The organism is Ruegeria sp. N10 (genome assembly GCF_056531545.1).
In genome coordinates, this window is the sequence record NZ_JBQFLY010000012.1 from 1 (window position 1) to 56,337 (window position 56,337).

A 56,337-nucleotide genomic window follows, 5' to 3' on the forward strand; every position below is an offset into this window, starting at 1 on the left:
CGGTGCATGGCATTCTGGTACAGCTGCCGCTGCCAAAACACCTGAACGAGGATCTGGTGATCAACTCGATCGATCCGGCCAAGGATGTGGATGGGTTCCACATTTCGAATGTGGGCCTGCTGGGCACCGGTCAGAAATCGATGGTGCCCTGCACCCCGCTGGGTTGCCTGATGATGCTGCGCGATCACCACGGGTCGCTGTCGGGCATGGATGCAGTTGTCATCGGTCGCTCGAACATCGTGGGCAAGCCGATGGCGCAGCTGCTGCTGGGGGACAGCTGCACCGTGACCATCGCGCATTCGCGCACCAGGGACCTGCCGGATGTGGTGCGCCGCGCCGATATCGTCGTGGCCGCTGTCGGCCGCCCCGAGATGGTGCCCGGCGACTGGATCAAGGAAGGCGCCACCGTGATCGACGTGGGCATCAACCGCATCGAACGCGATGGCAAGACCAAGCTGGTCGGCGATGTCGACTATACCAGCGCCGCCGAGCGCGCCGGCGCCATCACCCCCGTCCCCGGCGGCGTCGGCCCCATGACCATCGCCTGCCTGCTGGCCAACACCCTCACCGCCTGCTGCCGCGCAAACAAACTCCCCGAACCAGAAGGCCTGACCGCGTGATATACGCGGGGCCGGATCGGACCCTTCGGACCGGCCCCCTTTTTTGGCAGGCAAAGCTCCAGCCAAATCGCCCCCTGACCGCCCCCTGACTGCATGGGCAAAGCACCCTGAATGGGTTTGACAGCCGAACAAATCGTGATATCCCTGTAATCCCAGCTGGTTACAGGTGAAGGCACTATTGTGTTTGACACATTCGGGGTGAGCTATGCTAATTCATGCACAAAAGCGGTATGACGTCTAAAATAAGTATAATCCTGAAGGCATTTTCACCGCAGCGTGTGGTGGCGGGTTTGGTCTTTCTTCCTTTACTTGCATATGCGTTTCCACCCTTCCTTGATTCTGACCTGTCATTTGGACTGCGGCTTGTATTCTGGGCCGGAGTGATGGTCCTTGCTTTGACGGTGACTGGGCTTGCCAGAAAGCTGATGCGGAAGAACTCCGTTTTCCTGAATGTTCCGGCGAGGGATCTGGCATTTGTTTCTTTGACCTTGGCATTGTTCACGCCTTCACTTTGGATGTTGGCCTGGGTTCTTTTCACCTGTGGTGGATACATGGCGCCGGACGCCGAGAGGGTTGTGGTTTATGGCGCTTTGTTCGCGACAGGCTTGATGCTTGTACAGCGCAACGATCTGAATGCCGCGGCAATTACTGAATCTGATCTTGAAAAACCACGACTTGTCAAACGCTTGCCACCCAGATTCAACGGGCAGATCTATCGCTTGACCGTTCGGGATCACAACGTGGATGTTGTCACCTCAGAAGGCACCTTCACGCTCCGGTCGCGTTTCACAGATGCGATTGCCGAGATGGAGCCTGTCCCGGGTCATTGCTCGCACCGTTCGCATTGGGTCACCGACGCATCCATTGTAAGTGTCGAAAGGGAAGGCAGTAAAACCTATCTGAAATTGATCAATGGTGATCTGGTTCCGGTCAGCCGGAAATACAAACCGATGCTGGAAATGGATGGCCTGATCTGAACCTATTGCGGCATTGGCAACATGTATGGACGCGGACCTGTGAGGATCGCCATCGCCTGCGATCCCATCAGTGCCGACAGCACTTGATCAGAGCTGCGAAGCCCCCCGGTAAAAGCGCCATAGGCCGGAAGTATAATGCGATGATCATTCAGCAGAAAAGCGGGGCGTGAAATATGACGTCCCTTGACCCTGATCCGGACTTTTGGATGGTAATGGCCGGAAACTTCTCCTCGCGCGGGATCCTGCGCGATATGACGGAAAACAAGCGGGCCACGGTGCCATTCGAACAGATGGGTTCCACCCAGCTCAATAGGACCGGGATCGTGGTTCCCCTCAATCCAGATCCACTGACGTCCGGACTGTAAGGTCGCGATCCTCAGCATTTCTGATTTTGGCAGCGCCCGGGCAGCTTCAAGATCATCGAAGCTGTCGCCCAGACATACAATGGTTTTGGCGTTCGTTTGTCCCAGGTCATCTTTCAGGCGGTCCAGCGTTTCACGGCTGTCATAAGGCGGAAGTGAAGGCCCACCACGCCGCGCGACGCGCTCGGATTTACCCAGATGCAAGTCCGACACGCACAGCAAGCTTTCGTCTGGCCACCAAAGCGCACCGGACGGCAAAGCACACAGGCGCTGACCCGCAAAGGGAAACTCAAGTTCGTTCATGTTACGTTCTTGGCCTGTTTCAGGGCCCGACGCAAGCAGATCAAAGCTGTTCCAACCCCGCCGCTTGCAGCAGCCGCGCGCTTTCTTCCGCCAGAAGCCTTTCTTCGGCACTGCCTTTCACCGGCACTTTGCCAACCTCCAGAAACAGTGGCGCTGACAGGGGCGAGACACGCTCGAGCCGCACCAGATCAATCCTGTCTCCAATTCGGGCCAGCATTGTTTCGATCCGACCGAAATCGACAAGCCCACGCATGGCTTCTTCGCGGGTGATCTGCATCAATAGGTGATCGGGATCGTATTTCAGCAAGGTGTCATACAGGATATCGGACGAAAACGTAGCCTGCCGCCCGCTTTTGCGCTGCCCTGCCATGTTGCGTTCGATCAGACCGGCAATGGTGGCCGAAGCACGAAACGTGCGCTTCATAACGGCGTTACCTGCCAGCCAGGTGTCAAGCCCGTCGCGCAGTGCATCGGGTTGAAGCAACGGGCGGGGATCGGTAACCGCGTCCAGACCCCAGATCAGTGTGGCATAGTCCGTGGCGACAAAACCCAGCGGGGCCAGTCCGGTCTCCTCCATCCGTTTTGTCAGCAACAGGCCCAAAGTCTGTTGTGCATTTCGTCCGGCAAAGCCGTAAACGCAAAGATGTTCACGCCCGTCGCTGGGAAAGCTCTCGATGAGCAGCCGGTCACGCTGGGGCAGGCGGGACATCTGGCGCTGCAAATCCAACCATTCAGCCGTATGAGGGGGAAGCTGTGGCCAGCCCTGTTGGGCAAACATGTTCAGGATGCGGTCGCTGAGCTGCGTGGAGGTTGCGAATTTCGTGCCCGAAAAGGTCGCAATCTTTGGCTTTCGGTCTGCGCGCCGCGTGACTTCGACCACCATCTCGCGCAGTCCCTCATACCGCACGATTTGCCCACCGATCAGGAAGGTGTCGCCGGGCGTCAGCGAGGCAGCGAATGCTTCTTCTACTTCTCCCAGTGGCTTGCCGCCCCGGTTGCGTTTCAGACGAACCTTGAGCGTATCCGTGTCCTGAATAGTGCCCAGGTTCATACGAATTCGCGATGCGGCGCGCGGGTCGCGCAGTTGCCAGTGCCCGTCGGCGCCGTGTTGCAGCCTTTGCCAGCGATCATAGGCTCGCAGAGCATAGCCGCCGGTAGCACAGAAATTCAGGCAAGCGTCAAACTCGGCCCGCTTCAGCTGAGCGTAAGGCCCGGCGGATGTCATCTCGGCATAAAGATCATCAGCGTTAAACGGCCCGGCGCAGGCGGCAATCAGGATATGCTGGCACAAAACATCGCGCGGGCCTCGGCCGCGGGGCTCTCCATCCAGCTCATGGGCTTTGGCGGCCTCTAGCGCGGCGACGCATTCGACCACTTCGAAGCGATTTGCAGGCACCAAAAGGGCTTTGGAAGGTGCGTTATAGCGATGGTTGGCCCGTCCTATCCTTTGCACCAGCCGTTTGACGTTCTTGGGCGCGCCGATCTGGATCACCAGATCGACATCCCCCCAGTCGATGCCCAGATCCAGCGAACCGGTGCAGACGATGGCGCGCAAGTCACCCCGGACCATCGCCGCCTCGACCCGCTCGCGCTGCTGCCGGTCCAGACTGCCGTGATGGATACCGATGGGCAGACCGTCATCATTGGCCAGCCACAGATTGTGAAAGAATATCTCGGCCTGGGCGCGCGTATTGTGAAAGATCAATGTGGTCTTGTGCTGCTTGATCTGCTCCAGCACGGCTGGAATAGCATAAGCCGCGCCACCGCCAGACCAGGGCGGCATTTGCGACGTTTCCAGCATTCGGATATCCGGGTCCGGGCCGGGGTCGGCCTGTACAATCTGGCAGGGGTCAGGGTGGCAAGCCAGAAAGCGGGCAATCGCAACAGGATCTTCCACCGTCGCCGACAACCCGACGCGGCGCAGATCGGGATTGAGGCGTTGCAGACGTGCCAGCGCCAGCATCAGCTGATCTCCGCGCTTGCTTTCAGCCAGTGCGTGGATTTCATCGACGATGATCCGCTGCACACCTTCAAACATACGCGGGGCATCCTCGTACGAGTTCAGCAACGCCAGACTTTCCGGCGTGGTCAACAGGATATGCGGTGGATCAGCCCTTTGGCGTTTCTTCTGCGTGGCTGAGGTGTCACCGGTTCGATCCTCGATCCTGACAGGCAGGCCGATCTCATCCACCGGGGTGCGCAGATTGCGTTTGATGTCGGCGGCCAGCGCCTTGAGCGGCGAGACATAGATCGTGTGCAATCCATTGTGGCCAGCATCCGCAAGTTCAGCCAGCGACGGCAGAAACCCGGCCATGGTTTTGCCGCCACCGGTGGGCGCAATCAGCAGTGTCGCCGGGCTGAATGCGCGGTCGAACATCTCTTGCTGATGCGGGTGGATGGACCAGCCTTTGGTGGAAAACCACGCGGCAATCCGTGCGGGAATCTGCGTCATGAACGCAGACTACCCGCCCCAGAGTGGTAATGGCACGGCGTTATTTGACGATTTTCTCGTCTTTGACGAACATGTTGGCCCAGGCCCGGTCGATCAGTTCGGGGCTCATCTGATAGGGGATGCCTTCGAACTCGCAGATCGAGATCATCTGGTCGATCAGAAAGATCGGTTGATAGTTGGCGTAGATGTTGTTGATGGTCGGGTATTTGACCTTCAGCAGGTGCACCAGCGCCGCCTCATCCAGCGGCATCCCGCGTTTGCGCGCAACCATGGCGAAAATCTTCAGGAAGTTTTCCTGATTCGGGCCGTCGATCTTGATCTTGAAGAAGATTCGGCGCAGGGCCGCCTGGTCAAATATCTCGTTCGGGTGGAAGTTGGTCGAGAAGATGACCAGCGTATCAAACGGAACTTCGAATTTCTCACCCGATTGCAGGCCAAGGATATCCTTGTTCTCTTCCAGTGGAACAATCCAGCGGTTGACCAGCGCCTGCGGCGGTTCGGCCTGACGGCCAAGGTCGTCCACGATAAAGATGCCGCCCGTGGATTTCAGCTGCAGCGGTGCCTGATAGGTTCGCGCGGTAGGGTTATAAACCAGGTCCAGCATACTAAGCGACAGTTCACCGCCGGTGACAACGGTCGGGCGTTCACACTGTACATAGCGTGAGTCGAACCGTTTGCGGCGGCGCAGGCTGTTCGGGTCGTCGGCTTCCTGCTCGATCGCGGTGTGCACGATCGGGTCGTAGACCGTGATCACCTGCCCCGCATATTCGATGGCGTAGGGCACATAGACATTGTCCCCCAGCGCATCGCGAATGCCGTTCGAGATGGACGATTTACCGTTGCCCGGCGGACCATACATCAGGATCGACCGGCCTGCGCTGACTGCCGGGCCTAGATGATCCAGCAGGCTGTCGGGCAGAACCAGATGGCCCATGGCGTTGGTCAACTGGTCGCGCGTGACCTGAATGTTGCGGATCGATTGACGTTTGACTTGCTCGCGATAGACATCCAGCGGAACGGGCATCGCACCGAAATACTCGGACTGGCTGAGGGCATCCAGAGCGCGGGCCTTGCCGGCATCAGTCAGCTGATATCCCATCTCGTTGCCGCTGTTGGCGTTCAGCGTCCCCATTGCCTCAAGCAGCTTCTGCTCGCGTGCGATGTCGATCAGTTCCTGGGTCACAGCGCCAGGCAGACATATGGCCGCAGAAACTTCTGACACGGTGCTGGTGTTCTTGCGGAATATGGTCTTAAGCAAGATATCCCGCATCATCACCAGCGGAAGCTTCATTTCGCTTAACCCCTTCGGGGTAGGGGGGGCCATAACAGAGGAAGTCTGCATATTCATGCGCGGTGCTCGTTCGTCAAATTGTAACGCCAACTGCCCGAATAAGGGCGACTTGAAGGAAAAATGACCCAGCTTTGTGGCGGGACAAAGGCAGCGGCAAGGCGCGCTGATGATAGTTTACGAACCGAGAACAGTACCCAGAATCAGATACATGGCCAGCGAGCCACCCAGTGCGAACCCCATGGGGAACTGTTTGCCCCGATCCCAGCTTTCCCAATGTGGCGCAATGGTGCGCAACCTTGTGATTTTCGCCAAACGATGCGTGACCACGGCGGCCAGAATACAGGCGGTCAGAATAAGCAGTACCAGCTTTAGATCGCCAAGCCAGACAAATGGCGCGGACGCGGCAAGAAACTTAGCGTCGCCCGCGCCCATTGCCCCTGACGCGTTCAGAAGAATGCCGAAAATCAACACCACGGGGATATGCAGAAGGTGCCAGAAATAGATCGGCATCGACACATTGATCAGCAACAGATGACCGCTGACCGCGCCGGTGGACCAGGGCGGGATGGCAACCAGCCCGACCACGACAAAAATCAACGCCAGCGCAACAACTGCATGGTTTTTGATCCGCATCTCACGCATATCCGTGAAGGCCACGTAAAAGCAGATCGGCAGCACGAAGGGCAGGAACCATGCCGCCGCCGCAGCGGGGATTTGCATGTGTCAGGCCTCTTCAAGCGCACGAAGCGAGCGGACCGCTTCATCGAAATGTTGCGGATGGGTGGCAATGGCCTCGCGGAACAGGTTTTTCGCGGTTTCTACATCGCCCTGCTTGACCGCGGAAATACCCATCGTATTCAGCAGTAGCGCCCGTTCAACCTGGGTCATCGGCACCACTGGAAGGCTATAGTTGCCCTGCGCTGACCGGGCCAGCACCAGATTATTCTTGGCAGTGAACAAAGAGCTGTCCTGGCGGACTGCGTCGGTGAACAGGCGTTCGGCCTCGGCATACTGGCCACGGGTCAGTTTCGAATACCCCCAATTGTTCATTACGCTGCCCGGACGGGTGGTCAGCCCAACGGCCGTTTCATAGAAATGATCAGCCCGCTTCCACTCTTTCCGGGAATCCGCGACCACCGCCTCAAGGCGATAGCGTTTAAAGGTTTCGAACGTTGGGGGAACCGTATCCAGAACGGTTTTGGCCTGAGACCAGTCGCCATTTCGCACCAGCGCATCGGCGTACTCGACCTTGTCTGCGGCGTTCGTACCCTTCATTGTCGTCACGCGCTTCCACGCTGCTGCCGCTTCGGTGGTGCGTTTTGCGCGTCCCAGGGATATTGCCAACCCGCGCTGAAGATCGATGCGATCAGGGTTCTTGAGTGCGGCACCGTGAAAATAGGTCACTGCCTCATTCGGGTCGGCGGCACTCAACAACACATCGTTCAGGTTGGTTTCGTCAATAACGTTCACTTCCTGAAACGTCCGTTCCACTTTTTCCTCTTCGGATTCCTTTGCACAGGCCGAAAGGATCAGACCGCTGAAAACAACAGCCGGAATCAAGAATTGCTGGCGCATTTTTTGCGTCCTTTACTGCTCTTGCCTCGATTACTGAATCTTGCGTAGCGCGAATTGCCCGTCGCCAAGCTGCTCCAGTGTATATTCTTGTTGTTCTTGCGGGATATTATTAACAGGATTTTCCATTTTTGCGAGTGCTAAGCGCAGATTGTCGCGGATTGCGTCACTTTCGCCATTGTCCAGCGCGTAAGCCCGTTGAAAGACCTGCGCCGCTTCGGGGTACTCCTGTTTCTCCATCAGCAGAACGCCCAGATTATTCCATGCAACAGGCCAATCCGGATCGCCTTCCACGGCACGGCGCAGCAATTTCTCGGCCTGCCCTAAACGCCGCAACCCAAGATTGGCCGTACCCAGAGAGGTCAAGACCTGTGTCGTCATACCCTGGTCCAGGGCGGCGCGGGTAAAAGTATCAAGCGCGAGTTCGTATTCACCGGCAGCCATCAGCCGGTTTCCGACCTCGATATTGTCTTCTGCTTGTCCCCTGGGATCAACTCCCGGCGCATCCAGGCCGTTCGGCGAGAGGCCCTCTGTGCAAGAAGCCACCATGGTGCAAACCACGGTGGCCTTAAGTATTCGGCGGAACCCGGACGGGAAGCACCAGAATTCAGCTTTCATAGGGTTTTATCCGCCCGCACGCCCGAAACTCGAAATGACATTCGCCGACGGGCCGACCAGAATGATCAGCAGTGGCGGAACTGTCAGCATCATTGTGACAAGAGTCATCTTTGTAGGCAACTTGTTCGCAGCCTCTTCGGCGCGCATCACGCGTTTGTCACGCATCTCTGAGGCGTAAACCCGCAATGCCTCGGCAATGGATGTGCCGAAAGTCGCTGACTGGATCATCACGGTGACGAATGAGTTTACGTCCTGTACGCCGCAGCGCACTCCGAAATCGCGCAATACAGTGTCTTTGTCCTTACCGGCTTTCATCTCGTGTGCGACGGTTTCGAATTCCTGAGCGATATCGGGGTAGGAGGATTTCATTTCACCGGACACGCGAACGATGGCCTGGTCCAGTGACTGTCCGGCCTCAACGCAGACCAGCATCAGGTCAAGCGTATCGGGAAAGCCTGCTGTAATTGCCTCTCTGCGTGCTTCGACCCGGCGCGTGATCCAGTATTTCGGGGCGAAATAACCAATTGCGGCTGGCACGAACACCCGGATCATCATTTGCTGGCCGGTGAATTCCTGACCGTTTGAAAGGACCGTAATCAGCAGAACACCGACAACGATACCAATGATACCTAGCGAAAACTGCGCAAAGTGAAAGAACCGGACCGCATCTTTTGACCGATATCCCGCCTGACGCAGCTTCAGCTCAACCGCCGAATACTCTTCTTCGTTTTTCGGCTCCAGAAAAGTCGCGAATTTCTCAAGCTGCTCATTTCGACTGGAGTTTCGCAGTTGCTCTTTCTTGCTTTTTTTCGTTGCCCGCGGGGCCGCATTCGACCGCTGAAGTTTCTTCAGAGGATCTTCCGGCTGGCTCATGATTAGTGAGACAGCGACAAGAACCATGATCAGGCCAAGTACACCCACCACGATAAGGGGGCCGAACTCACCCAGGTGTTGAGTCAGCAGATCATTGATGTTGGTCAGAAATTCCATTGTGCTGCCCTCAGACCTTGATGTTGGTGATGATCTTCATGACGATCAGGTTCAGTGTCAGCAAAATGCCGACAATGAAACAAGCAGGGATGAACCAGGGGTGATCCAACACTTCGTCATAATATCCTGGGTCCTTGACCAGGATGAAAATCAGACACGCAATTGGGAAGCCAGACAGGAACTTGCCTGACCACTGTGCTTCGGCCGTGATTGCCTTGACACGCCGGAACAGGCGGAACCGCGCACGGATCACCTGTGCCAATCCAGCCAGAATTTCGGCCAGGTTACCACCGGACTGCTGCTGAATACCCACAGCAACCGCGAGGAACCGCAAGTCCTGCATATCCAGACGTTCAGCCATATCCTTCAGCGCCTCGCCCACATCGCGACCATAGGCGCATTCATCCGCGATAACACCAAACTCGGTTCCCAGCGGATCCTGAACTTCGTTCGAAACAACCTGAATTGTCGAAACGAAAGGATTACCCACACGCAGCGAACGCACCATCAGCTCAACCGCGTCAGGCAGCTGCTCTTCGATCATTCCCATACGTTTCTTGGCCTTGTGGTTCACCCACGCGTAAACGCCGCCAATACCGATGGCGATTGAAATCGCGGCGCGCAGCGCTGTGTCTGTCGCGGTACCGATGCTCAGACCCACAAACGCCATGGCCGAGACCAGCGCCATTATCATGATCAGTTGACGGGGAGAAAACGCAATGGCGGCTTTTTGAGCCTTGTCAGCAAGCAGCGAATACAGAGGGATGCTCTGTGATTTCATGTGCTGCTGCATTTCCTTGCGCAGCTGCTCCAGAACCTGTTCGCGCCCGGCACCCTTTTCCAGCATGTCCAGACGCCGGTTGACCCGGCTGTTCAGACTGATGGATTTGCCGAACGCAACCAGATAGATGCCCTCGACCAGGGCAAGAACCCCCACAAAGATGGCGACATAGATGATCGCCTCCATAGGCAATTGCATACCCGGTTCTCCTACATTGTGGTTGGGTCGTAGATGGATGCGGGCAGATCAAAACCCCACAGACGGAAGCGTTCCGAATAGTGGCTGCGCACCCCAGTTGCCGTAAAGTGACCGATGATCTTGTTGTCAGGTGTCAGGCCAACACGTTGAAAACGAAAGATTTCCTGCATCGAAATCACGTCACCTTCCATACCGGTAATCTCGGTGATCGAGGTCATCCGGCGCGAACCATCCTGCAATCGGCTGGCCTGAACGATTAGGTTCACAGCGCTTGCGATCTGGCTGCGGACGGCCTTAATGGGCATTTCGATGCCGGCCATCGCGATCATGTTTTCCAAACGTGAAATCCCGTCACGGGCCGAGTTCGCGTGGATCGTGGTCATCGAACCGTCGTGGCCAGTGTTCATGGCCTGCAACATGTCGATCACCTCGGCGCCGCGTGTCTCGCCGACGATGATGCGGTCAGGTCGCATACGCAGGGCGTTTTTCAGACAGTCGCGCGGGCTGACCTCACCTTTGCCTTCCACGTTAGGCGGTCGGCTTTCCATCCGGCCCACATGGGTTTGTTGCAGCTGAAGTTCCGCCGTATCCTCGATGGTCAAGATGCGTTCGGCATCGTCGATAAAGCTGGACAGAGCGTTGAGTGTGGTCGTTTTACCGGAACCGGTACCGCCCGACACGATGATATTAAGACGGGTTGATACGGCAGCCTGCAAATAGGCAGCCATTTCCTCGGTGAACGCACCGAAACTGACTAGATCATCAATACCCAGCTTGTCTTTTTTGAACTTACGAATCGAAACCAGAGACCCATCTACCGCGATAGGGGGCACCATGGCGTTGAATCGCGATCCATCGGCCAGTCGGGCGTCAACATAAGGGTTGGATTCATCAACACGACGGCCCACCGCAGACACGATCTTGTCGATGATCCGCATCAGGTGCTTTTCATCCTTGAACGTGATGTCGCTGATTTCCAGCTTACCGGCACGTTCCACGAATATCTGATGCGGTCCGTTGACCAGAATATCGTTGACCGTATCGTCCTGTAGCAGCGTCTCAAGCGGACCAAGACCCGTTACTTCGTCGTACAGTTCTTTGTTCAACTGCGATCGGTCATCGCGATTCAGAACGATGTTCCTGGTTTCCAGAACTTCGCTGGCGATTGCGCTGATTTCGGCTCGTAGCTCCGCTTCGGCTGCGGTCTCCAGAGCCGCCAGGTTCAGGTTCTCCAGCAACTCGCGATGCAGTTCGATCTTGATCTCACTCAGCCGTTCCTTGCGTTTTCGATCACGATCGGCCCCGGCAACCTCGGCCGTTTTTTTCTGAGGTTTACGTACGACGGCCGTTGCTGCGGGGCTGGGGGCAGCTTGCGCGGCGGGTGCCGCCGTTTCGACCGGCTGCGCTGCCGCTTTAACGGGCTGCGCTGCTGGCTGTTTTTTATATCTTGAGAACACGGCGATCCCCCCTTGGGATGATGTTACGCAGCTTCAGCGCTGTTGCTGCCAAGGCTGTGAAGTGATTTCGCCAGCTTCGCGATTTCCCGGCGAAGCGGGTTCTTGGCGGCTGAATTGGCCAGCGGCAAACCATGGTCGCCACTTTGCATGACAGGCTTGCCCCCATCAGGCAGCAGCAGGTCAATTGAGATGCCAAGGCTTTCTCCCATGCGTTTCACGCGGCTTTTTCCATTCAGGTCGGTGAATTTTGGGGCCCGGTTCAGCGCAAAGCGCAGCTTGTTGAAGGGCAGTTCTTCGGCCTGCAACGCGCGCTTGAGGCGCAGGGCATTCTGAGCCGACCGCATGTCGAGTTCGATCATTGCAAAATACACATGTGCCGCCTGCAAGACCGTTTCCGACCACAAGACCAGCGTCTTGGGCATATCCACAACCACATAGTCGAAATGTGTGCGCGCCATGTCAATCACGCGCTGGATGTCTTCGGGGGTAATCAGGTCCAATGGCACCATGTCGGATGGCGCGGTCAGAACTTGCAGTTTTTCTTCATATGTTTGAAGAGCTTGCGAGAAAACCTCGCTGTCCATCGAATCCGTATCGGACAGCATTTCGAACACCGTCTCGCGACGCGCCAGGTCCAGATAGGTTGAAACCGTGCCGTATTGCAGATCCAGATCGATCAGACAGACGGACGGGGCATCCTTGTCCGATGCACAGGCCAGCTCCCAGGCCAGGTTCACCGCCAAAGTCGTGGAGCCCACGCCACCGGCAAGTCCCTGAACGACGAACAAAGCGCCTTCCTTTGATTCGCCATTTGCCAAAGGAACAGCTGCGGCTTGCGCCATGACAACCGGATCGGGCTGCTTCATGCGTTCTACCGCTTCCTGCAATTCACCTTCCGGAAGCGGGTAGGGGACAAACTCGTCCGCGCCCTTGCGCAGCAGTTGGTGGAGCGAAGCAGGTGTGACGTCCTCGGCGATCAGGACGACCTTGATTTTCTTTTCCTTGGCCCGCGTGATGATTTCACCCATCAATGACAGGTTGTCTTCATCTTCCCCGTCGATTGCCAATGCAACGAATTCAAGCGCTTCGGCTTCTGGCTGGCTGAAAAAGGCCAGCGCTTCGGCAAAACCCAAGTCGCCCCAGCGCTCGCCCAGAATGGTTTCCATGTCTTCAATCAGAAGATCAAAATTCTGGACATCCCGGCTTATGGTGCAGGCCAGGATTGCAGAAGTTTCGTCTTGCGGCGTTGCGCTGGTCATAAACACTATCCTCGTCGTGAGGGCTCAGCATGTCATATGAACGAATTCCGCCAGATTGATGTGCTGTCGCCCCAATACGGTCAAATTTGGCCGCAGGTCACCCTATTGTTCACAATGTTGCTTTGAAGTTGGGCAAGAATTGGGCGCAAAAGAACCAATTGTAGGGAAATGGGCGACGATATCGCCCATTCTGATTGTATTATCCACCAGAGCTATCGACACTAGTTTGTCGTATCTGCTGAAGTCACGTCCTCAATCGCGCTCCTCCACGTCGCACTTTCAACATATTCGCGATAGATGACGTTGGCGTATTTACCGTCCAGCAGTTGCGGATGCCGATCAACAAAGCCCGAAACTTCGGTTACCGTCCTGCGGTTGCGGCGGTCGCGATTCGGTGTTGCGATCAACGGCTGCGCTTTTCCAAAAGATACAACGGCTTCAAGACGTGAACGCGAGATTCCTTGCCGTTCAAGGAATGCGACGACGGCCTGTGCACGGCGTAGCCCAAGGCTCTTGTTGTAGCTGATTGAACCTACGGCATCTGTATGTCCGTAAACCCGGAATCTGGCTTCGGGGAACTGTTTGATCCAGTCAGCCTGCTGCAACAGTATGCTTTGCGCTGATGCGTCCAATTGCGAACTGTTGAAGGCAAAGTTCACCTGGCTGGGCACATCTGCGGCAAATCTGCGGCCGAGAATCTGAGCATAGGTCAATTCGCCGTTTTGAACCTGTATGTTGTTCAATGTCGCGTTTCCAAAGGTTCCGGCATCGATCTCGTATCCGGCCTCGCGCGCACATGCGGCAACGGCGACCGTAAGACCCAGTGTGATGATCCACTTCTGCATTGGTCCTATCCTCCTGATCAATCTAGGACGTAGCCGTACGAGCTGCCAAAATTCTGTTTGGCAACTTCGGATGCTCCGCCGGCTCCGGGACGCTGTGTACGAGCAACCCGACCATTCACGAACAGGTCAAATTCGCTGGGCGGTTTGACACGATCTGTGGGAAGGGCAAGTGCCTCGCCACGTGTCGGCGTTACCAGATGCGCTGTGACGATGACGACAAGTTCACTTTGATCACGCTGATAATCAGCGCTGCGGAACAGGGCCCCCAGAACCGGCACATCCCCCAGCCATGGGACTTGGTTGGCCTGATCCACAAAGCTGTCCTGAAGCAGTCCAGCGATGGCAAAGCTTTCCCCGTCGCGTAATTCTATTGTGGTCTTGGCTTGCCGCACGATAAAGCTGGGAACGGTGTCTCCATTGATAGTGAAGTTCGAGCCGGAGTCGATGCTCGAGACAGACGTGGCCATTTCCAGATTGATCAGGTCGCCGTCCACAACACGCGGAATGAAGTCCATTTCAACACCAAAGGCTTTGTACTCGATTCCCACGACACCATCATCCTGTGGCACCGGAATCGGAACCTCACCGCCTGCCAGGAACGTTGCTTCCTGTCCAGAAAGGGCCGAAAGATTGGGTTCGGCAAGGTTGCGAACAAGGCCCTTCGTCTCGAGAGCTTGCAGCAGCAAGTTGACCTGTGCTGATCCGACCCCGAAACCAAACAACAAGACACCATTTTCAACGGTGACAGGGGGAACAAGGTTCTGCGGATTGAAACCACCGACAAAATCAGTACCTGAAACTGAAAGCGTTGAAGAAAGCTGTTTTGCGACTGAGCGATTCATCTCGGCGAAGCGTACCTTCAGCATAACTTGCTGCACGCCACCCACGGACATCAGATTCGAAACACGTTCCGGCGCGTAGCGTTCAGCCAATTCAAGTGCGCGGGCCAGTTTGGCCGCGCTTGAAACCGTGCCAGACAGTACGATGCCATCATTGGCGGTGCGCACTTCGATCTGCTCGCTTGGCAGAATCTGACGCAGACGCTCTTTGAATTCGGTTACATCGGGCGAGACCCGGACACGTACGTTGGCCAGCAGATTTCCTGCGCCATCGAACAGTGTCAGCGTGGTCAGGCCAGGAGCCTTACCCAAAACGTAGATTGTGCGATCCGAAAGAGAGGAGATATCCGCAATGCCTGCGTTGGCAATGCTGAGCTCTGCAAACGGTTGTTCGCTTTCCACAACGATCGCGCGGTTCATCGGAACTTCCAGCGTTTCCACCGTGCCCTTTTTTACCACGCGAAGGGTTTCAGCCCAGGCGGCATCGCCGACCGGGCCCATAACAAGCGACAACCCCAGCAGGGTTGCGCTGATCCAGGAACGTATTGTCATGTGACCTGCCTCTCCGATCACGCCTCGTTTTTTGGGTCTTTTGCCCTATGTGCTACGAGACTGCGCGAAATCCGAATTTATTGCAATAATCAATGGTTTCTGGAATTTTCCTTATGTGGAGAATTGGCAACAACAATAAGAAAAGAGCCGCATCAGGGATGCGGCTCCAATCTTGTAACACTCTGAATTGGCGTCAGTTTGTGCAGGGGATAGGCACGTTGACAATCTCGCCGCCGCGTCTGATGCGCGTCGTGCAAACCTGTTCAACTTCTTTTTCGGGTTCCGGTGCGGCTGCCGTAATTCCAAGCAGTTTGCGCTGATCCACCTCGATTGCCGACGCAACTGAGTCATCCTGCACACCAACAAGGGCCAGCGACAGGCGACCGGTGTTCTGCGCCTGCGCCAGCGCAGCAACCTGTTCCGGTGTGGCTGCGACCGTGACTGTGCGTGCAATCGTTGCGCTTGCGACGTCCGAACCAGCTGTCTGGTCGACGGCGATGAGCTGAACGTTGGTTTCGATCAGTTTGGTGATGCCGCCAGAATTCCCTTCTACCGTTCCGCTCGATCCGGTCCAGTAGATGTCGACATTATCGCCGGGGCGTAGGAATCCTGAAACACCAGAGGCCACGTCAACGCTAATCGCAAAGGCGCGCATACCTCTTTCAAGACGAGAGGTCAGACCGGCCGATTCGCCAGGCTGTGTGATCTTGACCTCCATGATCGCCTCATCCTTTTCCATAGTCCTCAGAACATAACGCTCATTGGCGCCTCTTTCGGGAAAGAGCACAGCGAGATCAGAGAATGTACCTTCGGGAATCGCGTTTTCCGGCCAGTCTACGGCGCGAATGTCTTCCTGCGTCAGGCGTTCACCGTATTTCAGCGCACGGTTTGAAACGTAAACAGTTACCGTTGGAACGACGTCGACTTTGGCATTGGCCAATGCTTCTTCTGCCGCTTGTTTCTGCCGCGCCAGTTCGCTTTGATAAGCCGCAATATAATTGCGCGCCATGTAAACGGCGCCCCCAGCCAGAGCAACGCCGACAATCAGGACAAGTCCGAATACCGCTCGCATACATGCACCTCTTTCTTATTTAGTCGGATACTAAGCGGCCAAAGGGCCACTTTGAAACAGCACAAGTGTTAAATGTAAATTGTGTCGAAATGTGGGACAAAAATGTCTTTCGGTTGGATTTCCCGCTCTTCAGGCGCTGAACTTGGAAACAATTTTTGCAAACCGGGCATACTCAGGGATGATCGAAGCAAAAAGCCACGCCCTGACCGGTCGTGGCAATATTGTTTTTTGTTGCTTGTGGTCCGGCACAAACCCCTGTCCCGCCAAAAGGTGATAGAGGTTTTAGTTGCCGCCCGCGGTTCCAGCCGTGGTTATACCAGCATTGGCATCGTTATTTGTACCTGTGCTTACGACGGCGGTACTCATTGCTTCGTTAACATTGCCACCCATGCCAGTTACACCGGCATCAATTACGCCATATGCTGCACCGGACAGTCCAATAACGGCGGCGGTGAGAACGACCCAGTCTACGGTAACAGCACCGGCCTCGTCCGACTTAAATATCTTTAAAAACTTGACCATAGTTGTCTCCCAGAGTGTCTTTCCTGAATTGTGCATCACGTTTGCACAGCACTGAGAAACTTTGGTGACGGAAATTGGGCTAAATATTGATTTTCTTCATATAAAAGAGAGTTTTCTGGCTGCACGGAACGTCCCTCTCCGCTCTGTTCAGGAATGAGGAATCGTGCGGTGAACGGTATTGAGTGGCCGACGATATTGCTGGTGAAGATTGCACCTATTCGACAACTGGCGCAAAGGGTGCGTTTGGCCAAACTCATTAGTGTGGAAAAAAGAAAAGCCGCGCCTGATCGGCGCGGCCTGATATCATTCTAAAGCAAACGCCTATTATTTGCTGGCACCTGCTGTGGTGATGCCACCTTCGGCACCAGTGTTGTCGCCAGTGCCCAGCACTGCGCTGTTCAGGGCTTCGTTTACGCCGGTAGCCAGACCAGTCGCGCCGCCCTCGATTTGGTTGTATGCAACGGCTGCCAGGCCGATGACTGCTGCGGTCAGAACAACCCAGTCAACTGTTACTGCGCCGTCTTCGTCTTTGCGGAAGTTCTTGATGAACTTGATCATGTTACGTCCCTCCTAAAGGATCAAAAAGAGTTTAACAAACCTCGGCGTTCTTCAGAGCTTTCTCTCTCAGTCCGCTCATGTCCGTCTCGGTATGGATTAATGTTTGCCTGTTGTGCGTGGCAGGAATTGGGCCAAACACAGATTTTTTTTCGTGCGGCTTAACTTTTTGGTCACTAAATGCGCAAAGCATTGTAAATAAAATAAAAAAAAATTCTTTGATCCGCACCAAGAGCTCCACAGCGGTGCAAATTTACGCCAAATGAGGCGAAATTGCCCCAATTCGCTTTGTTTTTCTGGCTTTGGGCGAAGATTCGCGGTTCAAATCGCGTAAAAAGAATACATGAGGCAGGCACATGACTCTCCGGAACGCACTTCAATGCGCCGGTGTACTGGCGTTTCTACTATCTGGTGTCGCACCGGGGTATGCGACCGAGGTTGAGCCGCGCGGAGTTTACAAGCGGATCAAGGCCCCCAAGCCGGGTGAGCGTCCTCGCGTGACCATTCAGATCACACCCGAGGAACACGCGGCCAAGCCCTCAGCCCCCAGCACAGGGGTGGAGCTGGCGGTTCCAGAAATCATAGCAAGAACCAAAGTGGTTCAGCCCACAGTGCCGGGAATCGGTGCCGTGCCTGACCCGAAAGGGTCGTACAAGGCATTCTGGGACCGCATTTCACCGCATATCGATGAAGGTGGGGCCGGGCGGCTTGATGCTGCGATAAACGCGCTGGCGGCGACGAATGTAAGATCACCCCGGCTGCAATCGCTGCAAAACATAGCAAAAGAACGCGGGATCGAGATTTTGCGGTCAACCGTGGGAACCAATGTGTCGCCAGCGCTGGTGCTGGCCGTCATTTCGGTTGAATCGGCCGGTCGCGCAGATGCCGTCAGTTCGGCCGGCGCGCAGGGGCTTATGCAGTTGATGCCCGCCACAGCTGCCCGCTTCGGTGTTAAGGACAGTCTGCAACCCTCGCAGAACATCGCCGGGGGCGTGAAATACCTCAACTGGCTGATGGAAGAGTTCGGGAATGATCCGATTCTGGTTTTGGCCGGTTACAACGCGGGTGAGGGGGCTGTACGTAAACACAGCGGCGTGCCGCCTTATGCCGAAACCCGGGATTATGTCCCCAAGGTTCTGGCCGCTTTCCAGATCGCGCGGGCTTTGTGCGCGACACCGCCGGATCTGATTTCAGATGGTTGCGTGTTCCAGACCTCAAATTGAAAAAGGCCCGCCTCGATCCGGCGGGCCTTTTCTTTTGTTCAGCCGACGATTGTCGCTTCGGTCGCAGCGCGCATTTCGTCTTCACTGACACCATCTGCCAGTTCGACGATTCTCAATCCGCCCTCGACCACGTCCAGAACGCCCAGATTGGTGATGATGCGATCCACGACACCCTTGCCTGTCAGTGGCAGAGTGCATTCCTTCAGGACCTTGCTTTCACCGTGCTTGTTGGTGTGGTCCATAACCACGATCACGCGCCCAACGCCTGCAACCAGGTCCATGGCGCCTCCCATGCCTTTCACCAGCTTGCCGGGAATCATCCAGTTTGCCAGGTCGCCTTTCTCATCCACTTCCATGGCACCCAGGATCGCAGCAGCGATTTTGCCGCCCCGGATCATCGCAAAGGACGTGGCGCTGTCGAAATAGGCAGTGCGGGACAGCTCGGTGATCGTCTGTTTGCCCGCGTTGATCAGGTCCGGGTCTTCTTCGCCTTCATACGGGAAAGGGCCCATGCCCAGCATACCGTTTTCCGATTGCAGTGTGATGTCCTTGTCGCCGACATAGTTCGCCACCAGCGTCGGAATCCCGATGCCGAGGTTCACATACATGCCGTCGTCCAGTTCCTCTGCCGCGCGTGCGGCCATCTGATTGCGGTCCCAGGGCATTATGCGTCCTCCTTCTTGCGGGTGGTGCGCTGTTCGATGCGCTTTTCGTGATCGCCCTGAATGATGCGATGCACATAGATGCCGGGCAGGTGGATCTTGTCCGGATCCAGTGAGCCGCGCGGAACAATCTCTTCCACTTCGGCCACGCAGATCTTGCCGCAGGTTGCAGCGGGCACATTAAAGTTGCGGGCAGTCTTGCGGAATACCAGATTGCCGGTGTCGTCAGCTTTCCAAGCCTTGACGATGGCCAGATCGGCAAAAATGCCTTCCTCAAGGATATAGGTCTCGCCGTTGAAATCCTTGTGCTCCTTGCCTTCCGCAATCACGGTGCCGACGCCCGTCTTGGTGTAGAACCCGGGAATACCGGCACCACCGGCGCGCATCCGTTCGGCCAGTGTTCCTTGCGGGTTGAATTCCAGTTCCAGTTCACCGCTCAGGTACTGGCGCATGAATTCGGCGTTTTCGCCGACATACGAGCTGATCATCTTTCTGACCTGCCTGGTCTGCAACAGGATGCCGATGCCGAAATCGTCCACACCGGCATTGTTCGACGCAAAGCTCAGGTCTTTGACGCCCGAATCCCTGATGGCAGAAAGCAACAGTTCGGGAATGCCGCACAGGCCAAACCCGCCTGCGGCAATCAGCATGCCATCCGTCAGCACCCCATCGAGTGCCTCGGCGGCATTGGCATAGACTTTCTTCATGGAAAACTCCCCCAATGACATGGTGATGGGCAGGTTGTGCCGCCACGTCATGGGGAAGTCAATAAAACCAGAAGGTTCAGGTATTTCTACGGTAGTTCAGCTTACAATAGTGTCAGTCGGCGATCAGGATTCCGCAGGCGATGCGCCCCCCGGCACCGCCAATGGGTTGGCTAATGTGATCGTCGCCAGCTTCGTGGATGATGAAAGTTGACCCGTCCGCATCCAGCAATGCGCTCCCGTCACCCTCAAGTGAAACAAGGTTTGTAAAGGCCTCCATCTCGCCCACACCATCCTGTCCCACATATAGATTGGGCAGATCGCCGGGCTCGGGGCCCTCAGGGTTCAGCAGCCCATGTGCGCCTTCAACTTTGCCAACATGGCCTTGGGCCGTCTTGAACCCTTCACCGGCCTCGCAGACACCATGGCTGTGCAGGTGTAACCCATGTTTTCCCGGCGGCAGGTCAGTGACGCGTACGTGCAGCAGAACACCATTGGGCCCTTGCGTCGCCTTCGCCTGACCAATGACGTCGCCTTGCGCGTTGATGATTTCGGCTGTGGCAGATTTGACGTGATGCGCGGTCTGGCCCTGCGTGGCAGCCGCAACGCCTATCGCCGCAACAAGAATGGCGGTTCTGAACATGTCTCAACTCCTTTACTGAACAACGCAATCTTGTATCGCGTCAGTCCATAAACACGCAGGCCGGTTCCTTTATTCAGAAACTGGCCCGCGCGTTTGGTGACATGTCCCGGTCAAACGTCCGGATTATTCAGCCGCTTTCTTTGCTGTCTTCTTCGCGGCTGCCTTCTTTTTGGGTGCAGCCTTTTTTTTGGTGCCTTTCTTGGATGCGCGCTCATTGACCAGTTCTATGGCCATTTCCTGCGTCAGCTCTTCGGGCTTGATGTCTTTCGGGATGGTCGCGTTGACCTTTTCCCATTTTACATATGGCCCGTACCGTCCGTCCAGAACCTGCATCGCGCCGCCGTCTGGATGCTCGCCCAGGTCTTTCAAAGCTTTTGCCGCGGCGCGCCCGCGTCCGCCGGGATTGGCCCGTTTCTCGGCCAAAAGCTCAACGGCGCGGTTCATACCGATTTCGAACACATCGTTTGGGTCTTTGAGATTGGCATAGACCGGCTTGGCTTCATCGGCCAGCTGATGCATCAGATAGGGGCCAAAACGCCCGAAGTTCGCTGTGATCATGCCGCCTTCGGGGTGTTCACCGATCTGACGGGGCAGGGACAGAAGCGTCAGCGCCTTGTCCAGATCCATGTCATCCTTGCTCCAGCCGCGTGGAAGCGAGGAGCGCGGCGGCTTTTTGTTCTCGGGCGTGGGTTCGCCTCGCTGGACATACGGCCCAAAGCGACCGGATTTCAGCCAGATCTCATCCCCGGCGTCTTCGCCTAGCAATTGTTCGTCGCCTTCCGCGCCTTCACCGGCGATGGGCCGTGTATAGTTGCACTCCGGATAATTGCCGCAGCCCACGAACCCGCCAGTGCGCGAGGTTTTCAAGTGCAATTGCCCCAAACCGCATTTCGGGCAGATGCGCGGGTCGGACCCGTCCTCACGCGGGGGGTAAAGCTGTGGCGCCAATGCTTCGTCCAGCTTGTCCAGCACTTCCGAGATGCGCAGTTCGGATGTTTCACCAATCGCTACTGAGAAATCACGCCAGAACTTGCCCAGCAGATCCTTGTAGTCACGATCACCGGCGCTGACGTCATCCAGTTGCTCTTCCAGATTCGCGGTGAACTCGTAGCCAACGTACTGGCGGAAGAAATTCAGCAGAAAGATAGTGACGATCCGGCCCTTTTCCTCGGGGATCAGCCGGTTCTTGTCCTTGCGCACATATTCGCGGTCCTGAATCGTGGTCACGATCGAGGCATAGGTCGACGGACGTCCGATCCCCAACTCCTCCATCCGCTTGACCAAAGTGGCCTCGGTATAGCGCGGCGGCGGTTGCGTGTGATGCTGCAACGCCAGAACGGCTTCGTTATCAGCCATGATTGCGGCTTTGTCCGACTCGCTGGTGGCCTTGGCAAACTGATCGCGCAACGTAGTTTTGGAGAAGCGCGCGGGGTCGCCCTGCATGATCTGCGGCAGGCGTTTTTCGTCATCATCGGCGACATCATCGCGGCCTTCCTCATAGACGCGCATGAATCCGTCGAACAATACCACCTGACCGGTGGCACGCAGACCGACTTGACCGTCATCACTGCCAATCTCGACCGTGGTGCGCTCCAACCGTGCTGCCGCCATCTGGCAGGCAATCGTCCGTTTCCAGATCAGATCATAAAGCTTGCGCTGATCTTCATCCGTGACCTTCAGCGCCTTGGCATCACGCGTCATATCCGTGGGGCGGATACACTCGTGTGCTTCCTGCGCGTTTTTGGCCTTGTTCTTGTACATACGCGGGCTGTCCGGCACATATTCTGCACCGTATCGATCCGCGATGGTGTCGCGCGTTGCCGTCACGGCCTCGGGGGCCATGTCGATCCCGTCGGTTCGCATATAGGTAATGTATCCGGCCTCATAGAGGCGCTGCGCCACCTGCATCGCATGGCGCGCGCCCATGCCGAATTTGCGGCTGGCCTCCTGTTGCAGGGTCGAAGTCATGAACGGCGCGCTTGGATTGCGCGCGGCGGGCTTGGCTTCGACCGAAGTCACACGCAGCGCGCGGCTGGTGACGGCCTGAACCGCCAGTTCGGCCTGTGTTGCGTTGGTCAGATCGTGCTTGTCTAGTTTCTTGCCCGCCAACGTGACCAGCCGCGCCTCATAGGTTTGACCACGCGGTGTCTCGAACAGGGCCCGGACCGACCAGTACTCGACCGGCTTGAACGCTTCGATCTCCATCTCACGCTCGACGATCAGGCGCAGACAGACCGATTGCACCCGACCTGCGGATTTTGCACCGGGCAGTTTGCGCCACAGAACCGGCGACAGGTTGAAGCCAACAAGGTAATCCAAGGCGCGGCGTGCCAGATACGCTTCGACCAGGGGCATATCGACATCGCGCGGGTTTTTCATCGCCTCTGTCACCGCCTCTTTGGTGATGGCGTTGAAGGTCACCCGGCTGACCGGTGTATCTTTCTTGATCGATCGGCGCTTGGTCAGCGCTTCCTGCAAGTGCCAACTGATCGCCTCGCCCTCACGATCAGGGTCGGTGGCGAGGATCAGCGCGTTGTCTTCTTTCAGCGCGTCGGCGATGGCCTTTACATGTTTGCGGCTGTCATTGCCCACTTCCCATGTCATGCAAAATCCATGGTCCGGATCGACCGATCCGTCCTTTGGCGGCAGGTCCCGCACATGGCCGTAAGAGGCCAGAACGGTGTAGTCAGGGCCGAGATATTTATTGATTGTTTTTGCTTTGGCCGGAGATTCTACAACAACTACGGGCATTTAAGGGGAAACCTCGCTCGACGAATTTGGCGCCTTTTATGGTGGTGCAAAATGTGTGGGGCAAGCGGGGATTGTCAATGCGTTCCTTTGGCAGGCGGAAAAGCGACGTGATTTCAGCATGATACCCGCGCCGACTGGCAAGCAGAGCGTTCGGCTGGGCATTCTTGCCTTCCATCCAAGTCAGCTTGCCAGAGACAACAACCCGCCCGGCTGGCGCTGGATTCGTCCGTCCAGTTCAAGGTCGACCAGCGCTGGCCCCAGATCCCCTGCCGAGGCCGCAATATCGCGCAGCAACTGGTCTTCGGCGATGGGGGAAGGTCCCAGCCGCTCAAGGATTTGCGCCTGCAAATCCTGTGCGGCAGGCCGTGGCTGCTTGGCAGGTGGCAGCTCGGGTTTTGCAAAGATCGGATCACCGTGCCGTGGCAGGGCCTCTACAACGTCGTCCACCGACCGAACCAGCGTTGCACCGTCCCGAATCAAAAGGTTGCACCCGGCAGCGCGGGCGTCGAACGGGTGGCCGGGCACGGCCAGAACCTCGCGCCCCTGATCCAGGGCGTCACGCGCCGTGATCAGGCTGCCGGATTTGGCGGCTGCCTCAACCACCACGACAGCTTGGGCCAGGCCCGAGATGATCCGGTTGCGGCGCGGAAAATGCCTGGCCTGAGGCGTCACGCCCATCGGCTGTTCCGACAGCCGCAGTCCCTTGGTTGCAATATTATGCGCCAGTTCCGTGTTCTCGGCCGGGTAAATGACATCAACACCACCCGCCATGACGGCAACTGTGCCGGTGTCCAGCGACGCCATATGCGCCGCCGTATCAATACCGCGCGCCAGACCCGAAACAATCACATGTCCCTTTTCGCCCAAGGCGCGCGCCAGACCACGCGCCATCCGCGCGCCCAACGAGGAACAGTTGCGCGCGCCCACCATCGCAATCGCCGGTTTCTGCAACAGCGACACATCCCCGATGGCCCAAAGCAGGGGCGGGGCATCGGATAGGTCGTTCAAAGCGTCGGGGAAATCCGCGGACCCAAGGCACAAAAGCCGCGCTTTGGCGGCTTCTGCGGCCCTGAGTTCCGCCTCGATCACGCCGGGAGGGCAGGTTTCATACCCTTCTATTCCGGCGGCGCGTGCCATTTCAGGCAGCGCGGCCAGCGCGTTCTGCGCCGAGCCATGTTCGCGCATCAGCCGACGAAACGTCGCCGGGCCGACCTTGCGCGAGCGCAACAGGCGAAGCCACGAAAACCGTTCCTCTTCCGTGGTGGGTGGGAGTGGGGGGTGATTGGAAGAAAGCTGCTCTTCGGTCATCCGTTGCTCCGCCTGATTGCAGAACTGGTTTACGGGACAGGGGGTTAACAGCCTCTGAATCGCAGATAATTAGCAGCGATTTATCTGTATTTCTCGGGGAATGCACCGGTTAAGTGTCTGAAAGTAAATAAAAGAAAACTTACCAACCGGCGCTCAAATTAATAGCGCCGGTTGGAAAGCTGTCGAATCAAAGTGGCGTATGGTTAACCCTGCGCCTGCCGTTGCGCTTCTCTTCCGACTCACGCTGCCGACCCGCCGACAGTCAGCCCGTCCATCAGCACTGTCGGTTGACCCACACCCACTGGCACCCATTGACCGTCCTTGCCGCAGGTGCCCATACCCGGATCCAATGCCATATCATTGCCAAGGCCGCGGATACGTTTCAACGCCGAAGGCCCGTCGCCGATCAGCGTGGCCCCTTTGACAGGCGCTCCGATCTTGCCGTTTTCGACCCGATACGCCTCGGTACACGAGAAAACGAACTTGCCGTTGGTGATGTCGACCTGGCCGCCTCCGAATCCAACCGCCCAGATGCCGTCTTTAATATCTGCCACCAATGCTGCCGGATCAGCTTCGCCTCCCAACATGATCGTATTTGTCATGCGGGGCATTGGCTTGTGCGCATAGCTTTGCCGCCGCCCGTTGCCCGTGGGCGCAACGCCCATCAGCCGGGCGTTTTGTCGATCCTGCATATAGCCGGTCAGGATGCCATCCTCGATCAGCACGGTGCGTGAGCTGGGCGTGCCCTCATCATCCACAGTGATCGAGCCGCGACGGTCGGCAATCGTGCCGTCATCCACCACGGTCACGCCCTTGGATGCAATCTGTTGCCCCATCAGCCCGGCAAAGGCCGAGCTTCCCTTGCGGTTGAAATCGCCCTCTAGCCCGTGACCGATGGCTTCGTGCAGCAAAATACCGGGCCAGCCGGGGCCAAGTGCAACCTCCATCACGCCGGCAGGCGCGGGAACCGCGTCCAGATTGACCAACGCGATGCGCAGGGCTTCGCGCGCCTTGGCCTGCCAGTCGGCCGGGTCGATCAGCCCGCTTAGGCCAACCCGCCCGCCGCCACCGGCCGATCCGCTTTCGCGCCGCCCGTCCTGTTCAACAATGACCGAGACATTCACGCGCGTCATGGGGCGCACGTCACGCACCATCACACCATCGGGTCGCAGAATTTCCACCTCCTGCACGGCGGCTGCGATCATTGCGCTAACCTGAGCCACCCGCGGATCCAGGTCGCGGGCAAAGGCGTCAATCTCCCGCAGGGTTTCGATTTTCACCGGGAAGGCGGCAGATTCGATTGGGTCTTCGTCCGTGTACAGGCGCGTATTCGTGGGCCGGGGGGCTTCGGCGAGCGTTCCGCCTCCATCGCCAACCGCCAGTCGCGCGGTCTCGGCAGCACGTTTCAGCGCGGCTATCGATACATCAGTCGAATGCGCGTACCCCGCCACTTCGCCCTGAACGGCGCGCAGGCCAAACCCCTCGGATGCGTCATAAGACGCGGTGCGAAGACGCCCGTCGTCAAACACCAGAGATTCGGATTTCCGACGCTCGACAAACAGCTCTCCATCCTCGGCCCCGTCCGTTGCCGAACGCAATATGGCCAGTGCTTCATCTTGCGGCAGGGCGCTCTCAAAGGGGCGAAACGGGGCTTCAGGCATGGGTAGCGACCTTTCGGGTTTGATCCAGATCAAAAATAGCGTCTGTTTGACGCAAGCATTTTGCTTTATCTACCCGCTGGAATATGGTTTTTAACGCGGCCAAAGACAACGGGAGAGGTGCGACCGATTCACACCTTTCCGTCAGGGACGCAAAGATCAAACGATCAGGACAGAACATGAAGAATGCTTTGATGCTTTCAGGGTTTATGACAGCCCTCTCCAGCCTACCCGCCATGGCTCAGGAGCTTGAGATTATCGGCAAGCCGGTAGACGGCGGCATGGGCTTTCAGCCCGCGGCCACCAGCCTTGCCACAGGAATCCAGAAGCTGGACAGCATGATTCTTGTGATCATCACCGCGGTCTGTCTGCTGGTTGCAGCTTTGCTGGTCTATTGCATCGTGCGCTACAATCATCGCGCAAATCCGACCCCGGCACGTTTCTCGCACTATACCCCTGTTGAAATCGCCTGGACCCTGGGTCCGATCTTGATTCTGGTGTTTATTGGCGCGTTCTCGTTGCCAGTTCTTTTCAAACAGCAGGAAATCCCGGAAGGTGACATCACCATCAAAGTCGTCGGCAACCAGTGGTACTGGACCTACGAATATGTTGATCACGATTTCGCATTCGACAGCTATCTGCTGGGCCATCCGGCGACCCTGGACGAGGGCGCACGCCCCGCAGATGCGGATGTAACGCCGTTTGTTCTGGATGACGCAATGCGCGCCAAGCTGATCGATGCAGGCTACAGCGATGATGAATGGCTGCTGGCCACGGACACCGCAGTAGTCGTTCCGGTCGGCAAGGTCATCGTGATGCAGGTGACTGCATCCGACGTGATCCACTCGTGGACCATCCCGGCCTTTGGCGTAAAGCAGGACGGTGTGCCCGGACGTCTGGCCGAGCTGTGGTTTCAGGCCGACAAGGAAGGCATCTATTTTGGTCAGTGTTCGGAACTGTGTGGCAAGGACCACGCCTATATGCCGATTACCGTCAAGGTCGTAAGCCAGGAAGTCTATGACGAATGGCTGCAGGGCGCGATCGAAGAATACGCGGGCCTGCCGCAAAGCTATCAGGTCGCCTCGAACTGAGCGCGATAGGGGCGGGTTGAACCCTGTCTGACACAAAACTCAGACTGCGCGGGCGATCCGCGCAGTTTTCGCCCCAAAAGGACCGGAAATGACCGACGCAAGCATCAATGCCAGCACAGTGACCGCCCGGGCGGACGAGGCCGGCTTTGGCGATTACTTCGCCCTGCTGAAGCCGCGCGTGATGTCGCTGGTCGTGTTCACGGCATTGGTCGGTTTGTTGGCGGCGCCTGTTCCTGTCCATCCCTTCGTCGGTTTTTGCGCCATCCTGTTCATCGCTATCGGCGGCGGAGCATCAGGCGCGCTGAACATGTGGTGGGACGCGGATATCGACCGTGTCATGAAGCGCACCAAATCCCGCCCGATCCCTTCTGGCAAGGTCGAGGAAGGCGAGGCGCTGGCCGTTGGTCTGGCTCTGTCGGGTCTGTCGGTGATCATGCTGGGCCTTGCGACCAACTGGTTCGCAGGCGCGTTTCTGGCCTTCACCATCTTCTTCTATGTTGTCGTCTACACGATGTGGCTGAAGCGTTCGACGCCGCAGAACATCGTGATCGGTGGCGCAGCTGGCGCGTTCCCTCCGGTGATCGGCTGGGTGGCCGCCACGGGATCGATGTCGGTCGAGCCCTGGCTGATGTTTGCCCTGACCTTCATGTGGACGCCGCCGCATTTCTGGGCGCTGGCCCTGTTCATGCGCTCGGACTATGACGACGCGGGTGTGCCGATGCTGACCGTCACCCACGGTCGCCGCGCGACACGTGTCCATATTCTTGTCTATACAGCTCTACTGGCCCTGCTGGCCATCGGAACTGCATTTTCGGGCATTGGCGGCCCGATCTATCTGACCGTTGCACTGGTTCTGAACATCCTGTTCCTGCGGGGCGCGTGGAAAATCTCGCGCCGGACCGAGGACGATTCCGAGGCCGATAACTTCAAGGTTGAACGCGGTTTCTTCAAGCTGTCGCTGCTGTATCTGTTCCTGCATTTCGGTGCCGTTCTGGCCGAAGCCTTGCTAAAACCCTATGGTCTGGGGGGATGGTCATGAGCCTTCGCAAAGACCACGAGCTGCATCAGCGCCGGTTCAGCCGCAATCTGGGTGTGGGCCTGACGCTGGCTGCCTTTATCGTGATTATCTTTGGCCTGACCATCGTCAAGGTCTCGGGCACTGATTTCAACAGGGCGACGCAAGAGGTTCAGAACTGATGGCGTTGTCCGGTCCTCAGAAAACGGTTGTCCAGACCGTCGGCGTGGTTGTTCTGATGGGCAGTCTCGCCTGGGCGTCGGTGCCGTTTTACAACTGGTTCTGCCGGGTGACCGGATTTGGCGGCACCACTGGTGTTGCCGAAACTGCCCCCGATACTATTCTGGATCGCACCGTTACCATCCGCTTTGACGCGTCCAAGGCCAAGGATATGGAATGGGAGTTCAAGCCGGTCGTGCGCGAGATGGATGTGCGCATCGGCGAAACCGGCCTCGCCTTTTACGAGGCCTATAACCCGACAGACCGCCCCATTGCCGGGCAGGCGTCTTACAACGTGGCCCCCTATTCTGCGGGTGGGTATTTCCAGAAGATTGCCTGTTTCTGCTTTGAAGAGCAGGTGCTGCAACCTGGCGAACGCGTTGAGATGCCAGTGACGTTCTTCGTCGACCCGGAAATGGTCGAGGATCTTGAAGCCAAGTATGTTCATACGATCACGCTGTCGTATACATTCTACGAAATTGACCTGCCCGAGGGCTATGCCGCCCTCGATGCGCAGGCAGATACAAACACGAACTAACGCCTGTAGGTGAGGGACGCTGATGGCACACGCTAAAAACCACGATTACCACATTCTGGCCCCGTCGATCTGGCCTCTGATCGGCGCCGTCGGCGGCTTTGTCATGCTGTTCGGAGCCGTTCTCTGGATGCAAGGCATCACGCCCTTCATGTTCTGGGCCGGTCTGGCAGCAGTGCTTTACACGATGTTCGCCTGGTGGTCGGATGTGGTCGCAGAAAGCCGTCAGGGCGATCACACGCCTGTTGTCCGCATCGGTCTGCGTTACGGCTTCATCCTGTTCGTCATGTCCGAGGTGATGTTCTTTTTCGCCTGGTTCTGGTCGTTCTTCAAACATCGCATGTATCCGATGTACGACTATGCAGGCACCGAATACATCCAGCCGGATATTCATGCCGTTGACCCGTTCCACTTGCCGCTGATCAACACTCTGGTCCTGTTGCTGTCAGGCTGTGCGATCACCTGGGCGCACCATGCACTGGTGCATGACAATGACCGCAAGGCGCTGATCAATGGTCTGGCCATTGGCATCGTGCTGGGCATCGCCTTTACCTTCTTGCAGGGCTATGAATACGCCGAACTGCTCATGCATGAAGGCTGGGAATTCGGCGGTGACCAGTTCTATTCCAACTTCTTCATGGCAACGGGTTTCCACGGCGCACATGTGATCATCGGGACGATCTTCCTGACCGTCTGCCTGATCCGCGCGCTGAAGGGTGACTTCACCCCGGAAAAACACGTCGGGTTCGAAGCTGCGGCTTGGTACTGGCACTTCGTTGATGTAGTCTGGCTGTTCCTGTTCTTTGCCGTCTACATCTGGGGTCAGGCTCCGCTGATGTAACGCCGATCAGACCGATCAGTTGCAAAAGCCGCCCCAAGGGGCGGCTTTTTCTCTATGCGGGGCGCAAGATTGCGCTCCATACAATTGCGTGGTTGCAATTCAGCCCGCACGCCCCTTAACAAGACGCCGGTTCCTGCAAAGAAGTTTGGTCCTGACATGCGCCGTATCCTGTTCCTGCTGATCTTCGGCCTCGCCGGTTTGGGCGTGCTGCTGTCGCTGGGCTTCTGGCAGGTGCAGCGCCTGGCATGGAAGCAGGACGTTCTGGCCGAGATCGAAGATCGGATCTCGGCCACGCCGGTTTCCCTGCCGCCGCAGGTTTCGGTGGATCAAGACAAATACCTGCCGGTAACTGCGTCGGGCGAGATGGAGCCTGCGGAGATCCATGTTCTTGTGTCGCTCAAACAGGTCGGTGCGGGGTATCGTATCATTCAGCCGTTCAATACCGAGGGCCGGACCATTCTGATTGACCGGGGGTTCATCCCGACCACGGCCAAACAGGCCGGGCGGCGCAACGGCCAAATGGAGATTACCGGCAATCTGCATTGGCCAGATGAAATCGACAGTTACACGCCCGCACCTGATCTTGATGCCAACATCTGGTTCGCCCGCGATGTGCCCGCGCTTGCGGCTGCACTGGGCGCGGAGCCGGTTCTGCTGATCGCCCGTTCGCAAACCGATCCGAATGTGACACCGCTGCCGGTGGACACGGCGGGCATACCAAACGATCACCTGCAATATGCAATCACCTGGTTTGGTCTGGCTCTGGTCTGGGCCGCGATGACTGGATACTTCCTGTGGCGCAGCCGTGCCAATTCTGAAAGTGACGCGACATGAAATATATCTCGACCCGAGGGCAGGCGCCCGAACTGACGTTTGAAGAGGCAATGTTGACCGGGCTTGCCCGCGACGGTGGCCTGTATCTGCCCGCCGAGATCCCGGTGATGTCGCAGGACGAGATCGCGGCGCTGGCTGGATTGCCCTACGAAGAAATCGCATTCCGCGTGATGTGGCCCTATGTCAGCGGCTCATTTGCCGAGGATGAGTTCAAGGCGATCATCGCCCGCGCTTACGAAGGCTTCGGCCACGATGCCCGCGCGCCATTGAAGCAGCTGAACGAGAACCACTTCCTGCTGGAACTGTTCCACGGCCCCACACTGGCCTTCAAGGACTTTGCCATGCAGCTGATCGGCCAGTTGTTCCAGGTGGCGCTGAAACGCCGTGGTGACCGTGTGACCATCGTCGGCGCGACCAGCGGGGATACCGGTTCAGCCGCGATCGAGGCGTTCCGCGGGCTGGACGCGGTGGATGTATTCATCCTGTTCCCGCATGGCCGCGTGTCCGAAGTGCAGCGCCGCCAGATGACCACGCCTGCGGACAGCAATGTACATGCTCTGGCCGTGGATGGCGATTTCGACGATTGCCAGGCAGCGCTGAAAGACATGTTCAACGATTTCGACTTCCGCGATGGAGTGAAACTGGCGGGTGTGAACTCGATCAACTTTGCCCGCGTCTTGGCGCAGATCGTCTATTACTTCTCGGCTGCCGTCAGCCTTGGCGCGCCGCATCGCAAGGTCAGCTTCACGGTGCCAACCGGCAACTTTGGTGACATCTTCGCGGGTTATCTGGCCAAGCGTATGGGGCTGCCGATTGACCGCCTTGTGGTGGCGACCAACCAGAACGACATTCTGCATCGCTGCCTGACAGGCGAGGGGTATTTCAAGGGTGAAACCATCCCTTCGATCAGCCCGTCGATGGATATTCAGGTCAGCTCGAATTTCGAACGCGCGCTCTATTATGCCTATGGCGAAGATGGCGGGGCCGTCGCACAATTGATGGATGAGCTGAAAAAGGGTGGTTTCAATATCAGCCAGGGTGCGATGGAAGCGCTGCGTGAGAATTTCGATTCGGGCCGTGTGTCCGAAGAGGAAACGTTGGCCACGATCAAATCCACGCTGGCGCACAGTGCCGAACTGGTCTGCCCGCACACCGCCGTGGGCATCAAGGTTGCCGAAGAGCACCGCGCGGCAGACGTTCCGATGATCACGCTGGCCACCGCGCACCCGGCGAAATTCCCGGCCGCGGTCGAGAAGGCGAGTGGCGAACATCCGCCTCTTCCCTCCCGCATGTCTGATCTGTATGAACGTCCGGAACGGGTGACCCGCATCGCCAATGATCTGGTTGCCCTTGAGGATCATATAAAAAGGCACATCGCTGAGTGACTGTCAGACAAGACCAACTGAAGAACGGGTTTCGTATCGTCAGTGAGCACATGCCGGGGCTGCAATCAGCGGCCATCGGCATCTGGGTAACCGCCGGTGGGCGGCATGAGCGGATCGAGCAGAACGGCATCGCGCATTTCCTTGAGCATATGGCGTTCAAGGGAACCGAGCGCCGTTCGGCCTTGCAGATTGCCGAGGCGATCGAGGATGTGGGCGGCTATATCAACGCCTATACCTCGCGCGAGGTGACGGCGTATTATGCACGCGTTCTGAAGGACGACGTAGCGCTGGCGATGGATGTCATCGGCGACATCGTTCTGAACCCGGTTTTCGATCCGCGCGAGATCGAGGTCGAGCGGGGCGTGATCCTTCAGGAAATCGGTCAGGCCCATGACACGCCCGACGATGTGATCTTTGACTGGCTGCAGGAGCAGAGCTATCACGACCAGCCCCTGGGCCGGACGATCCTGGGCCCAACGGAGCGGGTGAGTGCCTTCTCGCGTGAGGATCTGTCGGGCTTTGTGACGGAACATTATGGCCCCGAACAGATGATCCTGTCTGCAGCAGGTGCTGTGGATCACGATATGCTGATGAAACTGGCCGAAGAGATGTTTGGCCATCTGCAATCCCGTAAGGGTCTGATCCCCGAGGTTGCACGCTTTACCGGTGGCGAAGCCCGGCAGGTAAAAGAGCTGGAACAGGCGCATTTCGCTCTGGCGCTGGAAAGCCCCGGCTATCGCGACGATGCGATCTATACGGCGCAGATCTATTCGACCGCATTGGGCGGTGGCATGTCTTCGCGCCTGTTTCAGGAAGTGCGTGAAACACGTGGGCTGTGCTACACGATCTTTGCGCAGACCGGTGCCTATGCCGATACCGGAACAACCACGATCTATGCCGGAACCTCGGCCAATCAGGTGGCCGAGCTGGCGACGATCACGATCGATGAGATGAAGCGCGCCGCCGAGGACATGAGCCCCGAAGAGGTCGCCCGTGCCCGCGCCCAGATGAAGGCCGGGATGCTGATGGGGCTGGAAAGCCCGTCGAATCGGGCTGAGCGTCTGGCGCGGCTGGTGCAGATCTGGGGACGGGTACCTTCGCTGGAAGACACGGTCGCCAAGATCGATGCGGTCAGCACCGAAGACGTGCGCGCCTTTGCCGAAACCATGGCTGTTCAGGCCCCGGCGGCGCTGGCGCTTTACGGACCGGTCGCAGACGCACCGACATTGGCGGACTTGCAGGAGAGGCGTGCAGCGTGATGCTGTTGGGCAGACGCAAGCTGAAACTCGAGACCGCGCGGCTCAGCTTGCGCCCGCCTGTACATTCCGATTTCAATGATTGGGCAGCGTTGCGGCGCGCCTCAAAAGGTTACCTGACCCCGTGGGAGCCGATCTGGGCCAAGGATCACCTGAGCCGCAAATCCTTTACCAATCGGGTCTACTGGGCTCAGCGCTCGGTCGCGAGTGGTACAGCAATCCCGCTGTTCCTGTTTCGCCGTGAAGACAATGTGTTGGTCGGGGCGATCACGCTGGACAATATTCGGCGCGGCCCTGCGCAGGCCGGAACCCTGGGTTACTGGACCGGTGAATCCTTTGCCCGTCAGGGATACATGCGCGAAGCGATCGGCGCGATGGTGCATCACGCCTTTACCCGTCTGGATCTGAGCCGGATCGAAGCCGCGTGCCTGCCGGAAAACCGGGCGTCGCGCGGTTTGCTGGAAAGCTCAGGCTTCAAATATGAAGGCGTGGCGCAGTCATATCTACAGATCAACGGGCGATGGCGGACGCATGTTCTCTATGCCAGCCTGCGGTCCGACCGGCGTGGCAAGACAGACGCGGGCTAGGGGGCTCTGCCCCCGCCGCGGCAAGCCGCACCTCCCCCGGGATATTTTTGGCCAGATGAACAAGGGGCATGACTTGGTGGCGATCTGCGCTACACTTCGGGTATGCGCTGGTTGGTTGCAGCATTGATGGTGATTTCGGGCGGGGCCGTGGCGCAGGAGCGACGGCCGAGCCATTGTATCGCCATCGCCGACGCGGCGCCGGGGATCGAATATCTGCACAAAGCCGCGTGGCAGGACCCGGTACCGGAGTTTTCGGTGCGCATCAGCTATGTCGCGCATGCCGCCTTTATGATCCAGACCCGTGGCGGGTTGAATGTGGTGACCGATTTTACCGGGTTCATCGGGGGTGCCGATCTGATTCCCGATGTGGTGACGATGAACCATGCCCATGACACCCATTGGACGGCGCATCCCGACCCGGCGATCCCGCATGTCCTGCCAGGATGGGGAGAGTTCGGGCAGGGGATCGAACATTACCTGGATCTGGGCGAGATGCTGATACGCAATGTCCCGACCGATATCCGCTCGGCCTATGGCGGAGTTGAGGAGCGCGGCAACTCGATCTTCGTGTTCGAGGTCGAAGGTCTGTGCATCGGTCATTTGGGACATTTGCATCATGTACCTTCAGACGAACAGTTTGCTGCGCTGGGTCGGTTGGATGTGGTCATGGCCGCCGTCGATGGCGGAACAACCATGCCCTTGCCTGACATGATCTCGGTTCTGAAGCGGCTGAAAAGCTCGGTGATCATTCCGATGCACTGGTTCTCGGAGTTTTCGCTGGATCGCTTCCTCGTGGATATTCGGGATGAGTTCCCGGTTGAACGTGACGGCGTGTCCGAGATCACCGTCTCACTGCGTGACTTGCCGGACCGTCCAACGGTTGTCGTGCTGGAGCCGCGCTATCTGATTGATCTGGAATAAGGCTTGCCGTGGAGGAATCGGTTGGGCATTGAAAGCGTATGAGTTTGAACCCCGCTGATGACCGCATTGCCACGCTGATCCGCTCGAAACTGGGCGATCAGGTGTTGCGCCCGGTGGCCGACCGGTATCTGGAAGAGCCGCGCGGGCGATTTGCCGGACAGGCTGGCCTGCTGGCCTTGCCCCGCACAACCGAGGAGGTCTCGGTACTGGTGCAGGTGGCGTGCGGGGAGCGCGTTCCGGTGGTGCCTTATGGTGGTGGAACCGGTCTGGTCGGGGGGCAGGTGATGCCGCACGGGCCAGCGCCCCTTGTGATTTCGCTGGAACGGATGACAGCCATCCGGTCCGTCTATTCCACTGAAAATGTGCTGATTGCCGAGGCCGGCGCCATTTTGCAGGACGTCCAAGCCGCGGCTGAAGCGCAAGACCGCCTGTTTCCCTTGACACTGGCGGCGCAGGGATCCTGTCGGATCGGGGGCAACCTGTCCACCAATGCGGGAGGCGTCAACGTTTTGCGATATGGCAATGCGCGCGACCTGTGCCTTGGGCTCGAGGCCGTTCTGCCCAACGGTCAAATCTGGCACGGTCTCAGCCGGTTGCGAAAGGACAACACAGGCTATGACCTGCGCAACCTGCTGATCGGGGCAGAGGGTACGCTTGGGATCATCACTGCAGCTGCGCTCAAGCTGTTTCCCCGGCCTGCCGCGATCGGAACGGCGATGTTTCAGGTGGCGTCACCCGAAGCCGCCATTTCCCTGCTGGCCCTGGCGCGTGATCGCGTGGGCGAGGCTGTCAGCACTTTCGAACTGATCCACCAGCAAGGGTTAGAGTTCTTGTCCGAGGTTCTGCCGGACGTCCGGCAACCGTTTAAAACACCGCCAGAGTGGAGCGTTCTGATCGAGTTGGGGCTGGCCCCGGGGCAGTCTCTGTCCGACGCGCTGGAGGATATCTTTGTCCGCGCGCAAGCGCTTGGGCTGGTGCAGGATGGCGTGATTGCACAAAGCGAGGCGCAGCGCGGTGAGTTGTGGGCCGTGCGCGAGCGTATCCCCGAGGCCAACCGCCTGATCGGCTCGGTGTCGAGCCATGATATCTCGATCCCGATCTCAGGAATTCCGGATTTTGTGCGCCAAGGGGAAAAGGTGATTTCCGGTCTCGGGCCGTTCCGGATCAATTGCTTTGGCCATCTGGGGGATGGCAATCTGCATTACAATGTCTTTCCCCCCAAGGGGCAGCGCCGCGCGGAATTTGAAGGTCAGAGCGCCGTGGTCAAGCGGGCTGTACATGATCTGGTCCACGCCTTTGACGGTTCGGTCAGCGCGGAACATGGCGTGGGCCGCATGAAAACGGACGATCTGGAACGCTATGGCGATCCGGTAAAGCTGGATGCGATGCGGGCCATCAAAGCGGCGCTGGACCCCCATGGCATCATGAACCCCGGCGCGGTTCTGAAGGCGTGAACCTGGCCTTGACCCCTGTTTCACTATCCGAAGCTTGCCGCGTTAAAGCCCTTCGAATTCGCACAGGACATGCACGTCCATGCCCATATCTTCCAGTAGCTTGCGACCACCGAGGTCAGGCAGGTCGATAATGAACGCGCATGAGACGATCTCACCGCCCAAACGCTCGATCAGTTTGATGCCCGCCGCCGCAGTGCCGCCTGTGGCCAGCAGGTCGTCAACGACAAGGATTTTTTCGCCCGGTTGGATAGCGTCATCGTGGATCTCGACGATCGCTTCGCCATATTCCAGCTTGTAGTCCTGGCTGATCGTTGTGCCGGGCAGCTTGCCTTTCTTGCGGATCGGCACGAAACCCAGGCTCAGTTGATGCGCAATCGCACCCCCAAGGATAAAGCCCCGCGCCTCAAGACCGACAACCTTGTCGATGCGTTCCCCGGCATAGGGGTGCAGCATCTGGTCAATGGCCATCCGAAATCCGCGCGGGTCGGCAAACAGCGTCGTCACATCGCGAAACAGGATTCCTTCATGCGGGAAGTCGACAATCGTCCGGATGTAGTCTTTGACAGTCTTGTTCCTTGACATGAACCAACCTTTTTCCGCTTCAAATACCAAAACGTGTTTGGCCCAAGAGGGTTAGCCATGCAAGGAACAATTCATTCGCGCGATCACCAGCGGCGCTAAACCACAGCCTTGGGCAGCCCGTAATACCGGTGAAGTGTGACAGGTGGCAAAGACAAGTGCGGTTTACGCCAATTGCGTTGATTTCGCAAAAGAAAGGCTCGTGTGGTTCGAAGGTTCATTGCCATTTCCGTTCCGGTGCTGTTAAGTGCCAGATAACGACAATCACTATGCTATGTATACACAATGCATCGCCTAAAGTAACAAGCATTTACTAGGAGCAACGCGCGTGCCAAAGAAAGACGGCAAGGGATCGACGAAGAAAAACAGCCAGCTGGTTCTGCGCCTGGACAAGGATGAACGCGACGCGTTTGTCGAGTTGTGCAGGGAGCTGGATACGTCTGCGGCCCGCGAAATCCGCCGGTTTATCCGCGGGTTCATGAAGGAAAACGCCGAAAACTGAAAAAGGGATCAGGCCGGACGGCGTAGAACTGCCGTAACGACACCCATCCCGATCAGGCTCAGCCCGCCAAACCGCGTCATCCCGGTGATCACGCTGGCACGGCCAATCAGCCGCCGCAACCGGTCGGCCAGCAACGCATAAGCCAGGGCATTTAGCCAGGCCAGTCCGACGAAAGTGGCGATCAGGATGGCAAATTGCGGTCCCAGAGGTTCAGCCGGGCGCAGGAACTGTGGCACAAAGGCGATGAAAAAGGCGATGGATTTCGGGTTCAGCGCGGTCACGGCAGCGGCGTGCCCAAACACATTGCGTGCCGTCACATCGCGGTCGGTATCGACCGCGTTCAGTCCGCCGGACGGTGCGCTGCGCAGCAGTTTAATCCCAAGCCAGACCAGATAGGCCGCACCGACCCATTTGAGGACGGAAAACAAGGTGGCCGAGGCCAGAACAAGCGCGCCCAGTCCCAACAAAGATGCGGTCATCGCCACAAGATCCCCCACAGCGACCCCTGTGGCCGAGGCCACGGCAACACTGCGCCCTTTGGACAGCGCATAGCTCAGCACCAACAGCACGGTCGGCCCCGGGATCAGCAGCAAGGCGGTGGAGGCGGCAACAAAGGCCAGCCAGAGTTCAAGCGACATGGTGTCTCCTGTAAAGGTGTCGTCACACCAAGCCCTTGTATGATGCCAACGTCAAGCATCTGCCTTGATCGTTTGGCTGTTTTTGAGGCGACAAGATCGAGCACCTGTGCGTTTCTCGCATCTGAATCGCAAAGCTCATAGATTTAGGCAGTGTGACAAGGACTTGAAGTTTGGATGAAGCTTTGCTCATTCATCTTGAAACGGTCCTGAACCTGCCCAGACTAAAAGGCACAACATTGCAGGAGGCAAAGGTGCAGATCCAAAGTACAGATGTCAATTCGTTGAAGCGGATCAATCGCATCAAACGGTTGCTGCTTGGCCTCATGCTGGCCGGGGGCGTCGTGTATGGGATCATCGTTGGATACATGTACTTCAACCAGCAATCGCTGCTTTACAAGCCAGATGGTGAATTGCCTGATCCAGCCTCGGTTTCTTTGGCGGATATCGATGTGCTTTCACTGCCTATGTCCGATGGTACGGTTCTGACGGTTTGGGCCGCGCCGGCAGCCGTCGAAGGTGCCCCGACCGTATTGTTCTTTCACGGCCAGAGCGGCAATCTGAGCGACCGCGCGGCCCGATTTCAAGAGATACTGAACAGCGGCTACGGGCTTCTGGCGCCCAGCTTTCGCGGGTTTCCGGGAAGTACAGGCGCGCCGTCCCAAGCAGGTTTGATCTCGGACGGATTAGAGTTGTTTGACCATTTGCGTAGGGCCGGAGAGCCAGTTGTTCTACACGGCCAAAGCCTTGGTACAGGAGTGGCTGCGGCGGTTGCGGCGCAACGGCCCGAGGCCGAGATGCTGGTGCTGGAAGCGCCATTTACTGCGACTGTGGATGTGGCGGCTGAACGCTATCCTTGGTTGCCCGTAGCGTCACTGATGCGCGACCAGTTTGCCACCCGCGACATCATCGGGACAATCGAGATGCCGACGTTGATCTTCCACGGCACAGATGATCAAACCGTTCCAGCGCATCACGGCGCGCGCCTTGCCGAGATGGGCGGTGAGAGGGTCGAGTTTTTCTCGATTCCCGGCGGAACCCACAACGACTTGTGGTCATACGGCCTGTGGCAGACCGTTCAAGACCGCCTGCCACAGAACTGATTTCAGAGAATTCGCCCGGCCACCGCGTCCAGTTTGGCCAGCAGCGCCGGATCGCGCTTTTCGGGCGCGGTGAGGATGGCATATTCCAGCGCCCGGTCACAGCCATGCGGGCAGGGCGCGCGGTCAGCCCCCAACAGGGCGGGAAGGCCCATGACCAGTGCACGGCCCTTGTCGGCATTGCCGGTCAGGGTCGCAATGATGGTGGTCACATCCACCTCACCATGTTCCGGGTGCCAGCTGTCAAAATCGGTGACCATCGCGATAGAGGCATAACAAAGCTCAGCTTCGCGGGCGAGCTTGGCTTCGGGCATGTTGGTCATGCCGATCACGTCGCAGCCCCATTGCTCGCGATACATCTTCGATTCCGCAAGAGAAGAAAACTGCGGCCCTTCCATCGCCAGATAGGTGCCGCCGCGATGGATCGTGATACCGGCAGCCTTGCCCGCGGTCTCACAGGCGTCCGACAGGCGCGGGCAGGTCGGATGCGCAACACTGACATGGGCGACGCAGCCTGTTCCGAAAAAGCTCTTGTCGCGCGCAAATGTCCGGTCGATGAACTGATCGACGATGACAAAATCGCCCGGTGCCATGTGTTCGCGAAACGACCCGCAGGCCGAGACCGATATCACATCCGTCACACCAAGCCGTTTCAGCGCGTCGATATTGGCGCGATAGGGCACATCGGTGGGCGAATGCACATGCCCGCGCCCATGGCGCGGCAGAAAGGCCATCGCGACACCGTCCAGCGACCCGGTCAGGATCTGATCCGAAGGTGCCCCCCAAGGGGTATCGACACTGACCCAGTCCGCATTTTCCAGCCCATCGATGTCATAGATGCCTGATCCGCCGATAACGGCAATCCTGGTTTGGGTCACTGTCCTGCTCCGCCTGAGATACTGATATTGAGTTTGTGCGGGTTCGACCCGAAATTGACAAGAGGTCTATTCCTGTTTTGCCAGCAGGTTACGCTGTTGAGATTGCGTGTTGAAATCCGTCCAGGCGGCTCCAAACTCATCCAGAGGCCACGTCAGGTCTTGCGATTGACCATGCCTGTCACGAAACTCAAAACGATACGCATCCCCGTTCAGCATGGCATCCAGCAGGCCGTCGGCGCGATGATCTTCGAACGTACAGCTTAACCCTGTCAGGCAACCGGGACGCCGCGTGCGCCAGATCACATCCTGATCTTTCTCTATGCGGAATCCAGAAGGGTTGAAGAATGTACCCGGCTCAATTCCAAACTCGATTTTGAATCCATCTGGCTCAGGTGTGATGAACATGAACTGCGCCGCAAATTTCGGACGCAAGGAAAACACCTCAGCGCGCCTTATGTAACAGCGCTGCACCAAAGCACCGGCTTCTTCACGCTCGTCACAAATCGAATTCCAGATGCCGAAAATTTCATGGTGCGTGACACGCCAGTTTCCGGCGGTGTCATTCCCTTGCAAATCCTGTGCAAAGGCGGGCAGGGCCGATAGAAATATGAGGGCAATCCAACGCATGAACTCACATTTGGGTGCTTGATCCGGGTGCCGCAAATCACGTTGCCGAGAGGCAAGTTATGCGCTGTGCGCATGGCTGCATCCCACCTCCTGCGGTGGCTTAACAGCGGCGCGCCCGCTACAACGACCCCTTCGCGCGAACATAATATCCTATAGGACTGTCCAATGCCCCGAGCCTTGCTGGCAAGTTTTGCCAACCGTATCGCCATACCCGATCTGCGCTGGGTGCCGGATGAGGGGCTGACCTTCTCTCGCCTGCGGATCGAGCTGCTGTCCGGCTTGACCGTGGCCCTCGCACTGGTGCCCGAGGCCGTGGCCTTTGCTTTTGTGGCAGGCGTGCATCCGCTGGTGGGCCTCTATGCCGCGTTCATTGTGGGGCTCATCACCGCGTTGATCGGCGGGCGACCCGGCATGATCTCGGGAGCGACGGGCGCGCTGGCGGTCGTCATGGTGGCTTTGGTGGCCGAACATGGGGTCGAATACCTGTTCGCGACGGTGGTTCTGATGGGGATCCTCCAGGTTATCGCCGGGGCGATGCACTGGGGCCGCTTCATCCGACTGGTGCCGCACCCGGTGATGCTGGGCTTTGTGAATGGCTTGGCCATCGTGATCTTTCTGGCCCAGATGGGCCAGTTCAAGGTGCCGGGTACCATGGAAAACACCGGTCACGGCATGGGTGGTGGAGAATGGCTCTCGGGTGCGCAGCTATACACCATGCTAGGCCTTGTGGCACTGACAATGGCGGTGATCTGGGTGGTGCCGCGCATCACGCGTCTCATTCCAGCACCTTTGGCCGGTATTCTGGTTGTCGCTGCGCTGGTGATCGGTCTGGGGCTGGATGTCCCGCGCGTCGGTGATCTGGCCTCGATCGAAGGTGGCCTGCCTGCCTTCCACATCCCGATGGTTCCGCTGAACTGGGGCACGCTTGAGATCATCCTGCCCTACGCCGTCATTCTGGCTGCGATTGGCCTGATCGAATCCCTGCTGACCCTGAACCTTGTGGGCGAGATCACCGGCAAGCGCGGCGGGGCTTCTCAGGAATGTATCGCGCAAGGTGCGTCGAATATCGTGACCGGCTTTTTCGGTGGCATGGGTGGCTGCGCGATGATCGGTCAGTCGATGATCAACGTGAAATCCGGTGGCCGGACCCGCATCGCGGGGATCGCTGCGGCGCTGTTTCTGCTGACCTTCATCTTGTTTGCCTCACCGCTGATCGAACAGATCCCGCTGGCCGCGCTGGTTGGGGTGATGTTCATGGTGGTGATCGGCACCTTTGCGTGGAACTCGTTCAAGATCCTGCGCAAGGTTCCACTGACCGACGCCTTTGTCATCGTTCTGGTCACTGTCGTGACGGTGATGGAAGACCTCGCGGTGGCGGTTGTTGTCGGCGTCATTGTCTCGGCTCTGGCCTATGCTTGGAACAACGCCAAGCGCATCCACGCGGTCACCCGCGACTCGGCGACCGAAAAAGGGGCGAAGGTCTATGAAATCCAGGGACCGCTGTTCTTTGGGTCATCGGATGGCTTTATCGAACTTTTCGATGTGCCGAATGACCCGGAAACCGTCATCGTCGATTTCGCTGAAAGCCGTGTGGTGGACCAGTCGGCATTGCAAGCCATCGAAAACATCGCGGCCAAATACGAGGCCGCGGGTAAACGCGTCATGCTGCGCCACCTGAGCCGGGATTGCCACAAGCTGTTGAACAAGGCAGGCCACCTGATGGTCGACAGTGATGATGACCCGGATTATGAACTTGCCGTCGATTATTCGGTCCGTACCGGCATTCTGGGCGGCCACTGATCCTTTTGCGAGGCTCTGCCTCGCGCTCCGGGATATTTGAAGCCAGATGAATGAAGGATCCCTGCTTCATCTGGCCAAAAAATATCCCGGGGGAGCCGCCCGGAACGGGCGGTGGGGGCAGAGCCCCCGACAACCTCAATCATCCGGGCGATTGAGCGAGAACAGCTCGGACACGACCGAATAGTCCCGGTATCCAAGCCGCGCCAGAGGTTTGAACGAGGTTACGTCGAACTTGCCCTCCCGGATGTGGTCGTCGAGCAGATGCACGCCTGTCACTTCGCCAAACACGACGCGGTTGGCCGCGCCGGGCAGGGTCACGATCTGGGTGAGCTTGCATTCCAACGCCGCCGGGGCACCTTGTACACGGGCACAGGGGATGGTTTCGCATTCGACCGGTGTTAATCCGGCATGGGCAAACTCGTCCACCTCCTTCGGAAGGCTGGCCGAGCTGGCGTTCATGGCATCCTGATGCGCATTGGCCACTACATTCACGCAGAATACGCCAGTCGCCTCGATATTGGCGATACTGTCCTTGCCGCCGACCTGATCGTGTTTCGTGCCGGTTGTGGCAAACATCACTTGCGGTGGTGTGTAAGCAACCCCGTTGAAAAAGGAATAGGGTGCCAGATTGTTGATCCCATCCGCATCACGTGTCGAGATCCAGCCGATCGGGCGTGGCGTGATAATAGCGTTGAACGGGTTGTGCGGCAGGCCGTGGCCGTCTTCTGGGCGGTAGAACATCATTTCTCCAAGCGTTTGCCCAAGGCGTAACGAAGTGCTAGGGCGATTTCCAGCAAGGAAAAGAGGGCAAACGTGCAGCAATTCGGGATTAGGCCGGAAGAGCCGGACGATTGGTGGGAGGTCGAGGCCCTATACGATCTGTGCTTTGCGCCGGGCCGTGAGGCGTTGTCGTCCTACCGGTTGCGCGATGATGTGCCGCCGGTTGCGGGCTTGTCTTTGGTCGCGCGCGACGGTCAGAGTATCTTGGCTGGGGCGATCCGCTTTTGGCCGGTCCATGTCGGCGAACACGATGCATTGTTGCTGGGGCCCGTTGCCGTGCACCCTACCCATCAGGGCGAGGGTCTGGGCGGATATCTGATCCATGCCGGTGTTGAAGCCGGGCGAAAACGCGGGTGGCAGCGGGTCATGCTGGTCGGTGACGAACCCTATTACAGGCGATTTGGTTTTGCGCGGCTGCAAGGTGTTGAGATGCCGCCGCCCACCAACCCGGACCGAGTGCTGGGGCTGGAACTGACGCCCGGGGTCTGGTCCGGAGTTCATGGGGCCGTCACTCGCTGGACCCGCTGACCTATTGAATCGACACGGCTCAACGCCGATGTTGATAGGCAGGAGGACGCACATGCAGAACGTGGTTCTTGTCGAAAACGTGGATGCCGAGGCTGAACTGGATCGTTTGGCGGGTTATTACCGATCTGCCGGAGGGGCCGGTGTCAAACTGCTGAACAAGCTGGGCGGATCAGCCGAGTCACTGCTCGAGCAATTGCCCGAACCGGTTCGGAACGGCCTGACAGGGGCTACCGAGCAGGCGTTGTGGTTTGCGATGCACGCGGCTCAGGGGTCCCGGCTTGCGATTCCTGATCAGCAGCCCTGGGTCAATACCGCGCTTACCACGGCCATGGGTGCGGCCGGTGGGCTGGGCGGTGTATCAACAGCCCTGATGGAGCTGCCTGCAACAACCGCCATGCTGCTGCGTGCCATTCAGGGGGCGGCCGCGCGTGAAGGTTTCGACCCGTCCGCCGAGAACGTAAAGTTCGACTGCGTGCGGGTTTTGTCCGCATCGGGCCCGCTGTCGCATGATGACGGAGCGGATTTCGGCTTTTTCTCGGTGCGCCTGACACTGACCGGTCCGGCCATGCAGCGTCTGATTGCTGCTGTGGCACCACGCTTTTCGATCGTGCTGGGGCAAAAACTGGCGGCACAGTCCGTCCCGGTGCTCGGCGCATTGGCTGGTGGTGGAACGAACTATGTCTATTCGCGCTATTACCAGCAGATCGCGCGTGTGCATTTCGGCCTGCGAAGACTGGCGGTTGACGCCGATATCTCGCATGACGAGCTGGTGAAGCAGCTGTCAGCCCGCATGTGATCAACAAATGCTCCGTCACGCCAGACTTGGCGGACACCACTTCATATGGTAGTTTTTCAAGGGGTGGGCGCTAAATAGGCGTGTCATACGCGCCTATAAGGCCAACGGGTCCGTTGCCCGAACAAAAGGTGCGTCGCGCAATGAATGCAAGACCGGTGCCGCGTGTATTGACTGAGACTGCGGAACACCCTGTTTTGCGGCAATCCTCTGCCCTGTGTTATCGGATCCGGCATGGCCAGCCAGAGGTTTTGCTGATCACGACGCGCCGGGCCCAGCGCTGGATTATCCCCAAGGGGTGGCTCATCCCCGGGCTGACCCCATCAGAAACCGCAGTGCAGGAAGCTTGGGAAGAAGCGGGCGTGATGGGGCGATGCAGCACAGCAAGGCTGGGGCAGTTTTTGCACCTGAAGCATCGCCAAAATCAGCCCCCGACCTTGATACTGGTTGATGTTTTTGCGCTGCATGTACAGGTTATGTCGCAGGATTTCCCTGAACAGCACGAGCGCAGGCGCAAGTGGTTTGCGCCTAAAAAGGCAGCTCAAAAGGTCGGATCACCCGAGCTAGCCGATTTGTTACGCGACTTTAAGACATATACACATTAAGATAGCTCCAGAGAGGCTTGATATTGTCAGTCTGGTCGGTATCTATTCGCCAATCGCAATTTTGGACTGAACATGATTCAATACGCGTTGAAATGCAGTGAAGGCCACACATTCGACAGCTGGTTTCAATCCGCAGAAGCCTTTGACAAGCTGGCCTCTGCCAGGATGGTGACCTGCGCGATCTGCGGATGTACGCAGGTTGCGAAGGCGATCATGACACCGCGTGTCCGTCCGGCCCGGAATGCGCAGGGAAAACCTGAAAACGCGCCTGCATCCAATGAACAGATCAACGTCGCCACCCCTTCGCCTGAGATCGCGAAGGTTCTGGCCGAGTTGCGCCGCCATGTGGAAAAGAACTCGGACTACGTTGGCAAGGATTTTGCAAGCGAGGCGCGCAAGATGCATCTGGGAGAGGCGCCAGAGCGTTCGATCTATGGTGAAGCCAGACCGGATGAAGCGAAATCGCTGATCGAAGATGGCGTGCCGGTGGCACCGCTGCCGTTTTTGCCCAGCAGAAAGACCAACTGATCCATGCATGTTGTGATCACCGGTGCCAATCGCGGTATCGGCCGCGCCCTTGCCACGCGCTACGACACCCGCGGTGACGCGGTCACCGGAACCGCGCGCGATGGCAGCGCGCAGGTGCGTCTGGACGTGGCGGCCCCTGCCCAACAGGCGGCAATGGCCGAACAGCTGAAAGGCCAGCCCGTTGATCTGCTGGTCTGCAATGCCGGGGTCTATCTGGACAAGGGGCACACGATCGACGGCTACCCCGCCGAAATGTGGGCGCAAAGCTTTGCCACCAACGTGACCGGCGTTTTCCTGACCGTTCAGGCCTTGTTGCCCAATCTGCGTGCCGCAGGCGGCAAGGTCGCGATCATCTCGTCGCAGATGGCGTCTCATACGCGGGCACCGGGGGGCAGCTATATCTACCGTGCCTCCAAGGCGGCGGCGCTGAATCTGGGGCGGAACCTTGCAACGGATCTGAAAGCCGAGGGGATCGCCGTGGGCATCTATCATCCGGGCTGGGTACAAACCGACATGGGCGGCGCGGCCGCCGATATTGATGTCGATCAGGCTGTTTCGGGCCTGATGGAACGCTTTGAGGCCCTGTCGATCAGTTCAACCGGCTGTTTCGAAACCTATGACGGGCAGGCGCACGCTTACTGACGGGACAGTGCCGCTTTGGGAATTTCATAGACTTCACCGGGTTCAATATAGATAACCATCAAATCACCGCGCGTTTCATACGACATCTTCGAGGTGGAACTGCTGGAGTCTGGCACGCCTTCCTTGAAATAGATGCGGCGCACCTCTCCTCCACCAAGAGCAACCGCAAGCGTTATCGTGCCGTCGTCATGGCGGCGCAGTTCCGCATTGCAGCTTTGCATCGGGTCACCGGCATTTGCGGCGCAGGGCACTTTGCCCAGTGCATTCTTTCCGTCCGTTCCGGCCACACTGGCAACCTGGGCCAGTACAGGCGACGACAACAAAGTAACGGCAAGGGCTAGGCGAAACATGGGGAACCTCTTGATTTGGTTGTTACTCGCAGGCTGACACCGCACCTGCGCAATGTAAAGCGGCCCTGTGCCACAGGCGGGTCCTGTTTGCGCTCTTGCTCTTGGGGTGCCCCTCGCTTATGAGGCTCGGGACCTCTAATCCAAGGCGCGGAGACATTTGCCCCCATGCCCGTACTCGTTATGAAATTCGGCGGCACTTCGGTCGCCAACCTGGACCGCATCCGCCGCGCTGCCAAGCGTGTTGGTGTTGAAGTTGCCAAGGGCTATGACGTGATCGTCATCGTCTCGGCCATGTCGGGCAAGACCAACGAGCTGGTGGGCTGGGTGAACGAGACGTCGCCGCTTTTTGATGCACGCGAATACGATGCTGTTGTATCTTCGGGCGAAAATGTCACCGCTGGCCTGATGGCTCTGACATTGCAGGAAATGGACGTTCCGGCGCGCAGCTGGCAGGGCTGGCAAGTGCCGCTGCTGACAACCAGTGCGCACAGCCAGGCGCGGATCGAAGACATCCCGACCACAAACATCAACCAGAAATTCGGCGAAGGCATGAAAGTGGCCGTTGTGGCCGGGTTTCAGGGGCTCAGCCCCGAAGGCCGCATCACAACGCTGGGCCGGGGTGGCTCGGACACCACTGCCGTGGCTTTTGCCGCGGCGTTTGGTGCGGAACGCTGCGACATCTATACCGACGTGGATGGTGTCTATACCACCGATCCGCGCATCTGCGAAAAGGCCCGCAAGCTGCACAGGATCTCGTTCGAGGAAATGCTCGAACTGGCGTCGCTGGGCGCCAAGGTGCTGCAGACCCGCTCGGTCGAGCTGGCAATGCGCTACAAGGTGAAACTGCGCGTTCTTTCAAGTTTCGAAGAACAATCCGACGAGGCCGGTACGCTGGTCGTTGACGAGGAGGATATCATGGAATCCAATGTTGTGGCCGGTGTGGCCTATTCCCGTGACGAGGCCAAGATGACCGTCGTTTCGGTGGCGGACCGTCCCGGTATCGCCTCGACCATCTTCACCGCGCTCAGCGATGAGGGCGTCAATGTCGACATGATCGTGCAGAACATCTCGGACGAGGGACGCACGGACATGACCTTCTCGTGCCCCACCGATCAGGTGGTCCGTGCCGAAAAAGCGCTGCTGGCGATCAAGGACAAGGGCGAGCTCAACTATGCCGAACTGGTCGCCGATACCGGTGTCTGCAAGGTTTCGGTGGTGGGAATCGGTATGCGCTCGCAATCGGGTGTTGCGGCCAAAATGTTCAAGGTACTCTCGGATGAGGGGATCAACATCAAGGTCATCACAACCTCCGAGATCAAAATTTCCGTTCTTATCGACAGGAAATACATGGAACTTGCCGTTCAGGCACTGCATGATGCCTTTGAACTGGACAAGGCGGCCTGAGCTGATCGGCCAAGGGTTTCGCCTGACACACTGAATTGGTTGGGCCATGGCAGACGGCACGGAAACAGAATCCCGCAAGCTGCTGGGGCGGTTGCGCGAGGCGATGGCCAGCGAAGCCGCTGGGCAGGAGCGTCTTGATCAGATCACCCATCTGATCGCTGACAGCATGCGCAGCGAAGTGTGCTCGATCTATCTGTTCCGCGATGATGAGACCCTGGAACTCTGCGCGACCCAAGGGCTTGCGCCGGAATCGGTACACCAGACCCGGATGCGCCTGGGCGAGGGGCTGGTGGGCCGGGTCGCCAAGACCGGCAAGGTGGTCAACACCCCGGACGCGCCGTCTGAAAAAGGGTTCCGGTATATGCCGGAAACCGGGGAAGAGCGGTTTTCGTCCTTTCTCGGCGTGCCGGTGCAGCGCCTTGGGGAAAAGCTGGGTGTTCTGGTTGTCCAGTCCCGCAAAGCGCGTGAATTTTCCGCCGACGAGATCTATGCGCTGGAAGTGGTGGCCATGGTGCTGGCCGAAATGGCCGAACTGGGTGCCTTTGTCGGCGAAGGCGCGGCCCTGTCGCCACGGCACCAGCAATCGGTCCTGTTGCGCGGCGGCCCGGCGCAGGAAGGTTCCGCCGAAGGCCATGTCTGGCTGCATGAACCCCGTGTGGTTGTCACCAATCCGATCGCCGAAGACCCGCACCGGGAACGCGAACGTCTGAATGAGGCGGTGGAAGAGCTGCGCGTCGGCGTCGACAAGATGCTCGAGATTTCCCGGGATGGTGACACCGAACAGCTCAAGGTGCTGGAAGCCTACCGGATGTTTGCCAATTCCAAAGGCTGGATGCGCCGGATGGAAGAGGACATTGCTCTGGGGCTCAGTGCCGAGGCCGCGGTCGAGAAAGAACAATCTCAGGCGCGCGCCCGGATGGGGCAGGTGTCCGATCCCTATCTGCGCGAACGGCTGGCGGATCTTGACGACCTCAGCAACCGTTTGCTGCGCATTCTGACCGGGCAGGGAAAAACCGACAGCGCCGATCTGCCGCCCGATCCGATTCTGGTCGCGCGCAATATCGGCCCCGGTGACCTGCTGGAATACGGGCGGGCGTTGAAGGGGATCATCCTCGAAGAGGGTTCAGTCGGCAGTCACGCCACCATTGTGGCCCGTGCGCTGGCAATCCCTTTGGTGGTCCATGTGGGCCGGATCACGACCGAAGCGCTGAACGGCGACCATGTGCTGGTGGACGGCGATCAGGGCGTTGTTCACCTGCGCCCCGAAGACAGCGTGGTCGGCGCCTTCCGCGACAAGATCGCGATGCAGGCCAAAGCGCAGGAACGCTATGCCTCGATCCGCGAAACCCCCTGTGTCACACGCGACGGAACGCGCATCAATCTGGTGATGAACGCGGGCCTTATGGCCGATCTCCCGTCGCTGGGAACGTCGGGTGCCGAAGGTGTTGGTCTGTTCCGAACCGAGCTGCAATTCCTGATCCGCAATCAGATGCCCAAACGGTCCGAGCTTGTCACCCAGTATCAGCGGGTACTGGATGCGGCGGGCGACAAAAGGGTGGTGTTCCGCACACTCGATATCGGGTCGGACAAGGTGCTGCCCTATATGAAACACGTGGCCGAACCCAACCCGGCCCTTGGTTGGCGCGCCATTCGAGTCGGTCTGGACAAACGCGGCGTGATGCGGATGCAGTTGCAGGCCCTTCTGCGCGCCGCCAATGGCCGCCCGCTGACCATCATGTTCCCCTTTGTCGCGCAGGCCGAGGAATATCGCGAAGCCCGCTGGGAGGTGAACAAAACCATCGAACGCGAAAAGCGACTGGGCCATGTTCTGCCCGAAACGCTTGAAGTCGGCGCGATGCTGGAAACTCCATCGCTGGCCTTTGCGCCGCAAAAGTTCTTTGACGAGGTCGATTTCATCTCGATCGGCGGGAATGACCTCAAGCAGTTCTTTTTTGCGGCTGACCGCGAAAATGAACTGGTCCGCCGCCGCTATGACACGTTGAACGTCAGTTTCCTGAGCCTGATGGAACGCATTGTCGAACGGTGCGGTCTTTCGGACACCCCGCTCAGTTTCTGTGGCGAGGATGCGGGCCGCCCGGTCGAGGCGCTGTGCCTTGCGGCCATGGGAATTCGCACCCTGTCGATGCGCCCGGCGTCGATTGGTCCGGTCAAAAGCCTGTTGCTGCGGTGCGACCTGATGGAGGTGCGAAAAATCATCGCCGACGCGCGCCATCGTGGCGAACAATCCGTGCGCCCGGCCGTGATGGAGTGGCTGCGCAGTCAGGTATAGCCCGCAAAACCTCGCTTTTTGGGGAAACTATGCTTGATTTTTTCGCGCAGGCTTTCTATCACGCAGGCAATGTTAGCGGTAACAGTGTGCCGCAGAGCCGTTTCATGCCGTGCTGAACTGATATCGGCAAACTCGAGAAGGAGCCTGTGATGGTTTCACGCGTAATTCCGGTAGAGCCGTTCGATCTTGTGTTGTTCGGCGCGACCGGGGATCTGGCGCAACGTAAGATCTTGCCGGGCTTGTACCATCGGTTCGAGGTCGGCCAGATGCCCGATGGGGCGCGGATCATCGGCACGGCGCGCTCGGATATCGACAGCAACGGGTTTCGCGATCAGGTCCGCGCATCGATGCAGGAATTCGCACCAAAGTTCAAAAAGGACACATTGGACCGGTTCCTGTCTCATGTTGAATACGTGCCGGTGGATGCACTGGGCGATGCCGGATGGTCCGATCTGTCCAAGCTGCTGCGCCCCGACGTGGTGCGGGCCTTTTACCTGTCGGTGGGTCCCAGCCTGTTTTCGGGCATTGCGCAGCGCCTGCATGACGCCGGTCTGGCCACGCCGGACAGCCGCATCGTTGTTGAAAAGCCGTTCGGTCATGACCTTGCCTCGGCAAAAGCGCTGAACGAAGGCTTGCGGGCGTGTTTCAAGGAACACCAGATTTACCGGATCGACCATTATCTGGGCAAGGAAACCGTGCAGAACCTGATGGCGCTGCGCTTTGCGAATTCCCTGTTCGAGCCGCTTTGGAATTCGACCCATGTCGACCATGTGCAGATCACCGTGGCGGAAACCGTCGGGGTCGAAGGGCGCGGGGCCTATTACGATCAATCCGGCGCGATGCGGGACATGATCCAGAACCATCTGGTGCAGTTGCTGTGCCTAACCGCGATGGAACCTCCGTCAAAGTTCTCTCCCAACGCGGTGCGTGACGAGAAGGTCAAGGTGATCGAGGCGCTGGAACCGGTCGAACCCAGGGATATCGCCCGTGGTCAATATCGCACGGGCAAGGGCGGTGACGGATACCTTGATCACGTTGGCAACCCCGCCAGCCGCACCGAAAGCTTCATTGCGCTCAAGGTTCATATCGGCAACTGGCGGTGGGCCGGGGTGCCGTTCTACCTGCGCACAGGCAAACGCCTGCGCGCACGTGCCTCTGAAATCGCGGTGTTCTTCCGCGACCCGCCACACACGATCTTTCCCAATGTCGGCCCGTTGCACGGCAACGTGCTGGTGATCCGCCTGCAACCAGACGAAGGCATCACCCTGCGCACGACGATAAAGGAACCGGGGCAGGGCGGGTTCCGCCTGTCCGATGTTGCTCTGGACATGAGCTTTGCCGACGCGCTGGGTGATGACTCGCAATCCCCGGACGCATATGAACGCCTGATCATGGATGTCATCCGGGGCGATCAGACCCTTTTCATGCGCGGCGACGAGGCCGAGGCGGCCTGGGCCTGGGTTGATCCCATCATTCACGGCTGGGAACAGCGCGGGGACAAACCCGCCAAGTACGATCAGGGCAGTTCAGGCCCCGAAGAAGCACTGATGCTGATGCATCGCGATGGGCGTCGCTGGCGTCAGATCGGAGGGTAATCATGGTTCACTCTGTCATTTCCGACGTCACCAAACGGATCATCGACCGCAGCGCCGATCTGCGCGGCCCCCATATCGACCGGATGGAACAGGCCAGATCCAAAGGTCCCGCCCGTGCGCACCTGTCCTGTAGTGGTCAGGCCCATGCCTATGCGGGTGCGGGTGAAGACCAGCAATCCATGGCCACCGGCACGGCGGGCAATCTGGGCATCGTCACCGCCTATAACGACATGCTGTCCGCCCATCAGCCCTTTGAAAGGTACCCCGCCCTGATCCGCGATGCGATCCGCGCCGCCGGAGGTACTGCTCAGGTCGCAGGTGGCGTGCCAGCCATGTGCGACGGTGTCACCCAGGGCGAAGCAGGGATGGAATTGTCGCTGTTTTCACGCGACGTGATTGCTCTGGCAACTGGCATTGCGCTCAGCCACAACACCTATGACGCGGCAGTCTTCCTCGGCGTCTGCGACAAGATTGTCCCCGGTCTGATCATCGGCGCGCAGGCGTTCGGGCATCTGCCTGCCGTGTTCCTGCCCGCAGGGCCAATGACCAGCGGTCTGCCCAATGACGAAAAGGCCAAGGTTCGCCAGAAATTCGCTGCCGGAGAGGTCGGGCGCGACGAACTGATGGCCGCCGAAATGGCCGCCTATCACGGCCCCGGCACCTGCACTTTCTACGGCACCGCCAATACCAACCAGATGCTGATGGAGTTCATGGGCCTGCACCTTCCGGGCTCCAGCTTCGTCAATCCCAACACGCCCTTGCGCGACGCGCTGACACAAGAGGGCGCGCGCCGCGCCCTGTCGCTCAGCGCGCTGGGAAACAGCTATACCCCGGTTTACCAGGTGCTCGACGAACGGGCCTTTGTGAACGGTATCGTCGGCCTGATGGCGACGGGAGGCTCGACCAATCTGCTGATCCACCTGATCGCCATGGCGCGCGCCGGGGGCATCGTGCTGGATTGGCAGGATTTCTCGGATATCTCCGCCGTGGTCCCGCTGGTCGCACGGGTCTATCCCAACGGTCTGGCCGACGTGAACCACTTCCACGCCGCAGGCGGGCTTGGGTTCACGATCGGCACATTGCTCGAAGAAGGCTTGCTGCACCCCGATACGCTGACCGTCGCCGGTCAGGGCCTGCACAATTACACGCGCGAGCCCAAGCTAATCGATGGTGAGCTGACCTGGCAAGACGGCGCTGGCCACAGCCTGAATGACAAGATCGTCCGTCCTGCCCGCGACCCGTTCCAGCCCACTGGCGGCCTGTCGCGCCTGACCGGCAATCTGGGCACAGCCGTCATGAAGGTCTCGGCCGTCGCCCCCGAACATCAGGTGGTCGAGGCTCCGGTCCGCGTTTTCCACGACCAGGACGCGGTTAAGGCAGCCTTCAAGGCGGGCGAGTTTACCGGTGACGTCATCGTCGTCGTGCGCTTCCAGGGTCCCAAGGCCAACGGGATGCCGGAACTGCACTCACTGACGCCCATGCTGTCGATCTTGCAGGGCCGGGGCCAGAAAGTGGCGCTGGTTACCGATGGCCGCATGTCTGGCGCTTCCGGCAAGGTGCCCGCCGCCATCCATGTTGTCCCCGAAGCGCTCGACCGTGGCCCCATTGCATACCTTCAGGATGGTGACATCCTGCGCGTCGATGCGGTCAGGGGTGATCTGGAAATCCTCACCGCTGGTGTGCTGGACCGCGCGCCCGTCACCGCCGACCTGTCCGCCAATCAACACGGTGCAGGGCGCGATCTTTTTGATACGTTCCGCCAGAATGTCGGCTCGGCCGACACCGGTGCCAGCATTTTCGGAGTTTAATCTCATGTCCAAATCCCAACGTACCCGCGAGATCTGCGCACTGGCCCCGATCGTTCCGGTTCTGGTCGTCGATGACGTTGCGCAGGCCCGCCCGCTGGCCGAGGCATTGGTCGCCGGCGGTCTGCCAGCGCTCGAGGTCACCTTGCGCACGCCCGCCGCACTCGACGCGATCCGTGCGATGGCCAGGGTGCCCGGCGGCGTGGTCGGCGCAGGTACACTGGTCACACCCGAAGACGTCCGCGCCGCCAAAGAGGCGGGCGCGCAGTTCGGCGTCTCTCCGGGCGCAACCGACGCGCTCATCGCGGCGTGCGAGGCCGAGGGCCTGCCCCTGCTGCCCGGTGCGGCCACGGCCAGCGAAGCGATGGCATTGCTGGAAAAAGGCTATGACATGCTGAAATTCTTCCCGGCCGAGGCCTCTGGCGGCGCGCCCGCGCTCAAAGCCATCGGCGCACCCCTGCGGCAGATCAGCTTTTGCCCGACAGGCGGGGTGTCGATGTCCAACGCCCGCGACTACCTGTCCCTGTCCAACGTGGTCTGCGCCGGTGGCAGCTGGGTCGCGCCCAAGCAGATGGTCGAAAGTGGTGACTGGGCCGGGATCGAAACACTTGCGCGCGAGGCATCGAAGCTGGCGGATTGACGCCGCGAAGCCCCTCGGTAATGTGGGCGTCAACTCAGACAGGTTGACCCCATGACACAGACATCTGCCCTCTCTCAGGGGCGAACTTATTTGGCAATCCCAGGCCCGTCGGTGATGCCGGACGCGGTCCTGCAGGCGATGCATCGTCCGTCGCCCAATATCTACGATGGCGCGCTCATCGACATGATGCCCGCCCTGACCCGCGACCTGCGTCGGGTTGCACGCACAGGCCATGACGTTGCCATCTATATTGCCAATGGTCACGGCACGTGGGAGGCCGCTCTGTCCAACGTGATCGCCCCCGGCGAAACCGTTCTGGCTCCTGCCTCGGGCCGGTTCACCCATGGCTGGGCCGAGATGGCCGAAGGCATCGGGGCAAAGGTGCAGCTGATCGATTTCGGCAACTCATCCGCCTGGGATCTCGACCGAATTGCCGACGCTTTGCGCGCGGATAAAAGCCACCAGATCAAGGCCGTTCTCGCGGTTCATGTGGACACATCAAGCTCGATCCGCAACGATATCTCGGCACTGCGCAAACTGCTCAACGATCTGGACCACCCGGCGCTGTTGATGGCCGATTGCATCGCCTCGCTGGGATGCGACCGGTTCGAGATGGATGAATGGGGCGTCGATGTCACGGTCACCGCCTGCCAGAAAGGCCTGATGACCCCCGCAGGTACAGGCTTTGTCTTTTTCAACGACAAAGCACAGGTTAAGCGGGCCGCCATGCCGCGTGTTTCGCGATATTGGGACTGGCAGCCGCGCGCCAATCCCGACCTGTTCTACCAGTATTTCGACGGTACCGCGCCGACGCATCACCTCTATGGTCTGCGCGCCGCGCTCGACCTGATCCATGCGGAAGGGATCGAACAGGTCTGGGCCCGCCATGAACGTCTGGCTACTGCCATTTGGGCGGCCTGCGAAACATGGGCCGAAGGCGGCGCGCTGCATCTGAACGTTGCCGACCGCGCCCACCGCAGCCATGCCGTTACCGCCCTGCGCCTGAACGGGGGGCGCGGCACGGCCCTGCGCGCGTTCACTGAACATCAGCTGGGCCTGACACTGGGCATTGGCCTCGGGATGGAGGATTACGACAGCTGTTTCCGCCTCGGGCATATGGGCCATGTCAACGGGCAAATGGTGATGGCGATGCTGGGCGGTATGGAAACGGCCATGGCCGCGCTTAATATCCCCCGTGGCAAAGGCGCGCTCGAGGCCGCCGCTGCCGTCCTGGCCGCCTGATACACTTCAGACGAACAGCACTGATCCGCCCCTTCATCTGGCCAAAAATATCCTCGGGGGGAATCGCGCATTGCGCGATGGGGGGCAGACAGCCCCCCTTTGACCCGATGGCAAGACAGACCAGCGCTAGTCCGTCTTTGCCCGCACTTCCGCTAGCGCCTTGGGCAAGGCGGCCGCGAAAGCATCCAGATCTGCTGTTTCACCACAGCTTACCCGGATGCACCTGTTCTGGGGCGTTGCAAACGGCATCCGGACAAACAGGCCCCGCGCAACCAGAGCCTCCAGAACCGCTCGGGCAAAATCCCCATCCCGCCCGCAATCAATCGTCACGAAATTGGTGGCCGAGGGCAGCGGCTCCAACCCGTTCTCGCGGGCAATCGTTCCTATCCGCTCACGCGCCTCGGCGATTTGCGCCTGAATATGCTCCAGCCACGCACCATCCTGCAACGCGGCCAACGCCCCGGCCTGTGCCGCGCGGTTCATGCCGAAATGGTTGCGCACCTTGTTGAAGGCTGCAATCAGGTCGGGCGCTCCCATGGCATAGCCAACCCGTGCGCCCGCCATGCCATAGACCTTGGAAAATGTCCGCATCCGTATCACGCGGGGGTCGTCTGCGCTTACAGGAGCCGCTGTCCCATCTGGCGCGCACTCCACATAAGCCT

General features: G+C 58.7%; 56 protein-coding genes (1 of these 56 only partly in view). 28 read left to right on the top strand and 28 right to left on the bottom strand.

The genetic code is table 11. From position 1 onward, the window contains the following. Both ACR0JI_RS15280 and ACR0JI_RS15285 read left to right on the top strand, forming a co-directional pair. On the top strand, positions 1–620 hold a 620-nt coding region (locus ACR0JI_RS15280; RefSeq protein ID WP_480495182.1), incomplete at its 5' end, for a tetrahydrofolate dehydrogenase/cyclohydrolase catalytic domain-containing protein. Between the two features lie 425 nt (positions 621–1,045). Then, on the top strand, positions 1,046–1,597 hold the full coding sequence (locus ACR0JI_RS15285) for a LytTR family DNA-binding domain-containing protein (RefSeq protein WP_480495180.1): 552 nt from the start codon (positions 1,046–1,048) through the stop codon (positions 1,595–1,597). 2 nt (positions 1,598–1,599) lie between these two features. On the opposite strand, the gene pdeM is transcribed toward ACR0JI_RS15285, so the two are convergent. The 15 genes from pdeM to ACR0JI_RS15360 form a co-directional block, all read right to left on the bottom strand. Beyond that, positions 1,600–2,262 carry a ligase-associated DNA damage response endonuclease PdeM gene (gene pdeM, locus ACR0JI_RS15290; protein ID WP_480473721.1) on the bottom strand — a complete coding sequence of 221 codons (663 nt, stop codon included), beginning with the start codon at positions 2,260–2,262 and terminating at the stop codon, positions 1,600–1,602. Between the two features lie 40 nt (positions 2,263–2,302). Beyond that, on the bottom strand, positions 2,303–4,714 hold the full coding sequence (locus ACR0JI_RS15295; protein WP_480495178.1) for a ligase-associated DNA damage response DEXH box helicase: 2,412 nt from the start codon (positions 4,712–4,714) through the stop codon (positions 2,303–2,305). A gap of 40 nt (positions 4,715–4,754) precedes the next feature. Then, the gene (locus ACR0JI_RS15300) at positions 4,755–6,062 is read right to left on the bottom strand and encodes an ATPase (RefSeq protein ID WP_480473719.1); all 1,308 of its coding nucleotides are present in this window, start codon (positions 6,060–6,062) and stop codon (positions 4,755–4,757) included. Positions 6,063–6,179: 117 nt separating this feature from the next. Next, positions 6,180–6,725, bottom strand: coding sequence for a prepilin peptidase (locus ACR0JI_RS15305; protein ID WP_480473718.1), 546 nt, complete (start codon positions 6,723–6,725; stop codon positions 6,180–6,182). A 3-nt stretch (positions 6,726–6,728) separates the two neighbouring features. Continuing rightward, positions 6,729–7,580 (bottom strand): tetratricopeptide repeat protein, encoded by an 852-nt coding sequence (locus ACR0JI_RS15310; RefSeq protein ID WP_480473717.1) that lies wholly within the window; start codon positions 7,578–7,580, stop codon positions 6,729–6,731. A 30-nt stretch (positions 7,581–7,610) separates the two neighbouring features. Then, entirely contained in the window at positions 7,611–8,195 is a 585-nt protein-coding gene (locus ACR0JI_RS15315; protein ID WP_480473716.1) for a tetratricopeptide repeat protein, read from the bottom strand. A gap of 6 nt (positions 8,196–8,201) precedes the next feature. Continuing rightward, positions 8,202–9,185 (bottom strand): type II secretion system F family protein, encoded by a 984-nt coding sequence (locus tag ACR0JI_RS15320; RefSeq protein ID WP_480473715.1) that lies wholly within the window; start codon positions 9,183–9,185, stop codon positions 8,202–8,204. A 10-nt stretch (positions 9,186–9,195) separates the two neighbouring features. Further along, positions 9,196–10,164, bottom strand: a complete 969-nt coding sequence (locus tag ACR0JI_RS15325) for a type II secretion system F family protein (protein WP_480473714.1) — start codon at positions 10,162–10,164, stop codon at positions 9,196–9,198. 11 nt (positions 10,165–10,175) lie between these two features. Continuing rightward, a complete protein-coding gene (locus tag ACR0JI_RS15330) occupies positions 10,176–11,621 on the bottom strand; it encodes a TadA family conjugal transfer-associated ATPase (RefSeq protein WP_480473713.1) in 1,446 nt (481 codons plus the stop codon). A gap of 23 nt (positions 11,622–11,644) precedes the next feature. After that, positions 11,645–12,880: a CpaE/TadZ family protein gene (locus ACR0JI_RS15335; protein WP_480495176.1), complete on the bottom strand. Its 1,236-nt coding sequence runs from the start codon at positions 12,878–12,880 to the stop codon at positions 11,645–11,647. Between the two features lie 221 nt (positions 12,881–13,101). Beyond that, positions 13,102–13,725: an OmpA family protein gene (locus ACR0JI_RS15340; protein WP_480473711.1), complete on the bottom strand. Its 624-nt coding sequence runs from the start codon at positions 13,723–13,725 to the stop codon at positions 13,102–13,104. A gap of 17 nt (positions 13,726–13,742) precedes the next feature. Beyond that, a complete protein-coding gene (locus tag ACR0JI_RS15345; RefSeq protein WP_480473710.1) occupies positions 13,743–15,116 on the bottom strand; it encodes a type II and III secretion system protein family protein in 1,374 nt (457 codons plus the stop codon). Positions 15,117–15,309: 193 nt separating this feature from the next. Further along, a complete protein-coding gene (gene cpaB, locus ACR0JI_RS15350; protein WP_480473709.1) occupies positions 15,310–16,188 on the bottom strand; it encodes a Flp pilus assembly protein CpaB in 879 nt (292 codons plus the stop codon). 282 nt (positions 16,189–16,470) lie between these two features. Further along, the gene (locus tag ACR0JI_RS15355; RefSeq protein ID WP_480473708.1) at positions 16,471–16,710 is read right to left on the bottom strand and encodes a hypothetical protein; all 240 of its coding nucleotides are present in this window, start codon (positions 16,708–16,710) and stop codon (positions 16,471–16,473) included. Between the two features lie 324 nt (positions 16,711–17,034). Then, positions 17,035–17,268, bottom strand: coding sequence for a Flp family type IVb pilin (locus ACR0JI_RS15360; protein WP_480473706.1), 234 nt, complete (start codon positions 17,266–17,268; stop codon positions 17,035–17,037). Between the two features lie 353 nt (positions 17,269–17,621). Here ACR0JI_RS15360 and ACR0JI_RS15365 point away from each other — a divergent pair, with 353 nt between their 5' ends. After that, complete coding sequence (locus tag ACR0JI_RS15365) at positions 17,622–18,488, top strand: lytic transglycosylase domain-containing protein (protein WP_480484373.1); 867 nt, start codon at positions 17,622–17,624, stop codon at positions 18,486–18,488. 38 nt (positions 18,489–18,526) lie between these two features. On the opposite strand, the gene ACR0JI_RS15370 is transcribed toward ACR0JI_RS15365, so the two are convergent. From ACR0JI_RS15370 to tldD, 6 genes are all read right to left on the bottom strand, one after another. Further along, on the bottom strand, positions 18,527–19,153 hold the full coding sequence (locus ACR0JI_RS15370) for a CoA transferase subunit B (RefSeq protein ID WP_480495174.1): 627 nt from the start codon (positions 19,151–19,153) through the stop codon (positions 18,527–18,529). Then, on the bottom strand, positions 19,153–19,857 hold the full coding sequence (locus tag ACR0JI_RS15375; RefSeq protein WP_480473703.1) for a CoA transferase subunit A: 705 nt from the start codon (positions 19,855–19,857) through the stop codon (positions 19,153–19,155). Before ACR0JI_RS15375 ends, ACR0JI_RS15370 begins: the two co-directional genes overlap by 1 nt. Before the next feature lie 112 nt (positions 19,858–19,969). Continuing rightward, positions 19,970–20,497, bottom strand: coding sequence for a superoxide dismutase family protein (locus ACR0JI_RS15380; RefSeq protein ID WP_480473702.1), 528 nt, complete (start codon positions 20,495–20,497; stop codon positions 19,970–19,972). Between the two features lie 123 nt (positions 20,498–20,620). Next, complete coding sequence (gene topA, locus ACR0JI_RS15385) at positions 20,621–23,248, bottom strand: type I DNA topoisomerase (protein WP_480495172.1); 2,628 nt, start codon at positions 23,246–23,248, stop codon at positions 20,621–20,623. A gap of 180 nt (positions 23,249–23,428) precedes the next feature. Further along, a complete protein-coding gene (dprA, locus tag ACR0JI_RS15390) occupies positions 23,429–24,556 on the bottom strand; it encodes a DNA-processing protein DprA (protein WP_480495170.1) in 1,128 nt (375 codons plus the stop codon). Positions 24,557–24,795: 239 nt separating this feature from the next. Continuing rightward, positions 24,796–26,217 carry a metalloprotease TldD gene (tldD, locus tag ACR0JI_RS15395; RefSeq protein ID WP_480495168.1) on the bottom strand — a complete coding sequence of 474 codons (1,422 nt, stop codon included), beginning with the start codon at positions 26,215–26,217 and terminating at the stop codon, positions 24,796–24,798. Positions 26,218–26,393: 176 nt separating this feature from the next. Between tldD and coxB the strand changes: the two genes are divergently transcribed. From coxB to ACR0JI_RS15450, 11 genes are all read left to right on the top strand, one after another. After that, entirely contained in the window at positions 26,394–27,305 is a 912-nt protein-coding gene (coxB, locus tag ACR0JI_RS15400) for a cytochrome c oxidase subunit II (RefSeq protein ID WP_480495166.1), read from the top strand. 88 nt (positions 27,306–27,393) lie between these two features. Further along, a complete protein-coding gene (gene cyoE / locus ACR0JI_RS15405) occupies positions 27,394–28,344 on the top strand; it encodes a heme o synthase (protein WP_480473696.1) in 951 nt (316 codons plus the stop codon). Beyond that, positions 28,341–28,502 (top strand): hypothetical protein, encoded by a 162-nt coding sequence (locus tag ACR0JI_RS15410; RefSeq protein ID WP_267363054.1) that lies wholly within the window; start codon positions 28,341–28,343, stop codon positions 28,500–28,502. Before cyoE ends, ACR0JI_RS15410 begins: the two co-directional genes overlap by 4 nt. After that, positions 28,502–29,077, top strand: a complete 576-nt coding sequence (locus tag ACR0JI_RS15415) for a cytochrome c oxidase assembly protein (protein ID WP_480484379.1) — start codon at positions 28,502–28,504, stop codon at positions 29,075–29,077. The genes ACR0JI_RS15410 and ACR0JI_RS15415 overlap by 1 nt, the downstream gene beginning before the upstream one ends. A 22-nt stretch (positions 29,078–29,099) precedes the next feature. Then, complete coding sequence (locus ACR0JI_RS15420; protein WP_480495164.1) at positions 29,100–29,915, top strand: cytochrome c oxidase subunit 3; 816 nt, start codon at positions 29,100–29,102, stop codon at positions 29,913–29,915. Positions 29,916–30,071: 156 nt separating this feature from the next. Further along, positions 30,072–30,749, top strand: coding sequence for an SURF1 family protein (locus ACR0JI_RS15425; RefSeq protein ID WP_480473693.1), 678 nt, complete (start codon positions 30,072–30,074; stop codon positions 30,747–30,749). Continuing rightward, on the top strand, positions 30,746–32,134 hold the full coding sequence (gene thrC, locus ACR0JI_RS15430) for a threonine synthase (RefSeq protein ID WP_480473692.1): 1,389 nt from the start codon (positions 30,746–30,748) through the stop codon (positions 32,132–32,134). Before ACR0JI_RS15425 ends, thrC begins: the two co-directional genes overlap by 4 nt. Beyond that, positions 32,131–33,393: a M16 family metallopeptidase gene (locus ACR0JI_RS15435; protein WP_480473691.1), complete on the top strand. Its 1,263-nt coding sequence runs from the start codon at positions 32,131–32,133 to the stop codon at positions 33,391–33,393. The genes thrC and ACR0JI_RS15435 overlap by 4 nt, the downstream gene beginning before the upstream one ends. Then, positions 33,393–33,977, top strand: a complete 585-nt coding sequence (locus ACR0JI_RS15440; protein ID WP_209505614.1) for a GNAT family N-acetyltransferase — start codon at positions 33,393–33,395, stop codon at positions 33,975–33,977. The genes ACR0JI_RS15435 and ACR0JI_RS15440 overlap by 1 nt, the downstream gene beginning before the upstream one ends. A 102-nt stretch (positions 33,978–34,079) precedes the next feature. Then, entirely contained in the window at positions 34,080–34,898 is an 819-nt protein-coding gene (locus ACR0JI_RS15445) for an MBL fold metallo-hydrolase (RefSeq protein ID WP_480495162.1), read from the top strand. 38 nt (positions 34,899–34,936) lie between these two features. Continuing rightward, entirely contained in the window at positions 34,937–36,352 is a 1,416-nt protein-coding gene (locus tag ACR0JI_RS15450) for an FAD-binding oxidoreductase (protein ID WP_480473689.1), read from the top strand. A 42-nt stretch (positions 36,353–36,394) separates the two neighbouring features. On the opposite strand, the gene ACR0JI_RS15455 is transcribed toward ACR0JI_RS15450, so the two are convergent. Next, positions 36,395–36,934 carry an adenine phosphoribosyltransferase gene (locus tag ACR0JI_RS15455; protein ID WP_480473688.1) on the bottom strand — a complete coding sequence of 180 codons (540 nt, stop codon included), beginning with the start codon at positions 36,932–36,934 and terminating at the stop codon, positions 36,395–36,397. Between the two features lie 325 nt (positions 36,935–37,259). Between ACR0JI_RS15455 and ACR0JI_RS15460 the strand changes: the two genes are divergently transcribed. Next, positions 37,260–37,433, top strand: coding sequence for a hypothetical protein (locus tag ACR0JI_RS15460; RefSeq protein WP_209505622.1), 174 nt, complete (start codon positions 37,260–37,262; stop codon positions 37,431–37,433). A gap of 8 nt (positions 37,434–37,441) precedes the next feature. Here ACR0JI_RS15460 and ACR0JI_RS15465 read toward each other — a convergent pair whose 3' ends face one another. Then, positions 37,442–38,071, bottom strand: a complete 630-nt coding sequence (locus ACR0JI_RS15465) for a LysE family translocator (protein ID WP_480495160.1) — start codon at positions 38,069–38,071, stop codon at positions 37,442–37,444. 182 nt (positions 38,072–38,253) lie between these two features. On the opposite strand from ACR0JI_RS15465, the gene ACR0JI_RS15470 reads away from it, so the two are divergent. Beyond that, positions 38,254–39,171, top strand: a complete 918-nt coding sequence (locus ACR0JI_RS15470) for an alpha/beta hydrolase (protein WP_480495158.1) — start codon at positions 38,254–38,256, stop codon at positions 39,169–39,171. Positions 39,172–39,173: 2 nt separating this feature from the next. Here ACR0JI_RS15470 and ACR0JI_RS15475 read toward each other — a convergent pair whose 3' ends face one another. Both ACR0JI_RS15475 and ACR0JI_RS15480 read right to left on the bottom strand, forming a co-directional pair. Continuing rightward, positions 39,174–40,046: an S-methyl-5'-thioadenosine phosphorylase gene (locus ACR0JI_RS15475; protein ID WP_480473683.1), complete on the bottom strand. Its 873-nt coding sequence runs from the start codon at positions 40,044–40,046 to the stop codon at positions 39,174–39,176. A 66-nt stretch (positions 40,047–40,112) separates the two neighbouring features. Then, positions 40,113–40,673 (bottom strand): invasion associated locus B family protein, encoded by a 561-nt coding sequence (locus ACR0JI_RS15480; RefSeq protein ID WP_480473682.1) that lies wholly within the window; start codon positions 40,671–40,673, stop codon positions 40,113–40,115. A gap of 165 nt (positions 40,674–40,838) precedes the next feature. On the opposite strand from ACR0JI_RS15480, the gene ACR0JI_RS15485 reads away from it, so the two are divergent. Beyond that, positions 40,839–42,473: a SulP family inorganic anion transporter gene (locus ACR0JI_RS15485; RefSeq protein WP_480473680.1), complete on the top strand. Its 1,635-nt coding sequence runs from the start codon at positions 40,839–40,841 to the stop codon at positions 42,471–42,473. 135 nt (positions 42,474–42,608) lie between these two features. Here the strand turns inward: ACR0JI_RS15485 and ACR0JI_RS15490 are convergent, their stop codons facing one another. After that, positions 42,609–43,214 carry a flavin reductase family protein gene (locus ACR0JI_RS15490; RefSeq protein WP_480495156.1) on the bottom strand — a complete coding sequence of 202 codons (606 nt, stop codon included), beginning with the start codon at positions 43,212–43,214 and terminating at the stop codon, positions 42,609–42,611. 72 nt (positions 43,215–43,286) lie between these two features. Between ACR0JI_RS15490 and ACR0JI_RS15495 the strand changes: the two genes are divergently transcribed. From ACR0JI_RS15495 to ACR0JI_RS15515, 5 genes are all read left to right on the top strand, one after another. Further along, positions 43,287–43,781 carry a GNAT family N-acetyltransferase gene (locus ACR0JI_RS15495; protein ID WP_480495154.1) on the top strand — a complete coding sequence of 165 codons (495 nt, stop codon included), beginning with the start codon at positions 43,287–43,289 and terminating at the stop codon, positions 43,779–43,781. Between the two features lie 52 nt (positions 43,782–43,833). Beyond that, positions 43,834–44,577, top strand: coding sequence for an EcsC family protein (locus ACR0JI_RS15500; RefSeq protein ID WP_480495152.1), 744 nt, complete (start codon positions 43,834–43,836; stop codon positions 44,575–44,577). Between the two features lie 248 nt (positions 44,578–44,825). After that, entirely contained in the window at positions 44,826–45,179 is a 354-nt protein-coding gene (locus ACR0JI_RS15505) for an NUDIX hydrolase (RefSeq protein WP_480495150.1), read from the top strand. Between the two features lie 72 nt (positions 45,180–45,251). After that, positions 45,252–45,707 carry a DUF1178 family protein gene (locus tag ACR0JI_RS15510; RefSeq protein ID WP_480473673.1) on the top strand — a complete coding sequence of 152 codons (456 nt, stop codon included), beginning with the start codon at positions 45,252–45,254 and terminating at the stop codon, positions 45,705–45,707. A 3-nt stretch (positions 45,708–45,710) separates the two neighbouring features. Beyond that, on the top strand, positions 45,711–46,349 hold the full coding sequence (locus tag ACR0JI_RS15515; protein ID WP_480495148.1) for an SDR family NAD(P)-dependent oxidoreductase: 639 nt from the start codon (positions 45,711–45,713) through the stop codon (positions 46,347–46,349). Here the strand turns inward: ACR0JI_RS15515 and ACR0JI_RS15520 are convergent. Continuing rightward, positions 46,343–46,699 carry a hypothetical protein gene (locus ACR0JI_RS15520; protein ID WP_480473671.1) on the bottom strand — a complete coding sequence of 119 codons (357 nt, stop codon included), beginning with the start codon at positions 46,697–46,699 and terminating at the stop codon, positions 46,343–46,345. The two genes, ACR0JI_RS15515 and ACR0JI_RS15520, sit on opposite strands and share 7 nt — an antisense overlap. Before the next feature lie 165 nt (positions 46,700–46,864). Here ACR0JI_RS15520 and ACR0JI_RS15525 point away from each other — a divergent pair, with 165 nt between their 5' ends. From ACR0JI_RS15525 to ACR0JI_RS15550, 6 genes are all read left to right on the top strand, one after another. Further along, entirely contained in the window at positions 46,865–48,103 is a 1,239-nt protein-coding gene (locus ACR0JI_RS15525; protein WP_480473670.1) for an aspartate kinase, read from the top strand. A gap of 46 nt (positions 48,104–48,149) precedes the next feature. Next, on the top strand, positions 48,150–50,393 hold the full coding sequence (ptsP, locus tag ACR0JI_RS15530; protein WP_480495146.1) for a phosphoenolpyruvate--protein phosphotransferase: 2,244 nt from the start codon (positions 48,150–48,152) through the stop codon (positions 50,391–50,393). Positions 50,394–50,542: 149 nt separating this feature from the next. Continuing rightward, the gene (gene zwf / locus ACR0JI_RS15535) at positions 50,543–51,988 is read left to right on the top strand and encodes a glucose-6-phosphate dehydrogenase (RefSeq protein WP_480495144.1); all 1,446 of its coding nucleotides are present in this window, start codon (positions 50,543–50,545) and stop codon (positions 51,986–51,988) included. A gap of 2 nt (positions 51,989–51,990) precedes the next feature. After that, entirely contained in the window at positions 51,991–53,796 is a 1,806-nt protein-coding gene (edd, locus tag ACR0JI_RS15540; RefSeq protein ID WP_480495142.1) for a phosphogluconate dehydratase, read from the top strand. 4 nt (positions 53,797–53,800) lie between these two features. Beyond that, positions 53,801–54,433: a bifunctional 4-hydroxy-2-oxoglutarate aldolase/2-dehydro-3-deoxy-phosphogluconate aldolase gene (locus ACR0JI_RS15545; protein ID WP_480495140.1), complete on the top strand. Its 633-nt coding sequence runs from the start codon at positions 53,801–53,803 to the stop codon at positions 54,431–54,433. Positions 54,434–54,484: 51 nt separating this feature from the next. Beyond that, a complete protein-coding gene (locus ACR0JI_RS15550; RefSeq protein WP_480495137.1) occupies positions 54,485–55,675 on the top strand; it encodes a pyridoxal-phosphate-dependent aminotransferase family protein in 1,191 nt (396 codons plus the stop codon). Positions 55,676–55,801: 126 nt separating this feature from the next. Here the strand turns inward: ACR0JI_RS15550 and ACR0JI_RS15555 are convergent, their stop codons facing one another. Continuing rightward, on the bottom strand, positions 55,802–56,337 hold the final stretch of the coding sequence (locus ACR0JI_RS15555) for a pyridoxal phosphate-dependent aminotransferase (RefSeq protein WP_480495135.1). 580 nt of this gene lie beyond the right edge of the window; the window shows 536 of its 1,116 coding nt (coding positions 581–1,116); its start codon lies off the right edge, out of view; the stop codon is at positions 55,802–55,804.

What these genes read in the sequence shown, in the direction of transcription:
- ACR0JI_RS15420 (WP_480495164.1), top strand. Translation starts at nt 29,100, where the DNA reads ATGGCACACGCTAAAAACCACGATTACCACATTCTGGCCCCGTCGATC.
- ACR0JI_RS15520 (WP_480473671.1), bottom strand. Translation starts at nt 46,699, where the DNA reads ATGTTTCGCCTAGCCCTTGCCGTTACTTTGTTGTCGTCGCCTGTACTG.
- ACR0JI_RS15410 (WP_267363054.1), top strand. Translation starts at nt 28,341, where the DNA reads ATGAGCCTTCGCAAAGACCACGAGCTGCATCAGCGCCGGTTCAGCCGC.
- ACR0JI_RS15300 (WP_480473719.1), bottom strand. Translation starts at nt 6,062, where the DNA reads ATGAATATGCAGACTTCCTCTGTTATGGCCCCCCCTACCCCGAAGGGG.
- ACR0JI_RS15320 (WP_480473715.1), bottom strand. Translation starts at nt 9,185, where the DNA reads ATGGAATTTCTGACCAACATCAATGATCTGCTGACTCAACACCTGGGT.
- ACR0JI_RS15360 (WP_480473706.1), bottom strand. Translation starts at nt 17,268, where the DNA reads ATGATCAAGTTCATCAAGAACTTCCGCAAAGACGAAGACGGCGCAGTA.
- ACR0JI_RS15380 (WP_480473702.1), bottom strand. Translation starts at nt 20,497, where the DNA reads ATGTTCAGAACCGCCATTCTTGTTGCGGCGATAGGCGTTGCGGCTGCC.
- ACR0JI_RS15515 (WP_480495148.1), top strand. Translation starts at nt 45,711, where the DNA reads ATGCATGTTGTGATCACCGGTGCCAATCGCGGTATCGGCCGCGCCCTT.
- ACR0JI_RS15415 (WP_480484379.1), top strand. Translation starts at nt 28,502, where the DNA reads ATGGCGTTGTCCGGTCCTCAGAAAACGGTTGTCCAGACCGTCGGCGTG.
- zwf (WP_480495144.1), top strand. Translation starts at nt 50,543, where the DNA reads ATGGTTTCACGCGTAATTCCGGTAGAGCCGTTCGATCTTGTGTTGTTC.
- ACR0JI_RS15305 (WP_480473718.1), bottom strand. Translation starts at nt 6,725, where the DNA reads ATGCAAATCCCCGCTGCGGCGGCGGCATGGTTCCTGCCCTTCGTGCTG.
- dprA (WP_480495170.1), bottom strand. Translation starts at nt 24,556, where the DNA reads ATGACCGAAGAGCAGCTTTCTTCCAATCACCCCCCACTCCCACCCACC.
- ACR0JI_RS15480 (WP_480473682.1), bottom strand. Translation starts at nt 40,673, where the DNA reads ATGCGTTGGATTGCCCTCATATTTCTATCGGCCCTGCCCGCCTTTGCA.
- ACR0JI_RS15370 (WP_480495174.1), bottom strand. Translation starts at nt 19,153, where the DNA reads ATGCCCTGGGACCGCAATCAGATGGCCGCACGCGCGGCAGAGGAACTG.
- ACR0JI_RS15335 (WP_480495176.1), bottom strand. Translation starts at nt 12,880, where the DNA reads ATGACCAGCGCAACGCCGCAAGACGAAACTTCTGCAATCCTGGCCTGC.
- edd (WP_480495142.1), top strand. Translation starts at nt 51,991, where the DNA reads ATGGTTCACTCTGTCATTTCCGACGTCACCAAACGGATCATCGACCGC.
- ACR0JI_RS15440 (WP_209505614.1), top strand. Translation starts at nt 33,393, where the DNA reads ATGCTGTTGGGCAGACGCAAGCTGAAACTCGAGACCGCGCGGCTCAGC.
- ACR0JI_RS15425 (WP_480473693.1), top strand. Translation starts at nt 30,072, where the DNA reads ATGCGCCGTATCCTGTTCCTGCTGATCTTCGGCCTCGCCGGTTTGGGC.
- cyoE (WP_480473696.1), top strand. Translation starts at nt 27,394, where the DNA reads ATGACCGACGCAAGCATCAATGCCAGCACAGTGACCGCCCGGGCGGAC.
- ACR0JI_RS15485 (WP_480473680.1), top strand. Translation starts at nt 40,839, where the DNA reads ATGCCCCGAGCCTTGCTGGCAAGTTTTGCCAACCGTATCGCCATACCC.
- pdeM (WP_480473721.1), bottom strand. Translation starts at nt 2,262, where the DNA reads ATGAACGAACTTGAGTTTCCCTTTGCGGGTCAGCGCCTGTGTGCTTTG.
- thrC (WP_480473692.1), top strand. Translation starts at nt 30,746, where the DNA reads ATGAAATATATCTCGACCCGAGGGCAGGCGCCCGAACTGACGTTTGAA.
- ACR0JI_RS15345 (WP_480473710.1), bottom strand. Translation starts at nt 15,116, where the DNA reads ATGACAATACGTTCCTGGATCAGCGCAACCCTGCTGGGGTTGTCGCTT.
- ACR0JI_RS15295 (WP_480495178.1), bottom strand. Translation starts at nt 4,714, where the DNA reads ATGACGCAGATTCCCGCACGGATTGCCGCGTGGTTTTCCACCAAAGGC.
- ACR0JI_RS15310 (WP_480473717.1), bottom strand. Translation starts at nt 7,580, where the DNA reads ATGCGCCAGCAATTCTTGATTCCGGCTGTTGTTTTCAGCGGTCTGATC.
- ACR0JI_RS15355 (WP_480473708.1), bottom strand. Translation starts at nt 16,710, where the DNA reads ATGGTCAAGTTTTTAAAGATATTTAAGTCGGACGAGGCCGGTGCTGTT.
- ACR0JI_RS15315 (WP_480473716.1), bottom strand. Translation starts at nt 8,195, where the DNA reads ATGAAAGCTGAATTCTGGTGCTTCCCGTCCGGGTTCCGCCGAATACTT.
- ACR0JI_RS15365 (WP_480484373.1), top strand. Translation starts at nt 17,622, where the DNA reads ATGACTCTCCGGAACGCACTTCAATGCGCCGGTGTACTGGCGTTTCTA.
- ACR0JI_RS15375 (WP_480473703.1), bottom strand. Translation starts at nt 19,857, where the DNA reads ATGAAGAAAGTCTATGCCAATGCCGCCGAGGCACTCGATGGGGTGCTG.
- ACR0JI_RS15450 (WP_480473689.1), top strand. Translation starts at nt 34,937, where the DNA reads ATGAGTTTGAACCCCGCTGATGACCGCATTGCCACGCTGATCCGCTCG.
- ACR0JI_RS15550 (WP_480495137.1), top strand. Translation starts at nt 54,485, where the DNA reads ATGACACAGACATCTGCCCTCTCTCAGGGGCGAACTTATTTGGCAATC.
- tldD (WP_480495168.1), bottom strand. Translation starts at nt 26,217, where the DNA reads ATGCCTGAAGCCCCGTTTCGCCCCTTTGAGAGCGCCCTGCCGCAAGAT.
- ACR0JI_RS15500 (WP_480495152.1), top strand. Translation starts at nt 43,834, where the DNA reads ATGCAGAACGTGGTTCTTGTCGAAAACGTGGATGCCGAGGCTGAACTG.
- ptsP (WP_480495146.1), top strand. Translation starts at nt 48,150, where the DNA reads ATGGCAGACGGCACGGAAACAGAATCCCGCAAGCTGCTGGGGCGGTTG.
- cpaB (WP_480473709.1), bottom strand. Translation starts at nt 16,188, where the DNA reads ATGCGAGCGGTATTCGGACTTGTCCTGATTGTCGGCGTTGCTCTGGCT.
- ACR0JI_RS15340 (WP_480473711.1), bottom strand. Translation starts at nt 13,725, where the DNA reads ATGCAGAAGTGGATCATCACACTGGGTCTTACGGTCGCCGTTGCCGCA.
- ACR0JI_RS15325 (WP_480473714.1), bottom strand. Translation starts at nt 10,164, where the DNA reads ATGCAATTGCCTATGGAGGCGATCATCTATGTCGCCATCTTTGTGGGG.
- topA (WP_480495172.1), bottom strand. Translation starts at nt 23,248, where the DNA reads ATGCCCGTAGTTGTTGTAGAATCTCCGGCCAAAGCAAAAACAATCAAT.
- ACR0JI_RS15455 (WP_480473688.1), bottom strand. Translation starts at nt 36,934, where the DNA reads ATGTCAAGGAACAAGACTGTCAAAGACTACATCCGGACGATTGTCGAC.
- ACR0JI_RS15510 (WP_480473673.1), top strand. Translation starts at nt 45,252, where the DNA reads ATGATTCAATACGCGTTGAAATGCAGTGAAGGCCACACATTCGACAGC.
- ACR0JI_RS15525 (WP_480473670.1), top strand. Translation starts at nt 46,865, where the DNA reads ATGCCCGTACTCGTTATGAAATTCGGCGGCACTTCGGTCGCCAACCTG.
- ACR0JI_RS15490 (WP_480495156.1), bottom strand. Translation starts at nt 43,214, where the DNA reads ATGTTCTACCGCCCAGAAGACGGCCACGGCCTGCCGCACAACCCGTTC.
- ACR0JI_RS15445 (WP_480495162.1), top strand. Translation starts at nt 34,080, where the DNA reads ATGCGCTGGTTGGTTGCAGCATTGATGGTGATTTCGGGCGGGGCCGTG.
- coxB (WP_480495166.1), top strand. Translation starts at nt 26,394, where the DNA reads ATGAAGAATGCTTTGATGCTTTCAGGGTTTATGACAGCCCTCTCCAGC.
- ACR0JI_RS15465 (WP_480495160.1), bottom strand. Translation starts at nt 38,071, where the DNA reads ATGTCGCTTGAACTCTGGCTGGCCTTTGTTGCCGCCTCCACCGCCTTG.
- ACR0JI_RS15545 (WP_480495140.1), top strand. Translation starts at nt 53,801, where the DNA reads ATGTCCAAATCCCAACGTACCCGCGAGATCTGCGCACTGGCCCCGATC.
- ACR0JI_RS15285 (WP_480495180.1), top strand. Translation starts at nt 1,046, where the DNA reads ATGCGGAAGAACTCCGTTTTCCTGAATGTTCCGGCGAGGGATCTGGCA.